Source organism: Lacticaseibacillus suibinensis, assembly GCF_003946175.1.
GTDB lineage: Bacteria > Bacillota > Bacilli > Lactobacillales > Lactobacillaceae > Lacticaseibacillus > Lacticaseibacillus suibinensis.
Genome location: NZ_RHOK01000004.1, coordinates 55,590 through 113,260 on the forward strand (window position 1 = coordinate 55,590; position 57,671 = coordinate 113,260).

At 54.0% G+C, this 57,671-nt stretch carries 56 protein-coding genes (2 of these 56 cut by a window edge); 51 read left to right on the forward strand and 5 right to left on the reverse strand.

The features are described 5' to 3' along the window. The 3 genes from EKM90_RS03005 to recN all read left to right on the forward strand — a co-directional run. Nucleotides 1-720 carry the 3' portion of a TlyA family RNA methyltransferase gene (locus EKM90_RS03005; RefSeq protein ID WP_125579581.1) on the forward strand. Its footprint begins 102 nt before the window's first position, so 720 of the gene's 822 nt are visible here — the last part of the coding sequence; its start codon lies beyond the left edge, outside the window; its stop codon occupies nucleotides 718-720. A 72-nt stretch (nucleotides 721-792) separates the two neighbouring features. Next, nucleotides 793-1,245, forward strand: coding sequence for an arginine repressor (argR, locus tag EKM90_RS03010; RefSeq protein WP_125579582.1), 453 nt, complete (start codon nucleotides 793-795; stop codon nucleotides 1,243-1,245). A gap of 3 nt (nucleotides 1,246-1,248) precedes the next feature. Further along, nucleotides 1,249-2,937 (forward strand): DNA repair protein RecN, encoded by a 1,689-nt coding sequence (recN, locus tag EKM90_RS03015; protein ID WP_125579583.1) that lies wholly within the window; start codon nucleotides 1,249-1,251, stop codon nucleotides 2,935-2,937. 224 nt (nucleotides 2,938-3,161) lie between these two features. On the opposite strand, the gene EKM90_RS03020 is transcribed toward recN, so the two are convergent. Next, nucleotides 3,162-3,497 carry a hypothetical protein gene (locus EKM90_RS03020; protein WP_225422696.1) on the reverse strand — a complete coding sequence of 112 codons (336 nt, stop codon included), beginning with the start codon at nucleotides 3,495-3,497 and terminating at the stop codon, nucleotides 3,162-3,164. A 61-nt stretch (nucleotides 3,498-3,558) separates the two neighbouring features. On the opposite strand from EKM90_RS03020, the gene EKM90_RS03025 reads away from it, so the two are divergent. From EKM90_RS03025 to EKM90_RS03085, 13 genes are all read left to right on the forward strand, one after another. Next, complete coding sequence (locus EKM90_RS03025) at nucleotides 3,559-4,248, forward strand: patatin-like phospholipase family protein (RefSeq protein ID WP_125579585.1); 690 nt, start codon at nucleotides 3,559-3,561, stop codon at nucleotides 4,246-4,248. 58 nt (nucleotides 4,249-4,306) lie between these two features. Beyond that, entirely contained in the window at nucleotides 4,307-4,915 is a 609-nt protein-coding gene (gene gmk, locus EKM90_RS03030; protein ID WP_125579586.1) for a guanylate kinase, read from the forward strand. A 33-nt stretch (nucleotides 4,916-4,948) separates the two neighbouring features. Then, nucleotides 4,949-5,191: a DNA-directed RNA polymerase subunit omega gene (rpoZ, locus tag EKM90_RS03035; RefSeq protein ID WP_125579587.1), complete on the forward strand. Its 243-nt coding sequence runs from the start codon at nucleotides 4,949-4,951 to the stop codon at nucleotides 5,189-5,191. 391 nt (nucleotides 5,192-5,582) lie between these two features. Next, nucleotides 5,583-6,764, forward strand: coding sequence for a bifunctional phosphopantothenoylcysteine decarboxylase/phosphopantothenate--cysteine ligase CoaBC (coaBC, locus tag EKM90_RS03040; protein ID WP_125579588.1), 1,182 nt, complete (start codon nucleotides 5,583-5,585; stop codon nucleotides 6,762-6,764). Continuing rightward, nucleotides 6,761-9,181: a primosomal protein N' gene (priA, locus tag EKM90_RS03045; protein ID WP_125579589.1), complete on the forward strand. Its 2,421-nt coding sequence runs from the start codon at nucleotides 6,761-6,763 to the stop codon at nucleotides 9,179-9,181. Before coaBC ends, priA begins: the two co-directional genes overlap by 4 nt. Before the next feature lie 20 nt (nucleotides 9,182-9,201). Then, nucleotides 9,202-10,149, forward strand: a complete 948-nt coding sequence (gene fmt / locus EKM90_RS03050) for a methionyl-tRNA formyltransferase (RefSeq protein ID WP_125579590.1) — start codon at nucleotides 9,202-9,204, stop codon at nucleotides 10,147-10,149. Continuing rightward, on the forward strand, nucleotides 10,133-11,470 hold the full coding sequence (rsmB, locus tag EKM90_RS03055) for a 16S rRNA (cytosine(967)-C(5))-methyltransferase RsmB (protein WP_125579591.1): 1,338 nt from the start codon (nucleotides 10,133-10,135) through the stop codon (nucleotides 11,468-11,470). The genes fmt and rsmB overlap by 17 nt, the downstream gene beginning before the upstream one ends. A gap of 9 nt (nucleotides 11,471-11,479) precedes the next feature. Further along, nucleotides 11,480-12,223 carry a Stp1/IreP family PP2C-type Ser/Thr phosphatase gene (locus EKM90_RS03060; RefSeq protein ID WP_125579592.1) on the forward strand — a complete coding sequence of 248 codons (744 nt, stop codon included), beginning with the start codon at nucleotides 11,480-11,482 and terminating at the stop codon, nucleotides 12,221-12,223. Beyond that, nucleotides 12,220-14,217 (forward strand): Stk1 family PASTA domain-containing Ser/Thr kinase, encoded by a 1,998-nt coding sequence (gene pknB / locus EKM90_RS03065; RefSeq protein ID WP_125579593.1) that lies wholly within the window; start codon nucleotides 12,220-12,222, stop codon nucleotides 14,215-14,217. The genes EKM90_RS03060 and pknB overlap by 4 nt, the downstream gene beginning before the upstream one ends. Then, on the forward strand, nucleotides 14,210-15,124 hold the full coding sequence (gene rsgA / locus EKM90_RS03070; RefSeq protein ID WP_225422697.1) for a ribosome small subunit-dependent GTPase A: 915 nt from the start codon (nucleotides 14,210-14,212) through the stop codon (nucleotides 15,122-15,124). Before pknB ends, rsgA begins: the two co-directional genes overlap by 8 nt. A 21-nt stretch (nucleotides 15,125-15,145) precedes the next feature. Continuing rightward, on the forward strand, nucleotides 15,146-15,793 hold the full coding sequence (gene rpe, locus EKM90_RS03075) for a ribulose-phosphate 3-epimerase (RefSeq protein ID WP_164507828.1): 648 nt from the start codon (nucleotides 15,146-15,148) through the stop codon (nucleotides 15,791-15,793). Further along, entirely contained in the window at nucleotides 15,790-16,455 is a 666-nt protein-coding gene (locus EKM90_RS03080; RefSeq protein WP_125579596.1) for a thiamine diphosphokinase, read from the forward strand. The genes rpe and EKM90_RS03080 overlap by 4 nt, the downstream gene beginning before the upstream one ends. Nucleotides 16,456-16,562: 107 nt before the next feature. Next, complete coding sequence (locus EKM90_RS03085) at nucleotides 16,563-17,198, forward strand: hypothetical protein (protein WP_125579597.1); 636 nt, start codon at nucleotides 16,563-16,565, stop codon at nucleotides 17,196-17,198. Between the two features lie 154 nt (nucleotides 17,199-17,352). On the opposite strand, the gene rpmB is transcribed toward EKM90_RS03085, so the two are convergent. Beyond that, nucleotides 17,353-17,538 (reverse strand): 50S ribosomal protein L28, encoded by a 186-nt coding sequence (rpmB, locus tag EKM90_RS03090; RefSeq protein ID WP_082603255.1) that lies wholly within the window; start codon nucleotides 17,536-17,538, stop codon nucleotides 17,353-17,355. Nucleotides 17,539-17,929: 391 nt separating this feature from the next. Here rpmB and EKM90_RS03095 point away from each other — a divergent pair, with 391 nt between their 5' ends. The 9 genes from EKM90_RS03095 to ftsY all read left to right on the forward strand — a co-directional run bounded on the left by EKM90_RS03095 (nucleotide 17,930) and on the right by ftsY (nucleotide 29,749). After that, nucleotides 17,930-18,295, forward strand: coding sequence for an Asp23/Gls24 family envelope stress response protein (locus tag EKM90_RS03095; RefSeq protein ID WP_125579598.1), 366 nt, complete (start codon nucleotides 17,930-17,932; stop codon nucleotides 18,293-18,295). A gap of 26 nt (nucleotides 18,296-18,321) precedes the next feature. Further along, on the forward strand, nucleotides 18,322-19,995 hold the full coding sequence (locus EKM90_RS03100) for a DAK2 domain-containing protein (RefSeq protein ID WP_125579599.1): 1,674 nt from the start codon (nucleotides 18,322-18,324) through the stop codon (nucleotides 19,993-19,995). A 94-nt stretch (nucleotides 19,996-20,089) separates the two neighbouring features. After that, a complete protein-coding gene (gene recG / locus EKM90_RS03105) occupies nucleotides 20,090-22,129 on the forward strand; it encodes an ATP-dependent DNA helicase RecG (RefSeq protein ID WP_164507829.1) in 2,040 nt (679 codons plus the stop codon). A gap of 18 nt (nucleotides 22,130-22,147) precedes the next feature. After that, a complete protein-coding gene (gene plsX, locus EKM90_RS03110) occupies nucleotides 22,148-23,146 on the forward strand; it encodes a phosphate acyltransferase PlsX (RefSeq protein ID WP_125579600.1) in 999 nt (332 codons plus the stop codon). Nucleotides 23,147-23,204: 58 nt separating this feature from the next. Beyond that, nucleotides 23,205-23,450, forward strand: coding sequence for an acyl carrier protein (gene acpP / locus EKM90_RS03115; protein WP_125579601.1), 246 nt, complete (start codon nucleotides 23,205-23,207; stop codon nucleotides 23,448-23,450). A gap of 236 nt (nucleotides 23,451-23,686) precedes the next feature. Then, entirely contained in the window at nucleotides 23,687-23,851 is a 165-nt protein-coding gene (locus tag EKM90_RS13295) for a hypothetical protein (RefSeq protein ID WP_164507830.1), read from the forward strand. A 611-nt stretch (nucleotides 23,852-24,462) separates the two neighbouring features. Then, a complete protein-coding gene (gene rnc, locus EKM90_RS03120) occupies nucleotides 24,463-25,158 on the forward strand; it encodes a ribonuclease III (RefSeq protein WP_125579602.1) in 696 nt (231 codons plus the stop codon). Nucleotides 25,159-25,176: 18 nt separating this feature from the next. After that, nucleotides 25,177-28,731, forward strand: coding sequence for a chromosome segregation protein SMC (smc, locus tag EKM90_RS03125; protein WP_125579603.1), 3,555 nt, complete (start codon nucleotides 25,177-25,179; stop codon nucleotides 28,729-28,731). Between the two features lie 16 nt (nucleotides 28,732-28,747). Then, complete coding sequence (gene ftsY / locus EKM90_RS03130; RefSeq protein WP_125579604.1) at nucleotides 28,748-29,749, forward strand: signal recognition particle-docking protein FtsY; 1,002 nt, start codon at nucleotides 28,748-28,750, stop codon at nucleotides 29,747-29,749. Between the two features lie 47 nt (nucleotides 29,750-29,796). On the opposite strand, the gene EKM90_RS03135 is transcribed toward ftsY, so the two are convergent. Continuing rightward, nucleotides 29,797-30,114: a hypothetical protein gene (locus EKM90_RS03135; RefSeq protein WP_125579605.1), complete on the reverse strand. Its 318-nt coding sequence runs from the start codon at nucleotides 30,112-30,114 to the stop codon at nucleotides 29,797-29,799. A 331-nt stretch (nucleotides 30,115-30,445) separates the two neighbouring features. On the opposite strand from EKM90_RS03135, the gene EKM90_RS03140 reads away from it, so the two are divergent. The 15 genes from EKM90_RS03140 to EKM90_RS03205 all read left to right on the forward strand — a co-directional run bounded on the left by EKM90_RS03140 (nucleotide 30,446) and on the right by EKM90_RS03205 (nucleotide 42,295). Then, nucleotides 30,446-30,787, forward strand: coding sequence for a putative DNA-binding protein (locus EKM90_RS03140; protein WP_125579606.1), 342 nt, complete (start codon nucleotides 30,446-30,448; stop codon nucleotides 30,785-30,787). A 9-nt stretch (nucleotides 30,788-30,796) separates the two neighbouring features. Continuing rightward, nucleotides 30,797-32,233, forward strand: a complete 1,437-nt coding sequence (gene ffh, locus EKM90_RS03145) for a signal recognition particle protein (RefSeq protein WP_125579607.1) — start codon at nucleotides 30,797-30,799, stop codon at nucleotides 32,231-32,233. 113 nt (nucleotides 32,234-32,346) lie between these two features. Beyond that, a complete protein-coding gene (rpsP, locus tag EKM90_RS03150; protein ID WP_125579608.1) occupies nucleotides 32,347-32,622 on the forward strand; it encodes a 30S ribosomal protein S16 in 276 nt (91 codons plus the stop codon). Between the two features lie 10 nt (nucleotides 32,623-32,632). Then, entirely contained in the window at nucleotides 32,633-32,887 is a 255-nt protein-coding gene (locus tag EKM90_RS03155; protein WP_125579609.1) for a KH domain-containing protein, read from the forward strand. 53 nt (nucleotides 32,888-32,940) lie between these two features. After that, nucleotides 32,941-33,459, forward strand: coding sequence for a ribosome maturation factor RimM (gene rimM / locus EKM90_RS03160; protein ID WP_125579610.1), 519 nt, complete (start codon nucleotides 32,941-32,943; stop codon nucleotides 33,457-33,459). Further along, a complete protein-coding gene (gene trmD, locus EKM90_RS03165) occupies nucleotides 33,449-34,210 on the forward strand; it encodes a tRNA (guanosine(37)-N1)-methyltransferase TrmD (protein ID WP_125579677.1) in 762 nt (253 codons plus the stop codon). The genes rimM and trmD overlap by 11 nt, the downstream gene beginning before the upstream one ends. 173 nt (nucleotides 34,211-34,383) lie before the next feature. Further along, the gene (gene rplS, locus EKM90_RS03170) at nucleotides 34,384-34,731 is read left to right on the forward strand and encodes a 50S ribosomal protein L19 (RefSeq protein WP_125579611.1); all 348 of its coding nucleotides are present in this window, start codon (nucleotides 34,384-34,386) and stop codon (nucleotides 34,729-34,731) included. A gap of 58 nt (nucleotides 34,732-34,789) precedes the next feature. Then, nucleotides 34,790-34,960, forward strand: coding sequence for a hypothetical protein (locus tag EKM90_RS12735; RefSeq protein WP_164507831.1), 171 nt, complete (start codon nucleotides 34,790-34,792; stop codon nucleotides 34,958-34,960). A 12-nt stretch (nucleotides 34,961-34,972) separates the two neighbouring features. Then, nucleotides 34,973-35,218, forward strand: a complete 246-nt coding sequence (locus tag EKM90_RS03175; RefSeq protein ID WP_125579612.1) for a DUF896 domain-containing protein — start codon at nucleotides 34,973-34,975, stop codon at nucleotides 35,216-35,218. A 76-nt stretch (nucleotides 35,219-35,294) separates the two neighbouring features. Then, nucleotides 35,295-35,519, forward strand: coding sequence for a YneF family protein (locus tag EKM90_RS03180; RefSeq protein ID WP_125579613.1), 225 nt, complete (start codon nucleotides 35,295-35,297; stop codon nucleotides 35,517-35,519). Nucleotides 35,520-35,676: 157 nt separating this feature from the next. Beyond that, nucleotides 35,677-37,443, forward strand: coding sequence for an ABC transporter ATP-binding protein (locus EKM90_RS03185; protein WP_125579614.1), 1,767 nt, complete (start codon nucleotides 35,677-35,679; stop codon nucleotides 37,441-37,443). Between the two features lie 43 nt (nucleotides 37,444-37,486). Beyond that, a complete protein-coding gene (locus EKM90_RS03190) occupies nucleotides 37,487-39,226 on the forward strand; it encodes an ABC transporter ATP-binding protein (protein WP_225422700.1) in 1,740 nt (579 codons plus the stop codon). A 178-nt stretch (nucleotides 39,227-39,404) separates the two neighbouring features. After that, nucleotides 39,405-41,072, forward strand: coding sequence for an acetolactate synthase AlsS (gene alsS / locus EKM90_RS03195; protein WP_125579615.1), 1,668 nt, complete (start codon nucleotides 39,405-39,407; stop codon nucleotides 41,070-41,072). Between the two features lie 10 nt (nucleotides 41,073-41,082). Further along, a complete protein-coding gene (gene budA / locus EKM90_RS03200) occupies nucleotides 41,083-41,784 on the forward strand; it encodes an acetolactate decarboxylase (protein ID WP_125579616.1) in 702 nt (233 codons plus the stop codon). Between the two features lie 67 nt (nucleotides 41,785-41,851). Then, nucleotides 41,852-42,295 (forward strand): GNAT family N-acetyltransferase, encoded by a 444-nt coding sequence (locus tag EKM90_RS03205; protein ID WP_125579617.1) that lies wholly within the window; start codon nucleotides 41,852-41,854, stop codon nucleotides 42,293-42,295. Between the two features lie 58 nt (nucleotides 42,296-42,353). Here EKM90_RS03205 and EKM90_RS03210 read toward each other — a convergent pair whose 3' ends face one another. Together EKM90_RS03210 and EKM90_RS03215 are read right to left on the reverse strand one after the other, a co-directional pair. After that, nucleotides 42,354-43,736 (reverse strand): amino acid permease, encoded by a 1,383-nt coding sequence (locus tag EKM90_RS03210; RefSeq protein WP_125579618.1) that lies wholly within the window; start codon nucleotides 43,734-43,736, stop codon nucleotides 42,354-42,356. Next, nucleotides 43,733-44,386 carry a lysophospholipid acyltransferase family protein gene (locus EKM90_RS03215; protein WP_125579619.1) on the reverse strand — a complete coding sequence of 218 codons (654 nt, stop codon included), beginning with the start codon at nucleotides 44,384-44,386 and terminating at the stop codon, nucleotides 43,733-43,735. The genes EKM90_RS03210 and EKM90_RS03215 overlap by 4 nt, the downstream gene beginning before the upstream one ends. 102 nt (nucleotides 44,387-44,488) lie before the next feature. Here EKM90_RS03215 and EKM90_RS03220 point away from each other — a divergent pair, with 102 nt between their 5' ends. The 11 genes from EKM90_RS03220 to EKM90_RS03270 form a co-directional block, all read left to right on the forward strand. Then, a complete protein-coding gene (locus EKM90_RS03220; protein ID WP_125579620.1) occupies nucleotides 44,489-45,229 on the forward strand; it encodes a tRNA1(Val) (adenine(37)-N6)-methyltransferase in 741 nt (246 codons plus the stop codon). Then, nucleotides 45,222-45,491 carry a GIY-YIG nuclease family protein gene (locus EKM90_RS03225; protein ID WP_125579621.1) on the forward strand — a complete coding sequence of 90 codons (270 nt, stop codon included), beginning with the start codon at nucleotides 45,222-45,224 and terminating at the stop codon, nucleotides 45,489-45,491. Before EKM90_RS03220 ends, EKM90_RS03225 begins: the two co-directional genes overlap by 8 nt. A 396-nt stretch (nucleotides 45,492-45,887) precedes the next feature. Next, nucleotides 45,888-46,682 (forward strand): 30S ribosomal protein S2, encoded by a 795-nt coding sequence (rpsB, locus tag EKM90_RS03230; RefSeq protein WP_125579622.1) that lies wholly within the window; start codon nucleotides 45,888-45,890, stop codon nucleotides 46,680-46,682. Nucleotides 46,683-46,766: 84 nt separating this feature from the next. Then, nucleotides 46,767-47,642: a translation elongation factor Ts gene (gene tsf / locus EKM90_RS03235; protein WP_125579623.1), complete on the forward strand. Its 876-nt coding sequence runs from the start codon at nucleotides 46,767-46,769 to the stop codon at nucleotides 47,640-47,642. Nucleotides 47,643-47,792: 150 nt separating this feature from the next. After that, on the forward strand, nucleotides 47,793-48,512 hold the full coding sequence (gene pyrH, locus EKM90_RS03240; protein WP_125579624.1) for a UMP kinase: 720 nt from the start codon (nucleotides 47,793-47,795) through the stop codon (nucleotides 48,510-48,512). Nucleotide 48,513: 1 nt separating this feature from the next. Beyond that, the gene (frr, locus tag EKM90_RS03245) at nucleotides 48,514-49,071 is read left to right on the forward strand and encodes a ribosome recycling factor (RefSeq protein ID WP_125579625.1); all 558 of its coding nucleotides are present in this window, start codon (nucleotides 48,514-48,516) and stop codon (nucleotides 49,069-49,071) included. Nucleotides 49,072-49,215: 144 nt separating this feature from the next. After that, complete coding sequence (locus EKM90_RS03250; RefSeq protein ID WP_191987463.1) at nucleotides 49,216-49,956, forward strand: isoprenyl transferase; 741 nt, start codon at nucleotides 49,216-49,218, stop codon at nucleotides 49,954-49,956. A 24-nt stretch (nucleotides 49,957-49,980) separates the two neighbouring features. Beyond that, nucleotides 49,981-50,775: a phosphatidate cytidylyltransferase gene (locus EKM90_RS03255; protein WP_125579626.1), complete on the forward strand. Its 795-nt coding sequence runs from the start codon at nucleotides 49,981-49,983 to the stop codon at nucleotides 50,773-50,775. Between the two features lie 18 nt (nucleotides 50,776-50,793). Then, nucleotides 50,794-52,035, forward strand: a complete 1,242-nt coding sequence (rseP, locus tag EKM90_RS03260) for an RIP metalloprotease RseP (protein WP_125579627.1) — start codon at nucleotides 50,794-50,796, stop codon at nucleotides 52,033-52,035. A 27-nt stretch (nucleotides 52,036-52,062) separates the two neighbouring features. Then, on the forward strand, nucleotides 52,063-53,769 hold the full coding sequence (locus EKM90_RS03265; protein ID WP_125579628.1) for a proline--tRNA ligase: 1,707 nt from the start codon (nucleotides 52,063-52,065) through the stop codon (nucleotides 53,767-53,769). A 129-nt stretch (nucleotides 53,770-53,898) separates the two neighbouring features. Next, a protein-coding gene (locus EKM90_RS03270) for a PolC-type DNA polymerase III (RefSeq protein WP_125579629.1) crosses the window boundary here: on the forward strand, nucleotides 53,899-57,671 show its 5' portion. 559 nt of this gene lie beyond the right edge of the window; only the first 3,773 of its 4,332 coding nucleotides appear in the window; its start codon is at nucleotides 53,899-53,901; its stop codon lies off the right edge, out of view.

Genomic DNA, 57,671 nt, shown 5'->3' on the forward strand with positions numbered 1-57,671 from the left:
AACAACGAACGGCAGGACAAACCAGGGGTCAAAATTGCTGGGGACACCATTTTGCATGTGAAAGGTAAAACCATGCCTTATGTCAGCCGCGGTGGTTTGAAACTGGCCAAGGCGCTTGATGTGTTCGATTTGGATCTCACCGGTCTGACGGTGCTGGATATTGGCGCGTCGACTGGCGGCTTTACCGATGTGGCGCTGCAGCATGGCGCTAAGATGAGTTATGCGCTGGATGTTGGCTACAACCAGCTGGCCTGGAAACTGCGCGAAGATCCCCGGGTGAAGGTGATGGAGCGGGTCAACTTCCGCTATAGCAAACCGGAAGACTTCACTGACGGCCCGGTTGAATTCGCCATGACCGATGTGAGTTTTATTTCGTTGAAGCTGATTTTGCCACCGCTGCATGCCATTATTCAGCCCGGCGGCCATGCAGTGGCTTTGATCAAGCCCCAGTTCGAGGCGGGCCCGAGCCATGTGGGTAAAAAGGGCATTGTCCGTGATCCAGCGGTGCATCGCAGCGTTTTAACCACCATTGTCAACTTTGCCCTTGGCGCCGGTTACAACGTGCTCGGCCTGGATTTCAGCCCGATCAAAGGGGGGGAAGGGAACATTGAATTCCTGATTCATTTGCAGCAAACCGAAGGGGCGGGCCAAGCCGCCAGCACAGTGGCTATCGACCAAACCCTGGCCGCTGCTTACGCCGAATTGCGCCCAGGCCACTAATGTATATCTATGCATCAGCTTTCACGAATATGCAGTATGTAGTATAATTATTAGTAGAAAGCAGGTGGCAGGATGCAAAAAACTCAACGGCATGCGCTCATCCGGCGCTTGGTCACCAGTCAGGCAATCGAACGCCAAAGTGATTTTGTGAAGGCCCTGAAAGCTGAAGGTGCCAATGTCACACAGGCCACGATTTCGCGCGACATTAAGGAGCTACAATTGATTAAAGTGCCCATGGCCAATGGTCATTATCGGTATAGTCTGCCGGCGGAAAAGCAACTTTCGCCGCGGGACAAACTCAAGCGCACCTTGGCGGCGTCGTTTGTCCGCAGTGACCGGATGAATAATTTTGTGCACCTGGTGATGTCACCCGGTACCGCCGCGGCGGTCGGCAATCTGATTGACCAGCTTGACGACCCGCGGATTTTTGCCTCGATTGCCGGGGATGCAGCGATTTTGATTGTTTGTCGTAGCGATCAGGACGCCAGCGCTGTGAATCAGGATTTAGACGAAATGGTGGGATAAACCATGCTGCAAGAATTAGTCATTCATGATTTTGCAATCATTGAATCCCTGGAATTGAGCTTTGAAAAAGGCATGACCACCTTGACCGGCGAAACCGGCGCCGGCAAGTCGATCATCATCGACGCGGTGGGTCTGCTGGCAGGCGGGCGCGGCTCCACTGATTTCATCCGCACTGGCGCGCCCAAAGCGGTGTTGCAAGGCTTGTTTGACGCGAGCCGTAATTCCCGGACCGCTACTGTGATGGCGACGTATGGCTTGGCGCCAGATGATGGCACCGTGCTGCTCCAGCGCGAGTTATTTGCCAGTGGCCGCAACTTGTGCCGGATCAACGGCGAGTTGGTGAACACAGCGACCCTCCGCGCAGTGGGTGAAACGCTGGTCGATATTCACGGCCAAAATGAGCATCAGCAGCTGATTCACCCGGAGACCCATATCACGTTGCTGGATCAATATGCAGGCGCTGCCGTCGGTGATTTGCTGAGCGATTTTCGGGCGCAGTACACCGCGTATCAAAAAGATCAAGCGGCCTTAGCGAAGAAACGCGCCAACGAGCAAGAGTGGGCTCAGCGCCTGGATATGTTGCAGTTTCAGGTGGGAGAAATTCAAGGGGCGCAGCTCAAGCCCAATGAAGAAGACGAACTTAGCACTGAGCGTGATCGCTTGGCCAATTATCAGCGGATCTCCGACGCCTTGACCGAAAGTTATGAACTGCTTGGCAATGAAGACGCCAACCCGCTGGATCAAATCGGTGAAATCATGCATGCGCTGCAAGGCATTGCCACCTATGGCAAGGACTACGAGGCGCTGGCCAACAGTGTGCAGTCGGTTTACTACGGCTTGCAGGATGTGCAAAGCGACTTATCCCGGGAACTGGACGGGCAGGAATTCGATGCCAACCGCCTCGATGAAGTCGAAAAGCGCCTGGAGTTGATCAACCAATTGGAACGCAAATATGGTGCGGATCTCCCCGCGGTGATTGCTTACGGCGAAAAAGCGGCCAAAGAGCTGGCGCAAATGACAGCCACCGATGAGAACGAGGAAGGCCTCGATCAGCGGGTCCAGACCGAGCACGAGGCTTTGCTCAAGCTTGGGGCCAAGCTCCGGGCTGCACGCCAGCATGCAGCGAAGGCGCTGACCAAAGCCATTCATGCGCAGCTCGCTGCGCTTTACATGGCCAAAACCGTCTTTTCCGTGCGCTTTACCCCAGTGGCAGATGGCACGCTGCGGCCTGACGGCATTGACAACGTGGAATTTTACATTCAAACCAACCCTGGCGAGGCGGCAAAACCATTAGCCAAAATTGCCAGTGGCGGGGAACTTTCCCGCATCATGCTGGCCCTAAAGACGATTTTTGCTGAAAGCGACGGCGTTACCAGTATTATATTCGATGAAGTCGATACCGGGGTTTCCGGCCGGGTCGCTCAAGCCATCGCCTCGAAGATCTCCCAAATTGCGCAGCGCTCGCAGGTGCTGTGCATCAGCCATCTGCCGCAAGTTGCGGCGATGAGCGATCATGAGTTCTTGATCCAAAAGCAGGTCGCCGCGGGCCGGACCCAAACCAAGGTGCAAAAGCTCGACAACGCCGGCCGGGTGCAAGAAATAGCGCGGATGCTGGCGGGTGAGGAAGTCACGAAACTCGCGGTTGAACACGCGGAAGAAATGTTGCGGCTGGCCGCCGCAGCCAAAAAGTGAGGATGAAGACTGTCTGTGGCAGTCTTTTTTCGCATCAAAAAAGGGCTGTAACCAATGTCACAGCCCCTAGATTCACTCCGAATGTTTCAGCAGAGTTACGTGCCAAAAGGCCGGAGCCGAGTAGCTAGCTACGCTATCCACCGAGTCCAAAGTTCGGACTTGGTGGATAGCTAGGCTACCTGTCGGCTCCAAAACCGCCTTTTGTCACAGCCCCGGATAGGTACTTAGACCCGTTGAATGTAGCGCAGTTGGTCAAATGAGACGACACGATATAAGTTACTGCGATATGCTTGGAACAAGAACCGGTTCTCGCCCAGTTGGCGGGTGAGGTGACCAGCCAGCGGGGTGGCTTCCCCTTCAAAGAATAAAGCCACTCGATAGTGACGGTCGAACGCTTGGGCCGTGAACGCGCGGAGTTGATTAGCCGGCATCGTCTGAGCAGGTTCTTCTAACGCAAAGAACTGCTTGGTTGATTCAATCAGTGAATGCGTGACGGTTTGTAATGCATTAGCGCGATTTTCCATTTTGATTTGCCCCCGAACATTTGTTTGTGACTTCATTATGCAAACAAACGTTCGAGAAGTCAAGCGGTTTTGCAATTTATTTTGAGGAGGTGAGTCCATGCCTTTAGCCATGGTGTTTGGTGGTGGTGGCGCGCGCGGCGCGTTTCAGGCTGGTGCCTATGCGGCCTTGGCCCAGACCGGGTTGACGCCGCGGTTTATGCTGGGCACTTCGATTGGGGCGATTAATGCGCTGGCGGCCACGAAACTGGCTGGCGCGCAGTTGGGACAATGGTGGCTGACCAAATTACCTACCCGCATGTTTGCCTTGGGTGGCGAGCTGCCGTTTGTGCCAGTCCTGCAGGAGCTGATCAGTTTGCCGCGGCAACAGGCCTGGCCAGTGCTGGCAGTAACCGCCACTAAGCGCACCCGGCGGCCTCATGTGGTGACGCTCAACCAACCACCTGCAGAGCAGTTGCAGTGGCTCTTGGCGACGGCTGCCATTCCTGGGGTCTATCCGCCAGTCACCATTGCCGGCAAGCGGTATGTCGACGGGGCAGTGTGTGATGAATTACCCGTGGATTTGGCGTATGATCTCGGGGCAACCACGGTGATTGCAATCGAAGCCGGTGGGGTTGGCGCCCGGTCAACGCGGACCGCCGATTTCACCATTAAAATACCGCCGCAAATGCCCGGCATTTTGGATTTTCGCCGTCAAGGCCGGGCTTTGATGTTGACTCGTGGCTGGCAAGCCGGGCAAAAACTACTGAAAAGCCCTGAATTTCAAGCTTGGCGTGCCGAACAAGCTTGAAATTCACCGGCCTAAACGGCATAATGTGAGGTAACACAAAAATGAAAGAGGTTAAAGCATGCATGAACGGGGAATGCTGATCGTCTTATCGGGTCCTAGTGGTGTCGGTAAGGGTACGGTTCGGCAAGCCATGCTCCAAGACGATTTTCGCGATTTTCAATACTCAGTTTCGATGACCACGCGCAAGCCCCGGCCTGGGGAAAAAGACGGTATCGACTACTACTTCCGCACCAAGGAGCAGTTTGAGCAAGAAATTGCGGATGGGCAGATGCTCGAATATGCCAAATACGTCGACAACTATTATGGCACTCCGCTTAAGTATGTGAACCAAACCCTCGATGCCGGCCGCGATGTCCTGCTAGAAATCGAAGTCAAAGGCGCCATGCAAGTGCGGGCTAAATGTCCAGATGGGGTCTTCATCTTTTTGACGCCGCCAGACCTGGTCGCTTTGAAGCACCGCCTGGTCGGCCGCGGCACCGATGACATTGCCACGATCAACAAGCGCATCCAGCAAGCCGCGCAAGAAATCAAGATGATGGAAAATTATGACTATGCCGTCGTCAACGACGAAGTGCCGCTGGCAGTGAAGCGCATTGAACGCATCATCGAAAGTGAGCACTTGCGGGTGCCGCGTGTGATCGATAAATACCGAAATATGGTAAACTAGACTGACGGTTAACGGAAAAAAGGAGCAAACATCATGATTATTTACCCATCCATCGATAAGTTACTGGCGAAGATTCCTTCCCGCTATTCACTGGCAGTCTTAGCTGCGAAGCGGGCGCATGAGCTGGAAAGTGGCAGCATCAAAATGTTGCCTGAATACCGCTCGCTGAAAAAAGTCGGCCAGGCGCTTGAAGAAGTTGCGGCTGGTGATGTCATCATCGACCCTGACTCCAAGTTGCTTGAACGTGACGCGGAAAAGCTGGATCACAAAGACTAAACTGAATGCCCGCGGTGCGGGCTTTTTCTTTGGGCAGAATGATTGCATTGCGAATAGTTAGGCTACTCGTCGTGCTAAAACCGCTGGTCTTCGCAGCGTGATAGGTGCGCTCAGACCAGCAACGCGTGAGCGACTAGCTACGCTTAAGCCCTCGCCGGCACGACCGGCCGGCAATGGCTTAAGCTAGGCTACTCGTCCCGCTAAAACCGCTGGTCTTCGCAGCGTATAGGTGCGCTCCGCCTGGCAAAGCCGACGAAACTAGCTACGCGCTGAAACCGACCGCAAAAACCAGCGGTCAATTCCAGCGCTAGGCTAGTTTGTCGGCAAAAATCGCCAGCCTTCGCAGCGTGATATTCTTTGGTATAATAGACTAAAAAATGGAGGGGATTGCATGGCGAAACACATCGGAGTTTTTGTGACTGGCGGGATTGCGGCTTATAAAGTTCCGCTGTTGGTGCGGGCGCTGATCAAACAAGGCGACGAGGTGCGCGTGGCGATGACGCCAGCTGCGGCCAATTTTGTGACGCCGCAAACCCTCGCGACTGTCAGCAAGGCGCCGGTGTTGACAGATGCCGCCGAGTTCGACGCGCCGGAGCATGTGGCGCATGTCGCGCTGGCGCACTGGATGGATCAGGCCATTGTGGTCCCGGCCACCGCTAATACCATTGCCAAACTGGCTTTTGGATTGGCCGATAATGTGGTGACCACCACGCTGTTGGCGTTTGCTGGGCAGAAGCTGCTGGTGCCGGCAATGAACGACCAGATGTGGCAAAATGCGCAAACTCAGGCGAATATTAGCCATCTGCAGGCGGCGGGGTGGCAAGTGTTGCCGCCAGCCACTGGCTTTTTAGCGGAAGGCTATGCCGGCGTTGGCCGCATGCCAGAACCGGACGCGATTGCCTTGTTCTCAGCGCTAGCGCCGCAGCAGGCTTATTTGGCCGGCAAAAAAATTGTCATTACTGCTGGCGGGACTCGTGAACGCATCGATCCCGTTCGTTACTTGACCAATGATTCGTCTGGCAAAATGGGCACCGCACTGGCCAATGCCGCCGCGGCAGCTGGCGCACAGGTTGAGCTGATCACCACTGCAGAGCAGTTGACGCTACCGCAGGTCAAGGTGACCCAGGTTAAAACGGCCCAGGAGATGGCAACCGCGGTGCAAAGCCGCTTTGAGGCCGCTGATATTGTGCTGATGGCGGCGGCAGTGGCGGATTATCGACCGGCCGCCCCAGCGGATCATAAATTGAAGAAGCAAGGGGCGGCAGGTTTGACCATTGATTTGGTGCAAAACCCAGATATTTTAGCGCAGCTTGGCGCCACGAAGACGCATCAGTTCGTGGTGGGTTTTGCGGCGGAAACCAATGATTTGCTGGCCAATGCCCAAACCAAATTAACGAAGAAGCATGCTGATTTGTTGATTGCTAATTCAGTTGGCAGCGGTCTTGGATTTAACACCGACAACAATACCGTGACGCTGTTGTGGCCAAATGCGGCACCAGAACCACTGCCAACTGCCAGCAAAACCGCCTTGGCGCAAACCATTTGGCAAAAAATTGCTCAGGTGCGCGCATGACCACTGTGGCAAAGGTGATTGTCGATGTGCCGACGATGCAAACGGACCAGCCCTATGACTATGCCATACCGGCTGCTTTGACCGGCCAAGTCGTGCCGGGGATGCGCGTGTGGGTGCAGTTTGGCCAAGGCAAACGCGAGGTCAGTGGGATGGTAGTGGCGACTGAAGCGCAGGCAGACTTTGCGGGCACTCTCAAGCCACTGCTGGCGGTACTGGATTACGCCCCCGTGATGAACAGCGAGTTGCTCAAGCTGTCGCACTGGCTGGCGCAAACGACTTATGCTTTTTGGATTACCTGTATTCAAACCATGTTGCCTGCCATGCTGAAAGTCGATACGGTGAAAACCGTGGCGCTTGGGTCAAAGCCCAGCGCCGAGGCCGACAGCCTCTTAGCGGCGCATCCTGGGCTGGTGCTGGACCAGCACCTTGACTCGGAACTGTCGGCGCGGGTACTGCAGCTGGTGGCCAAACAGGCTTTAACCATTCAGTATCAAAGCCGCGACCGCGCCAAGGTCAAAACGCAAAACTATATTGTACCTAGCCTCACGCCGGCTGCCTACCAGGCTTCTGCCGCTGAACTGCGGGCGAATGCCAAGCAGCAGCGGGCCTTGCTGGAGGCACTGACGCATTGGGTCCAAACCGGTGCAGAGCCGGCCCTCTCCACGGTGCTCAAAGATTCTGCACTTTCGCGCGCCACAGTCAACGCCGGGGTCCAGAAGGGCTGGCTCACTTTGGCCGCCCGCGAAATTTACCGCGCCCCTTATGCTCAGCTGGATCAGCAGCCGTTAACCCAGCCGCTCCCCTTAACCCCGGACCAAGCCGCAGTGGTGAAGCCGGTTGTCGCCGCCGTCGAAAGCCACACCGCTCAGCCATTTTTGCTGGAAGGGGTAACTGGCTCGGGGAAAACCGAAGTCTATTTGCAAGTCATCGCGGCCGCGCTAGCTGCCGGCCGTAATGCTATGATGCTGGTGCCAGAAATTGCTTTGACGCCGCAAATGGTCCACCGGGTTAAAGGCCGGTTTGGCGATGCCGTCGCTGTGCTCCACAGCGGGTTGTCAGAAGGGGAAAAGTTCGACGAGTGGCGGCGGCTTGAACGCGGGGAAGCCCGCGTAGTGGTTGGCGCGCGTTCGGCGGCGTTTGCCCCGATGACCAATATCGGTGTATTCATCATTGATGAAGAGCACGAAACCTCCTATAAGCAGGACGACGCGCCGCGCTATCACGCTCGAGATGTGGTGATGCATCGGGCTCAAACCTTTGGCGCGCCGGTGCTGCTGGGTTCGGCGACGCCAAGCTTGGAGTCGCGGGCGCGCGCCGAAAAAGGGGTTTATACCTTGCTCCGCCTGCCTGAGCGCATTAATGATCAGCCGCTCCCTGCGGTGCACATCATCGATATGCGGGATGCGTATAAACAAGGCGGGAAGGACGACTTTTCCCAGCCGCTCCTGCAGGCCTTGCAAACGCGTTTGGCCCGCAGCGAACAAAGTGTGTTGCTGCTGAACCGGCGGGGTTTTTCTTCCTTTGTGATGTGCCGGGAATGCGGCTACCGGGTGCAATGTCCCAACTGTGATATCAGCTTGACCTTGCACATGGATACCCATACTTTGAAATGCCATTACTGCGGCCATGAAGAACCCATTCCCACGGTGTGCCCTAAGTGTGGTTCGCGCAAAATCCGCTACTATGGCACTGGCACGCAAAAAGTCGAAGCCAGTCTGCATCAGCTGTTGCCAGCGGCGCGGGTGCTGCGGATGGATGTCGATACCACTCGGCGCAAAGGCGGCCATGAGAAGATTTTAGCCGCCTTTGGGGCGCATGAAGCCGATATCCTGCTGGGCACCCAGATGATTGCGAAAGGCCTGGATTTCCCTGATGTCACTTTGGTCGGCGTAATCAACGCCGATACCGGACTGGGGATGCCTGATTTTCGCGCCAGTGAGCGCACCTTTGATTTGCTGACGCAAGTGGCCGGCCGCGCTGGCCGCGCTGAAAAGTCCGGCGAGGTCTTCATTCAGACCTTCAATCCGGAACACTATGCGATTCAGTACGCGCAGCATCATGATTATGAAGGCTTTTTCCGCCAGGAGATGGCCACGCGTCATCGCGGTGATTACCCGCCATATTACTTCACCACTAAGCTCACGGTCAGCCACCAGAATGAGGAGGCGGCAGCCAAGTTGATCTATCAACTCGCCAGGCAGCTGGCCGGCGCGCTCAGCCCGCAAGCAATCGTCCTAGGGCCAACGCCAGGCGCCATTGCGCGGTTGAAAAATCGCTATATTTATCAACTCGTCATCAAATATAAACACGAGCCCAAGCTAGGCCCAGAATTAGACCGCATTTTGACCGAAACCCAAACCGGCACCCGCAAAGGTTACTTTGTGGGCATCGACCGCGAACCATTAACGTTTATCTAACAACCAGAAGGAGTGGTAGTTTGACCAGTGTGATTTTTATGGGCACCCCCCAATTCGCAGTACCAATTTTGCAAGCCGTCGCTGGCAGTTATGATGTCTTGGCGGTCATCACTCAACCCGACCGCAAAGTCGGCCGCAAGCAGCAAGTCGCCCAATCACCAGTGAAGCAGGCGGCGTTGGCGTTGCATTTGCCGGTGCTGCAACCCGAGAAGCTCAGTGGCAGTCCTGAATTAGACCAAGCCATTGCGCTGGCGCCGGATTTGATTATCACGGCAGCATACGGTCAATTTTTGCCCACGAAATTCTTGAACGCGGCGAAAATTACCGCAGTCAACGTGCATGGTTCCTTGCTACCGAAGTATCGCGGCGGCGCCCCGATTCAGTACAGCTTAATCAATGGTGATGCCGAAACAGGCGTCACCTTGATTCAGATGGTCAAAAAGATGGATGCAGGCGGTATGTGGGCACAAGCTAAGCTGCCGCTGACGCGCCAAGATGATAGTGGGACGGTTTTTGAAAAGCTTAGCCTGATGGGTCGCGATCTCTTGATGAAGACCTTGCCGGCAATTATCGCCGGCGCCCAGCCAACGCCGCAAGATGAAAGCCAAGTGACCTTTTCACCCACCATCAAAAAAGAAGAAGAACACCTTGATACCAACCTCACTGCTGAGCAGCTTGACAACTGGGTGCGGGCCCTGCGGCCAGAGGTGGGCGGTTATGTCGTTTTGAACGGGGAACGGGTCAAATTATGGGCCGTGACGCCGCTGACTGAGGCCACTACACTTGCGCCAGGCACGGTCGTTCAACGCACGAAAAAACAACTGGTGGTCGCTGCTGGTCAGGGCACGATGTTTAGCATCCAAACCATTCAACCTGCTGGTAAGGCCCAGCAGCCGATCGCTGCGTTTTTGAACGGGGCGGGGCGCACCATTAAAGAAGGAGACTTGATCATTGGCGAAACCGACTGATCCGAGAACCTTAGCGGTCACCATTTTGGCGAAAGTGGCGGCGCAAGGCAGCTATGCCAACTTGACCTTAGATGCCACGCTGCGGCAGCACGACCTTAGCCCGCGCGATACCGCGTTAGTGACTAATCTGGTGTACGGCGTGATCCAGCACGCTTTGACCCTGGATTATTACCTTAAGCCCTTCGTCAAAGCGCGCAAGTTAGATCCCTGGGTGCATGCGCTGCTGCAAACCGCGGTCTACCAGATGGTGTACTTGGATAAAATTCCGCTGCACGCGATTTTCTATGAATCCACCGCGATTGCTAAACGCATGGGTAATGTTGGCATTGGCAAGTTTGTGACGGCGGTGTTGCGCAATTTGCAGCGCAGCCAGCGTCCAGATTTAACCAAGCTGCAGCCGGCTGCGTACCGGATGTCCATCATGTACAGCATTCCCGAATGGTTAGTGGCGAAGATGATGGATCAGGTCGGAGCGGAGAAGGCGGAAGCCATTTTTGCCACTGTTGACCGGCCGGCTGCAGCCTCGCTGCGCGTCAACACCACCAAAATTACGCCTGACCAATTGCTTGCCGAGTTGCAACAGACTTTGCCTGACGTGGCAGTGAGTGCGCTGACGCCAGTCGGGTTAGTGGCGCCAGGTGGCCACCTGGCTGGGCTTTCGGAATTTGCCGCTGGTGAGTTCACCATTCAGGATGAAAGTTCGATGCTGGTGGCGCCAAGCCTCGACGTTCAACCTGGCGACCAGGTGCTCGATGCGTGTGCCGCGCCCGGCGGGAAAACCACCCACATCGCGCAATATCTGGATGCGGCCCAAGGTGGTCAGGTGACGGCGCTGGATTTGCATCCGCATAAGGTGCAGCTGATCACGGCCAATGCCAAACGACTGGGTCTGGCGGAGCGGGTGACCGCGATGGCGATGGATGCCCGCGAAGCCGCCGATACCTTTGCGCCTGGCAGTTTTGACAAGGTGCTGGTCGACGCCCCTTGCTCGGGGCTGGGGCTGATTCGCCGTAAGCCCGAAATTCGTTATGACAAGGACCCTGCATCTATCGCTAAATTGCCTGAAATTCAGTTCGAAATCCTTGACGCCGTGGCATCTTTAGTAAAACCTAATGGACGCTTGACCTATAGTACGTGTACCATGGTGGAAGAGGAAAATCAGGCGGTGGTCGCGCGGTTCTTAAGTGCGCACCCCGAATTTTCAGCAGTGGCGGTGCCGACGCTAACGCCAGTGAAGGCGCATGGCGCACCGGCCTTGCAACTGTTTCCCGATGACTATGGCACGGACGGGTTCTTTATTGCTAGCCTTGTGCGGAATTAGGAGTAATGCATGGAATACACCTACCGAACCGATATCGGTCGCAAACGGCCGAACAATCAAGATTACGTGGGACTGTTTGCCAACTTAGCCGGCTCGACTTTAGCCATCGTGGCAGACGGCATGGGCGGCCATCAAGGCGGCGATGTGGCCAGTGAAATGGCGGTATCGCACCTGGGTTATGCCTTCGAAAGTACCAGCACCACCGATGTGGAAACCATCGTGCGGTGGCTGATTTTTGAGTTGCAGCAAGAAAACGATGTGATTTTGGAAAAAGCTAAACGCTATGCGGATCTGATGGGGATGGGCACCACCTTGGTTGCCGTCATCATCTCCGGTAGCCGTTTTGTGGTGGCAAACATTGGCGACTCGCGGGCTTATCTGTACCGCGGCGGCCATTTGCTTCAAATCACTGAGGATCATAGTCTGGTGAACGAGCTGGTGAAAACCGGGGAGCTTACGCCGGAAGAAGCACAACGCTTCCCGCAGCGCAATGTCATCACGCGCAGCCTGGGCGTCTCGGAAGACGTTGATGCCGATGTGACGATTTACGATATGGAATACGATGATTACTTATTGCTCTGCTCGGATGGCTTGACCAACCAAGTCAGCGATGAAGAAATCGCCAAAGTGATTGCCAGTCCCACGCCAATCGGCGAAAAAGCGGAGCAATTGATCACCATGGCCAATGCCGCTGGTGGTCCTGATAATATTTCGGCCTTAATCATTCACCAAGATTGGAGGGAGCAGCCATGATCGAACCAGGATACATTCTTAGTGAGCGCTACAAGCTGCTCAAAACCTTGGGTGAAGGCGGCATGGCCAATGTTTATCTGGCCCATGACCTGATTTTGGACCGCGACGTGGCCGTCAAAGTGCTGCGGCTGGACTTACAAAATGATCCCGACACCAAGCGCCGGTTTCAGCGCGAGGCGATGGCGACCACAGAGCTGGTGCACCCGAATATCGTGTCGATTTACGATGTTGGGGAAAGCAACGACCAGCAATACTTAGTCATGGAATATGTGCGTGGATCGGATTTGAAGAAGTACATCGTCGAGCATTTTCCGATTCCGTATCAGCGCGTGGTTGACATCATGGAGCAGATTTTAGCGGGGATTCAGGTGGCGCATGACCACAACATCATTCACCGCGATTTGAAGCCGCAAAATATCATGATTGATGAAAATGGCAACGCCAAAATCACTGACTTTGGGATTGCTGTGGCGCTGTCGGATAATTCCATGACCCAAACCAACTCCCTGCTGGGGTCGGTGCACTATTTGTCACCAGAGCAAGCCCGCGGCAGTATGCCGACCAAGCAAAGCGATATTTACGCCTTGGGTATCATTTTATTTGAAATGTTGACGGGGACGGTGCCATTTGAAGGCGATTCGGCGGTGTCGATTGCGCTCAAGCACTTCCAAGAAGAAATGCCTTCGGTGCGCGACTTTGATCCGCGCATTCCCCAAGCCTTGGAAAACGTGGTGTTGAAAGCCACCACCAAGGACCCAGCCAATCGCTACACCAGCGCCTCGGCCATGGCGGCAGATTTGAAGACGTCCTTGTCTTCGGCGCGGGCGCATGAAGCCAAGTTTGTGCCTGACAGCAACGATTTGGATGAAACCAAAGTTGTCCCAGTGGTGACCTCGCAGACAACCACGCCGGCTGCCTCCCGGTCCGAAGCCCAAGCGCCGCAAACCGACCCGAAGGCCACCAAGGCTAAACAAAAGCGTAAAGGCGGCTGGAAGAAATGGTGGCCGGCGATTGTCCTTGGCGTGCTGCTGGTGGGGCTGATCACCATGCTGATTTTGGCCTTCAGCGGCGGCAAAGGTGATGCGACGGTGCCTGATCTGACTGGCATGTCGCAAACCCAAGCCGAATCCGCGCTGGAAGCGGCTAATCTCGAATTAGGTGACGTCACCAAAGCCAGCTCGAATACTGTGGCGAAGAACAAGGTCATTCGCTCCAACCCCGCTTCTGGGGCCAACTTGAAAGCTGGCCGCAAAGTGGCGATTGTCCTGAGTACAGGTAAGAAGCGGTATACCGTGAAGGACTACACTGGCGAGAAGTATTCAACGGTCAAAAAGAAGCTTGAAAAAGTGGGCTTTGACGTCAAGGCCGACCGCAAGAGCAGCGATACCGTGCCGGCCGGTGAAATCATGGATCAGTCGGAACCTGAAGGCAAACGCCTAGTGGCTAAGGGCACCGAGCTCACGTTCACGGTTTCCAGCGGGCCCAAAACAGTTAAGCTCCCAAGCTTCCTTGGGCAAAGCGAAAATTATTTCAATACTTGGATGACCGCCCATGGCCTGACCCCGCAAGTCTCTCAAGAATATAGCGACACGGTGGCCAATGGCAATATCATCAGTCAAAACCCTGACCAGGGCACCGCCATGTCGAAAGGTGATACCGTTAGCGTTGTGATTTCTAAGGGTGTTGATCCGGCCAAGAGCAGTGCAAGTAGTTCCAGTTCTGAAGCTCAGACCCAAACGGTGACCCGCAATCTGACGATTAGCTATCAAGCACCAAGTGGCGAAGCTAGCGGCTCTGGTAGCAGTGCCTCGAACGAGATTACGATTTACCTGCAGGACAGCAAGCACTCGTTAAATACCGTGTTCAAAACCATGACCATCAGCAGCGACACCACCGTTCAATTGCAGTTCCAGCTCAACAATGGCGATACCGGGGCCTACCGCGTGATGAACAATGGTCAAGTGGTGCAATCGGAGGATAATATTGGTGGCTGATTCTGAGCAATTGAAAGGCCGAATTATTCGGCAGTTAAGCGGCTTTTATGATCTTGATGTCGCTGGCACCATTTATCGTACCCGTGGCCGCGGCAACTTACGTAAGGAGAAAATCACCCCGTTAGTGGGTGATTTTGCCACCTTCACGCCTGGAGCGGGTCCTGATGACGAAGGTTATTTGCTGGCGCTGGCGCCGCGGAAAAATGCCTTGGTGCGCCCACCAGTCGCCAACATCGACCAGGCCATTTTGGTGGTGGCGGCGGCGCAACCTGATTTTTCGTTGAATTTGCTGGATCGTTTTTTGATTTATCTGGAAGGCAAACAAATCCATGCCGAAATCTATGTGACTAAAACCGATTTGGTCACGGCATCGCAGCTGGCTGCCATTCAAACCGCGTTGCGCGGCTATGAGGCGATTGGCTATCGTACTTTTTTGAGCCAACCGCCGTTTGCAGCGACGACCCTAGACGCAGTGCGCGCCTCGTTCAAAGACCAGCTGACGATATTTACCGGCCAAACTGGCGCCGGCAAATCAACCTTGATTAATCATCTGGTGCCAGGTCTGGAACTAGCCACCGGCGAAATTAGCAAAGCCTTGAATCGGGGGAAGCATACGACGCGGACCACCGAGTTATTTATGGCGGATGGCGGCCTGGTCGCCGACACCCCGGGCTTTTCTTCATTGGGTCTGCTGGATGTGACGCTGGACGACTTGCGCGAGCGGTTTCCGGAGTTCAATGCCGTGGCGGATCAGTGCAAGTTTCGCTCTTGTCAGCATGTGAAAGAACCGGGATGCGCGGTTAAAGCTGCGGTAGCCGCCGGCACGATTATGCCGAGTCGCTATGACAATTACCTGCAATTTCGCGAGGAATTGTCTGGGCAACGGCCGGTTTATACCAAAAAGTAAGGCTTCGAGGAGGAAAAGTTGATGAAGATTGCACCTTCGATTTTAAGCGCGGATTTTGCGCATCTCGCTCGTGATATTGAAACAGTTCAGGCAGCCGGTGCGGATTTGCTGCATGTTGACGTGATGGACGGCCATTTTGTGCCGAATCTCACCTTCGGCCCCAGCATGGTCGCCGCGATTCGGCCAGTGACGTCGCTGCCCCTGGATGTGCACTTGATGGTCTCTGATCCTGAAGCATGGCTACCGGCTTTTGCCAAGGCTGGTGCTGACACGCTTTTGATTCACGCCGAAGCGACTCAGAACTTGTATCATGCCGTGCAGCTCGCGCAAAAACTCGGCGTTCAAGCCGGCGTTGTGGTCAACCCTGGCACCAGCTTGACGGTGATTGAAGAAGTCCTACCGATTGTGGATCAGGTCCTAGTGATGACCGTTAACCCTGGCTTTGGTGGGCAGGCGTTCCTGCCGGCGATGGCCGATAAAGTCGCGCGGCTAGCTGCCATGCGGCATGCGCATGACTGGCATTTTGCCATTGAGGTCGACGGCGGCATCAACGACCAGACCATCAGTAGCGTCAAAGCCGCCGGGGCGGATATTTTTGTGGCAGGCTCCTTTGTCTTTACCCAAGGCGAACCAGAAGCGCAGATGACCAAGCTGAGGCAGGCCAAATGACCACCTATAATCTCATGGTTGGCGGGCCCGCGGCGGCGCTACCGGCCAACTGGCAAGCACTGCCAGGCCAATGGGTGGGTGTCGATCGCGGAACTTTGCGGCTACTCACGGCAGCGATGGCGCCGGTTTTTGCGGTGGGAGACTTTGATTCGCTGACGCGTGAAGAATTTGCCCAGGTGAAAGCGCAAGTGAAAAGCTTGCATCAGGCCCCAGCTGAAAAAGATGAAACCGATACGGAAATGGCGGTGCGCTTTGCCTTTGCGGCAGGCGCTGACCAGGTTCGCCTAGTCGGGGCCACCGGCGGGCGCTTAGATCACTTATTGTCGAATCTGTTCCTGCCGACCCAGCCGCGCTTTCAGGCCTTTGCTGAACAAATTGAACTCGTCGATGCGCAAAACCAGATGCGCTTCTTTCGGCCTGGTCGGCATACCTTGCAGCCCCAGTCAGCTTATCCTTATCTCGGCATTGTGCCGCTGACCGCGATTAGCTTGCTGACTATCCAAGGCGCTAAGTATCCCCTTCAGGATTGGTCAAGCCAGACGCCGTTTTCCTGGGCGTCCAATGAGTTTGTGGGCCCAACGCCAGTGACTATCCAATGGCAATCGGGAATGGTTGCCGTTATTTACAGTCGCGATCGGCTGGGCCAAAAGCAAAATAATTAAACGGAACCGCCATTTTCATCCCGAAACTGGCGGTTTTCTTGTGGGCGCTTGCGCCGATTCTGCTTTGCCCATATAATGATTCTGTTTGGGGATGGGTGGAGGACAACATGAAATTATTGAGTCACTTTTTTTCCGTGCCATTATATCGAGAATTAACCTTAGGGGCCTTAATCGTCCTCTTTTTGGTGATCTATTATTTACGCTATGTCCATTTTGCCAAAATGCCAGATAGCCGACATGCTCGCTTACGCTTGGATAGTCTGATTAAAGGGACGCGCTGGCTGCTGATTGCCTTGGTGCTGGCACTGGTGGGACTGATTATTGTTGACCGCACCGGTGTGTTGACCACGAAACCGGCGGCGGTGCAAACAAGCCAGCACTCGAAAGCGACAGCTTCAACTAGTAGCGCCAAGCGTACTATGACCAAAACTAAAGCGGAGGCCACCAGCGTTTCGTCCAGGGCTGCCTCCAGTCAAAGTAACGATGCGACGATCATCTCAGATGAATCCGAATCCTTGAGCACCGCGCATGATCAAGCTCTGCAAGTGGTTGAGAAATATTACCAGGCCAATCCGGATGCTAAAGAGCCTAACCGCGTCTATCGGTATCGCAGTGAGCAAACCGGCAATGCAGGGGTGAAGGTCACTGAAATTGGCGGTTATCTGCCGGTGGGTCACCATCAGCTCAAACTGACCCATGTGTATTGGGTTTATCCCAGTGGCATGTTTGATGTTGTGAAATAACGGCAAAGAGCCTTCAGAACGCAAAGCAGGCACCGTGCCTAGCCTCGACGAGGGGCTGACGCGGTGCCTGCTTTTTGGGTGACGTTGCTTGAGCCGTTTCGTTCAAGCCCACAAAAAAAGCGCCCAATAGGGGACGCATTTTCATTAACTCCGGTTAGACCCGGGTCACTTTACCTGATTTAAGGGCGCGAGCAGAAACCCAAACGCGTTTCGGCTTGCCATCGACCAAGATACGAACCTTCTGGAGATTAGCCTTCCATGCACGACGGCTGGAGTTCAAAGCGTGTGAGCGCTTGTTCCCAAAAGTCGTGTGGCGGCCGGTAATGACGTCTTTTGCCAATTCTCGGACCTCCTTGCTTATTCGCGGGTTGCGAATTTTTCACTCAACTAACTTATCATACGGCCGGGTTGATTGCAAGCATTTCAAGCAATTTTACTTGACAGGGGGATGAACGGAGAATGCGCCGTGGTGGCTGGGGATCGTAGGAGCAGCAAACGTTGAACGGGGAGAAGACTACGCTTGCCGCTCTGCGCGGCCTGTAGTTGCGCTACTTCAGGCCAACGCCGGAGTGAGTAGCTACGCACCAAGCCTCGCCATCAAAAATCAATGGCAATGCTTGGTGCTAGGCTACTCATCAGGCTAAGGGCGGCCTGAAACCGCAGCCTGCTTTCAAATCCCGGGAGGCTATGCTAAACTATTTGGGAAATACCTAAGTATAGGGGGTCATCGCATGGCGGTGAAAATTAAGACTAAGTACGGTACCATCGATATTTCGAATAATGTTATCGCCACAGTGGTTGGCGGGGCGGCGACTGATATTTACGGTATCGTCGGCATGGCCAGTCGCAACCAGATTCGCGATAATCTTAACGATATCCTCAATCGCGAGAACTATTCGCGGGGCGTCGTGGTTCGCCAAGCGGACAACGGGGTCACCATCGAGGTCAATATCATCGTTGGCTATGGCACGAAGATTTCCGAAGTGTGCCGTAATGTGCAGGAAAAAGTCAAATACAACCTTGAAACAATGCTTGGCGTGACCACCCAAGAAGTGACCGTCATCGTCCAAGGTGTGCGTGTATTGGGCACGGACTAAGCCGGCAGGTCAAGGAGGATTATCGAGTGGAAGTTACAGAAATCACAGCAGCGAAGTTTCAGGATATGATCCGCGTCGCTGCGCATCGCATTAAACAAAATGCCGAGTTCGTGAACTCACTGAATGTTTTTCCAGTGCCAGACGGCGATACCGGTACCAATATGACGCTGACTTTTCAAAGCGGGGCCAAAGCCGTTTTGGAAAGTGATCGTGATTCCGTCGGGGAACTGGCTCAGCATCTTGGTAAAGGACTCCTGATGGGGGCGCGGGGCAATTCTGGGGTGATTTCTTCCCAGTTGTTCCGCGGCTTTGCGAAGAATGTTATTAACAAAAAGACTTTGTCGGCCCAGGATTTGGCCGACGCTTTCGCCGCTGGGGTGGAAACAGCCTACAAAGCGGTGATGAAGCCGGTTGAAGGTACGATTTTAACCGTCGCGCGGGAAGCCGCTAAGGCTGGGCTGAAGGCTGCCGCAGCGTCTGACGACACCATCGTTGTGATGGATGCTGTCACCAAAGCCGCCAAGCGCGCCTTGGCGAAGACGCCGGATCTTTTGCCAGTGCTTAAAGAAGTCGGCGTCGTCGATTCTGGCGGCCAAGGACTGGTCTTTTTGTATGAAGGCTTTGGAGAAGGGCTGTCTGGCAAGGCCAGCGACCCCGCTTACACCCCGGACGATAAAGAGATGGAAGAGATGGTCAACGCCAAGCATCACCAAGGTGCCCAGACCCAGCTCAATCCTGACGATATTGTCTACGGGTACTGCACGGAAATGATGGTGGAACTGGGCAAAGGCGAGGCGCCGAAGCCGTTTGACTATGAAGCATTCCGCAATTACCTGAATAGCCTTGGCGATTCGACCTTAGTCATTGCCGACGATGAAGTGGTTAAAGTCCATGTGCACACCGAGCACCCCGGCACGGTTTTCCGCTATGGTCAGCAGTTTGGCGCCTTGGCGAAGATTAAAGTCGACAACATGCGCTTGCAGCATGAAAGCATCATTGAACGCGAAAGCGAAAATGAGCAGGCGAAAGCGCCGCAACCGTTAGCCGAAATTGGCGTGGTGGCGATTGCCGCTGGGGCCGGCTTAGGCGACCTGTTCAAGAGTTTGGGTGTGACTGCAGTGCTTAATGGTGGCCAAACCATGAACCCAAGCACGAACGACATCCTTGAAGCCATCAACCAAGCGCATGCGAAGAATGTCATTGTGCTGCCGAACAACAGCAACATTTTCATGGCAGCGGAAGAAGCTGGCAAAGCGGCCGAGGTCAATGTGGCCCTGGTGCGGAGCAAGACGATTAACCAAGGCTTAACGGCGATGTTGGGCTTCAACCCTGACCAAACGTTGACGGCTAACCAAGAAGCCATGACCGAAGAGCTCGGCAATGTGGTTTCTGGCAGTGTCACGCAAGCGATTCGTGACACGGTCATTGATGGCCTCACCATCCACAAAGATGATTACATGGGGATTATCGACAACAAGATTAATGTCAGCGAACCTGACCGGCTGCAAGCCACCATCGACATGATTGAAGCGATGGTTGATGAAGACAGTGAAATCGTGACCGTGATTGTCGGCGAAGATGGCAAGCGCGATGAAGCAGAAGCCATTGAAACGGCCATTACCGAGGCGCACGAAGATCTAGAAGTTGAAATTCACGATGGGGATCAGCCGGTCTACCCGTACTTGGTTTCTGTCGAATAACGATATTCGCGCGGTTCGCCGCGCTTTTTGCAAAACGTGGAGGCAGAGTCGCTTTGCCGCCACGTTTTCTGTTTCATGGAAAGGAGGGGTTTGCTTGACCCTACAAGATTCAGTGACGGTTCTGCCTGGGGTGGGACCGAAGCGCCAGCAAGCCCTGGCGGAACTTGGCCTGCGTACAGTGGGCGATGTGCTGTTCTATTTTCCTTTTCGCTATGATGATCTGCAGGTCAAGGACCTAGCAGAAGCTGCCGATCAAGAGAAGGTCACGCTGAAAGGCGTCGTGGTGGCCCCAGCTGTGGTGACGCGATTCGGACCGCGGAAAAGCCGGGTCAATGTCAGGGTCCAAGTCGATCATGCCATTGTACTGGTGACGTTTTTCAACCAACCTTGGCTCAAAGATAAGTTTGAGCAAGGCACCGAAGCCGCCATTTACGGTAAGTGGGATGCGAAGCGCCACACGCTTTTGGGCATGAAGGTGCTCGCGACCCAAACTGAGGACACGCCCTCATTAGCCGGCATCTATCCGACCAACAAAAACATCCGGCAAAGCACGCTCGTTCAGCTGGTAAAGGATGCCTGGGTTGACGCGGGTAGTGAGATTCAAGATGTGGTGCCAGCGGCGGTGCGGGAGCGGTTTAAGCTCATGTCTGATCAGGAGATTGTGCATGGCATGCATTTCCCCGATACCCAGTTGGAAGCCAAAGCTGCGCGGCGTAGTGCGATTTTTCGCGAGTTCTTTCTGTTTGAATGTCAAATTCAAGCCCTACGCGAAGACAGTCAAACCGTCAGCAATGGCTTGGCGATTCCTTACGACAACGCCGCGCTCAAGGCGCTGATTCAGACCTTACCGTTTGAACTGACTGCAGCGCAGAAGCGGGTGGTCAACGAGATCTGCCTCGATATGAAGTCGCCACATCACATGAACCGGCTGCTCCAAGGAGATGTCGGCAGTGGGAAAACGATTGTGGCGGCGATTGTGATGTACGCTGCGATTACGGCCCGCTATCAGGCGGCTTTGATGGTGCCAACTGAAGTGCTGGCGGAGCAGCATTATGCCAAGCTGACCAAGCTCTTTGCCGATTTTCCGGTGAAGCTGGCGCTGCTGACAGGGAACACCACGACGGCTGCCCGCCGCGACATCACCGCGGGCTTGCGCAGCGGCGAGATTGATCTGGTGATTGGGACCCATGCGCTGATTCAAAAAAACGTTGACTTCGCTAACCTCGGTTTGGTCGTCATTGATGAACAGCACCGCTTTGGGGTCAATCAACGCAAGATTTTGCGGGATAAAGGCCTGAAGCCGGATTTGCTCGCGATGACCGCCACGCCGATTCCCCGCACTTTGGCCATCACGGCTTATGGGGAAATGGATGTTTCAACGATTGACGAACTACCAGCCGGCCGCCAACCGATTACGACGACATGGGTGCGCAAAAATCAGCTGCGGGGCGCCTTTGACCGGGTGCGGCAAGAGTTGCAAGCCGGCCACCAGGTGTTTGCGATCACGCCGCTGATTGCCGAGTCAGAGAAAATCGACTTACAAAACGCCGAGCAGCTCTACGAAGATTTGAGCCGTGAATTTGACGGCGTGGCGAAAGTCGCTTTGTTGCACGGCCAAATGAAGGCGGAGGAAAAAGATGACATTATGCGGGCTTTCAGTCAAAATGAGGTCCAAGTGCTGGTGTCGACCACGGTGGTGGAAGTCGGGGTGGATGTGCCCAACGCCACGGTCATGTTAATTTTTGACGCTGACCGCTTTGGCCTGGCCCAATTGCACCAGTTGCGCGGCCGGGTCGGCCGAGGGCACGCCGCTGCGTACTGCATTTTGGTGGCGGATCCCAAGAACGATACCGGCGTGGCACGCATGCAGGTGATGGTGGAAACGACCAATGGCTTCACTATTGCCGAAAAGGATTTGGAATTACGCGGCAGTGGGGATATTTTTGGCGCCGCGCAAAGTGGCCTGCCATCATTCAAAATTGCCGATCCGGTGAATGACTACAATACATTGAATGCCGCGCAGCAGACGGCGGTACAACTCTTCAAGGCCGATCCTAGCTTGTCTGCCGCGGAATTCGCCCCGCTACGGGCCTACCTAGCGGCCCAACAGCAGAAAGTCGGAAGTTTAGATTAACGAATTGGAGTGATTAAGATGAAAATTGCCATTGATGCCATGGGCGGCGACCACGCCCCAGAAGTTGTGATTCAAGGTATCGCGCAGGCACGCGATGAACGCCCAGAGCTGGAGTTTTTGGTGTATGGTGACGAAACGAAAATTCGCCCGCTGCTGGCCGACGATACCCGCATGACGATCATTGATACCAAAGAAAAAATCAACAGCGACGACGAACCGGTCCGCGCCATTCGGAGCAAAAAACAGGCTTCGATGGTGCTAGCCGCCCAGGCGGTGAAAAGCGGGGAAGCCGAGGCGATGATTTCGCTTGGCTCCACCGGGGCACTGCTAGCCGCTGGGCTGTTCATCGTGGGCCGGATCCGCGGGATCGACCGCCCCGGGTTGATGCCGACTTTGCCAACCACCGATGGCGCCGGCTTTGTGATGCTTGACGTGGGCGCCAACGCCGAAAACCGGGCCTCCCAGCTGGTTCAGTATGCCGTCATGGGGAACTTCTACGCTCATGACTTGCGCGGCCTGGGCAAGCCTAAGATAGGGCTGTTAAACAACGGCACCGAAGCCAACAAAGGCGACGCACTGCATCAGGAAACCTACCAGTTGCTCAGCGAACTTGAAGGTATCAATTTCATCGGCAACGTTGAGTCTGATTCGCTACTGAAGCACGCTGCCGATGTGGTGGTCACCGACGGCTTCACTGGGAATGCGGCGTTGAAGGCGATTGAAGGGTCAGCTAAAACCATTTTGGGCCTGTTGAAGCACGCCATTATGGACAATGGGCTGAAAGCCAAGCTCGGCGGCGCCTTGCTCCGCAATGGCATTAAAGAAATTGCCACTACCTTTGATGTTTCTAGTTATGGCGGCGCTGTGCTGCTCGGCCTAAAAGCCCCAGTGGTCAAAGCCCACGGCGGCGCTGACGCCAAAGCGGTCTATTATACCGTGCGGCAAGTGGAGAAAATGCTTGACGCCCAAACCGTTCAAAAAGTCGTCGCTTATTTTGACACGAAGAAACAGGCGTGACATTAGCATCTGAATCGGTTATGCTAAAAGCCGTGTAATAGACCAAGGAGGCGCTTTAATGACAGAGCAAGAAGCATTTGACAAAATCGCCGCGCTGATTGAGGACCATTTCCAAGTGCCAGCAAGCAAGGTGACGAATGACTTGAACTTTAAGGAAGACCTGGATGCCGACTCCATCGACACCGTGGAATTCGTCTTGGAGCTTGAGGATGCGTTCGGGGCGGAAATTCCCGATGAAGACGCAGAAAAAATTGCGACTGTTGGCGATGCCGTCAGCTATGTGATCGCACACCAAACGAAGTAATACTTATGGCGATGTCGTTGCGGCATCGTCTTTTTCATGCCTCACAATTACGGTTAGAGCTTTATTGTTAGAAATTTACTTTTGCTGGTCAGAAAATCGAAAACGCTGTCGATTTGGCATTTGAGGTGTAAAATCTCCGGTAGTTGGGACTATTCTTGCTTGAAATAAATGCCTCGGGGTGAAGCCAGCCTCGAGTTCCATTGCTCAATGACGTCACAATCATGTGGAGGGTAACAATGTCGAAAGCGATGCAGGCCATTCTCGTAGGGATCATCAGTGCAATCACTGTTTTGGTGATACTCCATCTCCAGTTGAACGACTTGTTGGGCGGGATTCTCACGTTCATCATTGTTCTGCTTGCTAGTCGGGTGATCCAACACTTTGGTCAAGCTAAATCATAGATTTCTGGCATCACAGTTAGAAGGGCAGCCACCTACTTGTTAAAGTCGGGGTTGTCTTTTTTGTACGGGTTCGAAATGAGTTAACGATGGCACGCGCTGAAGACTGATTGGTGGCGAGGTTCTGAACCCTGGTCGGGGAAAAGGCGTCCCACCTCAATTTAGCGTAACAGTAGGACAGGCCAACCGGAGCAGCAGGGGGCTCGAAGCGCTGGCCACCACGTTCCAGCCCCTTGCTGCAGGGGCTGGCCTGACCGGCAGTATGACTGCAATCCTAGTCGCGCTTCGTGGCGCCAACGCCGGAGTGGACAGCTACGCTCACGACCTCGCCTTCGAAGTGCGACGGCAATGCCGTGAGCTAGGCTGCCCATCCGGCTAAGCGCGGCGCCACTACGCAGCCTCCACAGCTAAGTTGCGCTCCGGCCGGCAACGCTCGAGTGATTAGCCTAGCACTGGGCCTCGCCGTCAAAGGCGACGGTAAGTCCCAGTGCTAGGCTAATCGTCGAGCTAAGCCCGCCGACCTCCGCAGCCTGCCTTTGCTTGTGTCCCAAGATTCTGTATAATGATTAGGAGTACGCGGATGTTTGGTCTGCGGCAGAAGAGGGAGGACGACCATGGTCGCATCGGAGTTTGTGAGTGAACTAAGGCAGCGTTACGGAATCGAATTCCGCAACTTGGCGCTGTTGGATGAAGCGTTCACCCACTCATCTTATGTCAACGAACATAAGGAGTTAGGTTTGAAGGATAACGAAAGGTTGGAGTTCTTAGGGGATGCCGTGCTCGAACTGACGGTTTCCGATTATCTCTACCGCAAGTTTCCGGACCTGCCTGAAGGCCAGTTGACCCGGATGCGCGCCGCCACGGTGCAAACTCGTGCCTTCTCTGCTTTTTCCAAAGAAGCGCATTTTGATCAATACATTAAGCTGGGCAAAGGGGAAGAAAACGCCGGTGCCCGCCAGCGTAAGACCTTGCTAGAAGATCTTTTTGAAGCGTTCAATGGGGCGCTATACCTTGATCAAGGCCGCGAAGCCAACATCAAGTTTGCGGAGCAAATTATTTTCCCTAAAATCGATGCCGGTCAGTTCTCCGCCGCGATGGATCACAAAACCGCGCTGCAGGAGTTTGTTCAACAAGATGGTGAAGTGGAAATCTCATATCATTTGTTGAGTGAAAGTGGCCCAGCTCATGACCGCCAGTTCCAAGTGGACGTGACGGTGGATGATAAGGTGCTGGGCACCGGATTTGGTAAAAACAAAAAAGCCGCTGAGCAAGCAGCCGCCAATGACGCGCTACTGAAGCTGAAGGCTTAGTCAAGTGAGTGATGGTTCATGCAGTTAACACATCTGATTATCAACGGGTTTAAATCCTTTGCGGATAAAACCGAAATCGACTTTGTCCCCGGCTTGACCGGGATTGTCGGGCCCAATGGTTCCGGGAAAAGTAACATCACCGAAGCCATTCGCTGGACCCTCGGGGAGCAAAGCGCCAAGAGCCTGCGCGGCGAAAAAATGGGTGACGTGATTTTTGCTGGGACCGCGATGCGGCCACCGCTTAATCGCGCCGAGGTCACCATGACTTTTGACAACGCCGATGGCTATTTACCGCATCAGCCGGCAGTCGTCACTGTGACGCGCCGGCTTTTTCGTGATGGTGAATCCGATTTTCTGATCAATAATCAAAATGTGCGATTGAAAGATATCGTGGATCTATTCATGGATTCCGGGCTCGGAAAAGAGAGCTTTTCGTTTATTTCTCAGGGCCGCGTAGAAGCCATTTTTAACAGCAAACCTGAAGACCGCCGCGGCATTTTGGAAGAAGCCGCCGGCGTTTTGAAGTACAAGCAGCAAAAGGCCAAGGCCGACAGCGAACTGAAAACCACCCAGGATAACCTGGACCGGGTCAATGATATCGTGGTTGAACTGCATCGCCAGGTCACCCCGCTGGCCGAACAAGCCTCTTTGGCCAAGGATTACGAGCGCCAAACTGCAGATTACCAGGCCGCCCACAAAAGCATTCTGGCCCTGGAAATTCAGCAGCTTGCGGCTGAGCAAACCGACACCGAAGCCAAGGCCAAAGTGACCGCGGCGACCGTGACGGCACTGACGGAGAAAATCAAGCATCTGGAGGCGCAGTCAGAAACCCTGACCGCCAAGGACCAGGACCTGGATCAAAAACTCACTACGGTGAATGATGACCTCTTGGGCCAGTCGATGAAGCTGGAAAACCTGACTGGCGCGGTCAACTTGTCTTCCGAACGGGCGAACAATGCTCAAGCCACCTTGACGGATCTGAAGGCGCAAGTAACCAAAACCAAAGCCGATCTGGCCGACGCCGAGCGGCAAGTGGCAGCGCTCAAAACCCAGCAGGCAAACCAGCGCGAGCAGAAGCTGGCCCTGGAGAAGCAGCTGAACCAGGCTCAGGCGGGCGCCGCCTCACCAGAAGCCTTGAGTGCCCAATTGGACAAAGCGCAGGCCCAGTACATTGATTTACTGCAACAGCAGGCCCAAACCAACAACGATTTGGCCGCTACGGAAAAAGATCAGCAGGTGGCGCATAACCAAAACGCTGCGGATCGGGAACGGCTGGCTGCGCTCAATAAGCGTCAACAAGCGCAACAGGAAACCGTTGACGGTTTGATTGCGGCAGTGGCTACGGCGACTACGGCAGGCGAAGAAACACGGGCGGCTAGCAGCCAGGCGCAAGCTAAGGCGGAATCCGCGCAGCGCGATTATGCAGACGCCGCTGAGCGGCTCAACCAGGCCCAAACCATTTATCAACGGGCCAAAGCGCGGTATGAAACCTTGCAGGAGTTGAAAGACGACTATGCTGGGTTCTACTCTGGGGTCCGCGCCGTTTTGAAGCACAAAGCAGCGTTGCCTGGTGTGATTGGCGCCGTCGCGGAATTGCTGGCAGTGCCAGCCAAGTATCAGCAGGCCTTTGACATTGCGCTTGGTGGTAATCTCCAAGCGGTGGTCACCGAAAGTGAAGAGGCAGCCAAGCAGGCGATTACTTACCTGAAGCAAACTCGCGCTGGCCGGGCCACTTTTTTACCGACCAGTGTGATCAAGCCGCGGCTGTTACCGGCTGCCCTCAAAGCCACGGTGGCACAGGCACCAGGGTTTGTTGGTATCGGTGCTGAGTTAGTCCGGTATCGCGATAACGTGGCCCCAGTGATGGAAAATCTGCTGGGTAGTTTGCTGGTCGCCGAAACCCTAGATGCCGGGATTAAGCTGGCGAATTTGACGCATCATCGCTACCGGATTGTGACGTTAGATGGCGATATTCTGAACCCTGGGGGCGCGCTGACTGGGGGCCAAGTCAAGAAGCAAGGCGTGTCGCCGCTGGCCCGGACCCAAGAAGTGACGCAGTTGCACGCGCAGCTGCGGGAAATGACGGCGGCGTTGACCCAGCAGCAAAGCCAAGTGGCAGCGCTGCAAACCGCGTTAACGGCCGCTCAAGCTGAGGCCACCACCAAAGCACAGGCTGCTAGTCAAGATGAGGCCGACTTGCGCGCGCAGAAGGTGCAACTTGAGGCGCAACAGACGACTTTAACCCAGCTCAAACGGCAACGTGAAGCGCTTAAGCTCGCTGGGGTGACTGAGGCCGATTATGAAAGTAAGCTGGCCATGTTGCAGCAAAAGGCGCGTGACATTAAGGCCGACTTGGCCGCGGCCCAGCAACTGATTGATACGACCAAGGCCCAGCAAAATCAAGCCGCAGCCTCCGCCGCCGAAGTGCAGACGCAAATTAGCGACTTGCAAACCCAGCTGGCCGTGCTGAAGAACGAGGCTAAAACCACCGCTGCGCAGCTGGCCCAGTGGCAAGATGCGACCAGCGATCGTGAGGCCCAGATCAAGGCCTTAACGGCGCGCATCGACAAAATCACCAAAGAGGCTAAGCAAAGCACCGAGGATAAGCAAACGCGCACCCAAACCATTGCGGCGCTGAAAGCCAGCACGGCGCAGTTGCGGGCGGAGCAAGACCGGCTGACCAAGGCTAAGGCCGCCAACCGCGGTGAATTGAGCCAAGTTTCTGCTACCATCACCACGACCTATACCCAGCAGCATACCGCCATGGCCGAGGCCGAGCAGCAGTCGGTGGCTAAGAACCGCATCAAAATCAACTTAGACAACCGTTTAAGCACCTTGGCGGAAACCTACCAGTTGACCTTTGAAGCGGCCTTGGCTCAAACCACTGCGAAGCCTGAGGAACTGCCGCAGCTCAAATCCAAACTGAAGCTCATTAAGCGGGGGTTGGATGACTTGGGGCCAGTCAATCCGAATGCGATTGCGGAGTATGAAAACGTCAAGACCCGCTTTGACTTTTTGACCAAGCAGCAAAATGACTTGCTGGATGCTAAGGGGCAACTGGAAGCCACGATGAACGAGCTGGATGATGAAGTCAAAACCCGTTTTAAGGCGATGTTTGATCAGACCAACGCGGCCTTTGAGCAGATTTTTCCGCAGATGTTTGGGGGCGGCGAGGCTCATTTGAGCCTCACCGATCCCGACGACCTGCTCCATTCCGGCCTTGAAATTTCCGCCCAGCCGCCGGGCAAAAAGCTCCAACGCCTGTCGCTGCTGTCTGGCGGAGAACGGGCGCTGACCGCGATTGTGCTCCTGTTTGCGATTTTGAAAGTGCGGCCAGTACCATTTTCCATTCTGGATGAAGTCGAAGCCAGTCTGGATGAAGTCAACGTCGACCGTTTCGGCCGGTTCCTGCGCGACTACAGCTCAGACACCCAGTTCATCGTGATCACGCACCGGCGCGGCACCATGTTGGCGGCGAATATGCTGTACGGCGTGACCATGCAGGAAAGTGGGATTTCGAAGATGGTGTCGGTATCGCTAGACCAGATGCAATCCGAACAAGCACCGGCTTAACCTAAAGGAGAAGAAAATGGGATTATTCGATTCAATCAAGAAAGCCTTTGGCGGCGGCCAGCCTGAAGCGGCTGAGACCGAGAAATATGATGAAGGCCTGAAAAAAAGCCGCAGCACCTTTGGCGAGCGGCTCAATGCCTTGTTTGCGAATTTCCGGAGCGTGGATGACGACTTTTTCGACGACTTAGAGGAAATGCTGATTGGGGCGGATGTTGGCTTTGAAACCGCCGTGAAGCTCACTGACGAGTTGCGCGACGAGGTGAAGTTGCAAAATGCCAAGCAGGCGGATGAGGTTTCGCAAGTTATCGTTCAAAAGCTGGTTGACATCTATGGTGAAGCTGGCGAAGGCGAGGATAACACCTTGCACTTCGCCGAAAATGGTCCAACCGTGTTCCTGTTCGTTGGGGTTAACGGTGCTGGCAAAACGACCACGATTGGCAAGCTGGCCCATCAGCTCCAAAAATCTGGCAAAACCGTGCTGCTAGCGGCAGGTGATACCTTCCGGGCCGGCGCGATTGAACAGCTCCAGGAATGGGGCCGCCGCGATGACGTGCCAGTGGTGGCGACTCAAGCCGGCGGCGATCCCGCCGCGGTGGTGTTCGATGCAGTCAAGCGGGCCAAGGAGGAAAACTTTGACGTGCTACTGGTAGATACTGCTGGCCGGCTGCAGAACAAAGTCAACCTGATGAAAGAGCTCGACAAAATCAAACGCGTGATTGTGCGCGAGTTGCCTGAGGCGCCGCAGGAAGTGCTGCTGGTGCTTGACGCGACAACCGGCCAGAACGCCTTAAGTCAAGCCAAGGAATTCAATCAAACGACAAAGATCACTGGCATCGTGTTAACCAAACTTGATGGCTCTGGCAAAGGCGGTATCGTTTTGGCCATTCGCAATGAGTTGCACGTACCGGTGAAGCTCGTTGGTCTGGGCGAAAAAATGGATGATTTACAACCCTTCGCCCCAGATAAATTCGTTTACGGCCTGTTTAAAGGGCTGATCAAAGCCGCACCAGAAGAATAGGCACGAAAAAAGCTCTGCCGCGGTGGCAGAGCTTTTTGATTGGCCAGTTATGCTGCAGCTGGCGCTTTCTTTTCGCGGCCTAAGATGACCTGAAGGACGATCAGCACCACGTAGAAAATCAAGATGTAGCCAAGCCAAGGGCCAATCTTAACGGAGCTATCAAACCAGTACTTTTGCCAAGAGACATTGCTCATGACCCAAAGGAAGATTGCTCCCAACAAGGCGCCAAGCGCGTTCAAGATGGCGAAGAACCAGAGATTGCCATTCTCATGATTGTGCAGATAAATGCCAGAAAAAACAAGATTCCAGAGACCCCAGCCGCAGAACGCCGCGACGATGCCCCAGTATAAAATAGTTGCAACCATAGTGTTCCCTCCAATTCATTACTCTCCTAGTTTAACACGAATGTAAGCGGAACACTTACTCTTTTGTGAGCAAGCGAGCAGAGTTTTTGCCGGACCATCTGGTTTAAGGCTCAAAGAGGGTTGGCTCACGTCAATGCTTGACCTTCTTGCTACTTGTCCAATCCATGGAGCATCCTTTGCACTGAGGCAATGAGTCACCTGTTCAGGGTCAGCAATCGCTGACCGACCCGGCAGTGCACGCAATCGCTTAAGTCTGGAGTTGCGCTCCGGTTGTTGACGCCACGGGCATTGGTCGGTATGCTTAAGCAAGGCGAAAAATGAGGGAAAATAGATGGAAATTGAAAAAAATAACCGCATGAACTCTCTGTTTGAGTTTTACGGCGCGTTGCTAACGGATAAGCAACACAGCTACCTAGAATTGTATTACGGTGATGACTATTCACTCGGCGAAATTGCCACGGAATTTGATGTCTCCCGGCAGGCGGTATACGACAACATCCGCCGCACTGAAAGTAGCTTAGAAGAATATGAAAGCAAACTGCATCTGCTGGCCAATTACCAGGCGCAAAATCAAGCGGTCGATCAATTGGTGCGCTACGTTCGGGCCCATTATCCCGCAGATGAACAGCTCAGTGAGTTGGCCGTCCGCGTGGCGGATCAGGCCGCACAATAGGAGGCAACCATGGCATTTGAAGGTTTATCAGAACGACTACAGAAAGCATTTTCTGGCTTACGCCGCAAAGGTAAGGTCACAGAGGCTGACGTTCGCGACACCATGCGGGAAATCCGCTTGGCGCTGCTCGAAGCCGACGTTAACTTTGGCGTGGTCAAGGACTTTGTCAAAACGGTCCGTGAGCAGGCCCTAGGCGCCGAGGTGCTGGACAGCTTAACCCCCGCCCAACAGATCATCAAAATCGTCAATGACGAATTAACCAAAACGATGGGTGAGGCGGCAGTGCCGCTGAACAAATCCGCGAAGATCCCAACAGTCATCATGATGGCTGGGCTCCAAGGGGCTGGTAAAACCACCACGGTCGGCAAACTCTCCAAGTACTTGATGGAAACCGACAATGCCCGGCCTTTGCTGATTGCTGCCGACGTATACCGCCCAGCGGCGATCGACCAGTTAAAGGTCATCGGCGAGCAGCTGCAAGTCCCAGTGTTTGATATGGGCACGGACACCGATCCCGTGGAAATTGTCCGTCAAGGGTTGGCGCAAGCGGCACTGCAAAAAAACGACTATGTCTTGATCGATACCGCCGGCCGGCTGCAGATTGATGAACAGCTCATGACCGAACTCGCTAACATCAAGGCTTTGGCTCACCCAGACGAAATTCTGCTGGTGGTCGATAGTATGACAGGGCAGGCGGCCACCGATGTGGCGAAAGGCTTTAACGAGCGCCTCGATATCACCGGCGTCGTTTTGACCAAGCTCGATGGGGATACCCGTGGTGGGGCGGCACTGTCGATTCGCCAAGTCACCGGCAAGCCGATCAAATTCATTGGGCAAGGGGAAAAGATGGATGCCCTCGATGTCTTCTATCCGGACCGCATGGCGAACCGGATTTTGGGCATGGGCGACATGCTGACTTTAATCGACAAGGCCCAGAAGAACTACGACGAAAAGCAGGCGCAAGAAGTCGCCGAGAAAATCAAAGAAAACACGTTTGACTTTAACGATTTCCTCGACCAAATGGATCAGGTCCAGAACATGGGTTCCATGGATGAAATCATGAAAATGATTCCTGGCCTAGCCAACAATCCGGCGATGAAGAACTTCCATGTCGACCCCAAAGATATGGCGCACCAGCGGGCAATTGTGTATTCCATGACGCCTGCGGAACGCGAAGACCCTGATTTGCTCAACCCGAGTCGCCGTCGCCGCATCGCGGCTGGTTCCGGGGTGCCGATTATGAAAGTCAACCAAATGATCAAGCAGTTCAACCAGGCTAAGAAGATGATGAACCAGATGTATAAAGGCAACTTCTCTGGCATGGAAGGCTTGATGGGTAATGGTATCTCCGGCCGTTTAGGCAAAATGGCGATGAACAACATGGTTCGCAAACAAAAGAAGAACAAGAAGAAGCGGCTTAAAGCAGCCAAACATTTCAAGTCCTAAGGCATCAAAGCCTTGTCATACCCGGATTTTGGGTTGTAAAGAAAAAACTCTTTACACACCGAGTATCTTTTGGTATGATTTTGAAGTTGAGAAATTTACAGGAGGTGGACTTAATGGCAGTAAAAATTCGTTTGAAGCGGATGGGTTCGAAGCGCAAGCCTTTCTACCGCGTTGTAATCGCTGATTCACGCTCTCCGCGTGATGGCCGGTTTATCGAAGCAGTCGGCTACTACAACCCGCTTACCGATCCAGTTGATTTGAAGCTGGATGACGACGAGATCCTTGCATGGCTCCAAAAAGGCGCACAACCTTCCGACACTGTTCGGACGTTGCTCTCCAGCCATGGTATTCTTCAGAAGTACCACGAATCTCGTTTCACAAACAAGTAGGAGTTAAACGGTGGATATTGCAGCGCTCATCAAAGCAATCGTGACGCCATTAGTCACACACCCCGACGCCATTGTGATTACGCCGCATGAAACGGCAGATTACATGGCTTTTGACCTGACGGTGGCTCCGGACGATGTCGGCCGGATCATTGGTAAACAGGGTCGGGTCGCTCAAGCGATTCGCACTATCGTTTATGCCGTCAAGTCACCGTATTCTAAGCGAGTACGGTTAAATATTCTGGATGCTTCGCATTCAGAGCAGTAAAAAGACCGGCAGTCGCCGGTCTTTTTTCACATCATCAAGTCAAGGAGGCAGTTATGGCAGAGCGCTATTTGGTCGGCAAAATCGTCAATACGCACGGCATTCGAGGAGAGGTCAAGGTGGTACCGGTGACCGATTTCCCTGAGCAACGATTCGCAAAAGGTAGCAAGCTGGTGATAGAAGCGAAAACACCGCTGCCAGTGACGGTGGTGAATGCTCGGCCACAAAAGCAGTTGTACCTGCTCACCTTTGCCGGCTTCGATGACATCAATGCCATCGAAAAATACAAAGGCTGCGAGCTGACCGTTGATGAAGCGGAGCAGGCAGAACTCGCCCCTGGCGAATACTATTATCATGACCTGGTGGGCCTGACCGTGATTGACCAAGCGGGCCAAACCTTAGGCCAAGTCAGTGAAATTCTGAGCCCTGGCGCCAATGACGTGTGGGTCATTCCCCGGCCGGGTAAAAGCGATATTCTCTTGCCATTTCTTAAAAGCGTGGTGCTTGACATCGACCTTGCGCAAAAAGTGGCGCATGTCGAGGTGCCAGAAGGGTTGATTGATGATGCGGATTGATGTCTTAAGCCTGTTTCCAGGCATGTTTGCCCCTTTGACCGAAAGCATCATGGGTAAGGCGTTGGAAAAAGGGTTACTCGACTTTGCCGTGACTGACTTTCGCCAGTATTCCCATGACAAACACAATCACGTCGACGATACCCCTTATGGCGGCGGCGCCGGGATGCTACTGAAACCGGAGCCGATATTTGAGGCGATGGATGATCTCACCGCCCAGCACCCAGGGCCTAAGCGCGTGATTTTGCTGGATCCAGCAGGCAAACGCTTTGACCAAACTGAAGCTAAACAGCTGGCGCAAGCGGAACATTTGGTGTTCATTTGCGGCCACTATGAAGGCTATGATGAACGGATTCGCAGCCTCGTCACCGACGAGTACTCGCTGGGCGATTTCGTGGTGACCGGTGGTGAAATGCCAGCCATGATTATGATCGATGCGATTGCCCGGCTGCTGCCAGGGGTGTTGGGCAATGCCGAAAGTGCCCCGACCGACAGCTTCGAAAACGGCTTGCTCGAGTATCCTGAATACACCCGGCCTCCAGAATACCGCGGCATGGCGGTGCCTGAGGTGCTGCAAAATGGCAACCACCAGTTGATTGCCCAGTGGCGGCTCAAGGAATCGCTGCGCCGGACCTGGCAGCGGCGGCCAGATCTGCTTGATGGGTTGACCTTAGATCAAACGGCGCAGAAGCTCTTGGCCGAAGTGAAACGTGAGGCGCGCACCATCGACGCCGGCGAACCAGAGGCAGATTAGGCTGGATCATTCATCTCAATGCGGCCACCTGACGTAGCGTGTAGTTGCCTGTCAACAAATTCTCTTTACACCGCTGGCAACCTATGCTAAAATTTTTGACTGTGAGCAATCACATAACAACGATATTCCGCTGGGCGGGACGCTTATGAATGTCGGAAGAAGGAGAAACATCGATGAATCCATTGATTGAAGAAATTACCAAAGCGCAATTGCGCACAGATATCCCAGACTTCCGGCCTGGCGATACGGTTCGGGTTTACGCCAAGATTGTTGAAGGCGAACGCGAACGTATCCAGCTGTTTGAAGGGGTTGTCATCAAGCGGCGCGGCGTTGGCATTTCCGCTACTTACACGGTACGGAAGATGTCCAATGGCGTTGGCGTTGAACGGACCTTCCCACTTCACACGCCTCGCGTTGAGAAGATCGAAGTTGTTCGTCACGGCCAAGTTCGGCGGGCCAAGCTTTACTACCTGCGTGCACTGCGCGGGAAGGCTGCTCGGATCAAAGAAAAGCGCCGTTAATTCGGAAAAGGCCGCGCTTGCGGTCTTTTTTTATGCATTGCGAAAGGAGGCGCTTAGGATGGATGATGTGGTCACGATTGTGTATTATGCTCAAGGCTCTGCGCTAAGGTTGATCAAGGCTTTTCGTTCTGCTAAGCGCGCTCAAGAGTATCTGCAGATGATGCAGGCGGCTCCGTTTCCTGGTGAAGTGCCAGCCGGGTACCGCCTGCGCACGATTCATTTGAATTAGAGGTGAATAGTCATGGCTCAACAACCACAAGCACGACTAGATCGGATTAATGAGCTGGCGCATAAGGCCAAGGCGGAAGGTTTAACCGCCGCCGAAGAGGCCGAACGGAAAGAATTGCGCGCGGCCTATATCAAAGACTTTCGAGCTGGTTTTGCGCAACAGCTCGAGACCACGCAGTTTTTTGACAAGCAAGGCCACGAAGTCACGCCAAAAAAGATTCGCGACTTACAAAAGAAACACGGATTACGGCAAGATTAGGCTTTCAAACTGCAGGCTCGTTTTGTACAATGAAAGAGTTGAATTACGTGCATCGACACGACGAGGGGAGGAATAAATGATGATGTTTGTATTCGGATTGATCGTCGGCTTGCTGGCCGGCGGCGCCGCTGGGTTCTTCGGCGCGCGTGCTTATATGAAAAAATACTTCCGCGATAATCCTCCTGTAAATGAGGAAATGCTTCAAACCATGATGATGTCAATGGGGCAAAAGCCATCCCAGAAAAAGCTTAACCAGATGATGGCCCAAATGAAGCAAGCTCAGAAACGCTCAGGCAAGTAGTCTGACGATGATGATCTAGGAAGCGGTTCGGTCTCCTTAATGACTGGGCCGTTTTGTTTTGTCATCAAATGATGAATTATCACGCGATTATTATTGAACTCTTAGGCGCTCATCATTGACGCCTTAGCGGTTCTAATCATGAGGAGGGTTGCGAGGCATGGGGATTTTCAAAAAATTAGGTTGGTACTTTAAAGCAGAGCGCAAACGCTACTTGTTTGGCATTCTGTTTCTGGTGCTGGTGGCCCTGGTCAATTTGATCCCACCTAAGGTCATCGGGAGCTTAATTGACTTAATGGACCGCCATGCATTGACGGCCGAAAAACTATGGCTGATGCTCGGCCTGCTGATTGCCGCAGGCGTTGGCCAATATCTGTTCCGCTACGGTTGGCGGACCGCGATTTGGGGCGGCGCGGCGCAGCTCGAAAAAACGCTGCGGTCCAGGCTGTTTTGGCATTTTATGAAAATGGATGCCACCTTTTATCAGCGCCACCGCACTGGCGATTTGATGGCGCATGCCACCAATGACCTGAACGCGATTCAAAACGTGGCGGGGGCAGGGATTTTGACCTTATTCGATTCACTGATCACCGGCACCACCACCATCATTGCCATGATTATGTTTGTCGATTGGCGGCTGACGATTTTGGCGATTCTGCCCATGCCGCTTTTGGCGGTGATGGCCAGGCGCCTGGGGATGCGGTTGCACCGCGAATTCGCCCATTCGCAAGCGGCATTTTCCCGGCTAAATGATAAGACGCAAGAATCGATTTCTGGCATCAAGGTCATCAAGACCTTTGGCCAGGAAAAAGAAGATACGGAAGACTTTGACCGGATTGTGGACCGCACCATCGGCATCAATAAGCGGGTCAACTTCATTGATTCACTGTTTGACCCCACCACGAGTTTGATTATGGGGATTACTTACGTGGTCACCATTATTTACGGCGGCCATTTGGTGGTCACCAGTCAAATCACGATTGGTCAGCTGGTGTCCTTCGTGTCATATGTCAGCTCGCTGGTCTGGCCGATGTTTGCCATTGGCCGCCTGTTCAACGTGCTGGAACGCGGGAACGCGTCCTATGACCGGGTTCAGTCCCTTTTGAACGAGCACAGTGCGATCATTGAAGCACCTGACGCCATTCAAACGCCGGCGCAAGGGGATATTCGCTTCAAGGTCAATAAGTTCAGCTATCCAGATGACGACCACGCCACTTTGGTCAATGTACACTTCACGTTGCCAGAAGGGGAAACTCTGGGTATCGTCGGCCGGGTTGGCGCTGGGAAGAGCACGATTTTCAAGCTGCTGCTGCGCGAATTCGACAATTACGATGGCGAAATCGATTTCGGCGGCCACAACATTAAGGCGTACACCTTGGATGCGCTACTGGATTCAATTGGCTATGTACCGCAGGATAACTTCCTGTTCTCGACCAGCGTGGCGGATAATATCCGCTTTAGCTCCTTTGACAAGGCGCAAGGCGAGGTGGAAGACGCCGCGCGGGAAAGTGCCGTGCACAACGATATTCTGGACTTTACCGAAGGCTACGGCACCTTGGTCGGTGAACGTGGCGTCAGCTTGTCTGGCGGCCAGAAGCAGCGCTTAGCGATTGCCCGGGCGGTGATCACCACGCCTGAGCTGCTGATTTTGGATGATTCATTGTCCGCGGTTGATGCCAAGACAGAATCAGAAATTTTGGCGAATTTGAAACATGAACGGCAGAATAAAACCACCATTATCGCGGCGCAACGCTTGAGCTCCGTCATGCATGCCAACCAAATCATTGTGCTGCAAGACGGCCATGTGATCGAGCGCGGCACACATGAACAACTGCTGGCCAGCGATGGCTGGTACGCCGAAATGTGGGCCAAGCAAGAGCTGCAAAGCCAGATTGAAAATAAGATTGAAGGTGAAACCATTGGCTAAATATGAAAGTGCTTGGTCCAAGAGCATTCCGTTCAAGCAGCAAATGCGCATTTTTGTCCGGCTGATGGGGTACACCAAACTCTACTGGCGTCAGTTCCTAGGCGCCCTGCTGGCGGCAGGCTTGCTCGCCGGGACGAATGTGGCCTTGCCTTACATTCTGCAAGAATTCATGGATCGCTATTTGCAAAACAAATCCGCCACGGTGCAAATTTTGCTGGGCTTTGCGGCTTTGTATGCGTTTGGCGTCGTCTTGAAGGCCGTGTTCCAGTTTATCCAGAACTTTGCCTTCCTGATGGGGGCAGAGCGCGGGCTGGAAGATGTGCGGCGCGAGTTGTTCCGTAAGCTGCACACACTGGGAATGCGGTATTTTGATCAGACCCCAGCCGGCTCGATTGTCAGTCGCGTCACTAACGATACGATGACCTTGGGCGATTTTTGGAACGTCCTGCTGTCCGTGATTGTCGGCTTGTTCTCGGTGGTCTCGAGCTTTGTCATGATGTGGAATTTGAATCATCGCATTGCTTTATATGTCTTGGCCTTCATGCCGCTACTCTTGCTTGCAATCTGGTATTACAGTCAGTACAGTTCCAAAGTGTATCGGCATATGCGGGAAAAGCTCAGCGAACTGAATACCAAGCTGAATGAGTCCATTGAAGGTATCGGCATCATCCAACAGTTCCGCCAAGAAAAACGGATCACCAAGGAGTTTGAAGCGACCAACGAAGATTACCTGGCCACCCGCAAAGCGATGATCAGAACCAATTCGCTGTTGCTGTCGCCAATCATCAACCTGCTTTACAGCCTCGGCCTAGTCGTGGTGCTGTGGGCGTTTGGGGTGATGTCGCTGGATAACTTCGTGGCGGCTGGTGTGGTTTATGCCTTCACCCAGTACGTGGCGAACTTCTTCAATCCCATGACCAACATGATGGATTCGCTGTCCTTCTTCCAAGATGGGATTGTCGCCGGCAGCCGGATTTTCCGCATTCTCGATGATCAGGAATACGCGCCGGCGCAAAATCCAGGGGCCAATGCCACCATCACCAAAGGCAAAATCGAATTCCGTCATGTGTCATTTGCCTATGACGGCAAGCATGATATCTTGCATGATATCAGCTTCGTCGCTAATCCCGGCGAAACAGTCGCGCTGGTCGGGCACACCGGGTCTGGTAAAAGCTCGATCATCAATGTCATGATGCGGTTCTATGAGTTCGGCACCGGGGAGATTTTGATTGATGACCGCGATATTCGCGATTACCCAATGCCAGAGCTGCGGCAGAAATTGGGGCTGGTGCTCCAAGATTCCTTCATGTTCTATGGGGACATTTCCTCGAACATTCGCTTGTTTAATCAGGACATCACCGACGAACAGGTTCAAGCGGCAGCGAAATTTGTGCAGGCAGATCAATTCATTGAGAAGTTGCCTCATCAGTACCATGCCCGCGTGATTGAAGGCGGCAGTCAATTCTCCAGCGGTGAGCGGCAGTTGCTGTCCTTTGCCCGGACCATTGTCACCAACCCGAAAATTCTGGTGCTGGATGAAGCCACAGCGAATATTGATACCGAAACCGAAACCATGATTCAAGAAGGCCTCCGCCGGTTGCGCAAGGGCCGGACGTCGATTGCGATTGCCCACCGGCTGTCGACCATTAAAGATGCCAACTTGATCTTGGTGCTGGATGCCGGGCGCATCATTGAACGCGGCACCCATGAAGAGCTGCTGGCCAAAAAAGGCCGGTACTTCGATATGTATGAACTCCAAAACGGGGATACGGCTGTTGAATAAAGGAAAAAGCCTTGCTGGTGATAACAGCAAGGCTTTTTTTGGCCTGGATATAATACAGATTGACAATAAGAATAGTACAGTAAAAAGCCAGAACAAAAACAATTTGCGTCTATCTCTTTCATTTATGAAACAGAAGGCGTATGATTTGAAACATACGAATTCAAGAGGAGACTTAACCATGACAGAAAAGCGGTATGGTGCAGATTTAATTGTTGAAAGCCTGATCAATCACCAGGTTCCGTTTGTCTTTGGCATTCCAGGCGCGAAAATCGACCGCGTCTTTGAAAAGCTGGAGCATCCGACTGATCCCCGGACCCCGCAGTTAGTGGTGACCCGCCATGAACAAAACGCCGCCTTCATGGCCGCCGGGGTGGGTCGCATCACCGGCCACCCGGGGGTCGTACTGACGACCTCTGGGCCGGGGGCTGCCAACCTGGCCACTGGCCTGGTGACCGCGACGGCAGAAGGGGACCCTGTGCTGGCCATTGCTGGCCAGGTCCAACGTAAGGATTTGCTGCGTTCGGCTCACCAAAGCATGCGCAACGCGGAAATGTTTGCCCCAATCACCAAGTACGCGGCCGAAGTGCAGGATCCTGACAACATTTCAGAACTGATGGCGAACGCTTGGCGGGCAGCCAGCTCTGGCAAGCAAGGCGCCAGCTTTGTCTCCGTGCCGCAAGACGTGACTGATGCAGCAACCACCGCCCAGTCGCTGGCAGCCGTCAAGGCGCCCAAGCTCGGACCGGCAGCGCCTGGCGATATGACGGATCTAGCCCGCCGCATCAAAGAGGCAACTTTACCCGTACTCCTGTTGGGCATGCGGGCGTCGTCGGCTGATGTCACCGCAGCAGTGCGCGACCTACTTCAAACCGCAGCCCTGCCAGTGGTCGAGACCTTCCAAGGCGCCGGCATTGTGCCCCGGGCGCAGGAAAGCAACTTCTTTGGCCGGGTCGGCTTGTTCCGCAATCAGCCAGGGGATCAGTTGCTTCAAAAGAGTGATTTGGTGATTGCTATCGGTTATGACCCAGTCGAATACGAACCACGTAACTGGAACGCTGATGGCAAGGCGGCGATTGTGGTGATTGATGCCCAACCAAGCGAACTGGATCAAAGCTTCCAGCCGCAGGAAGAACTGATTGGCGACATTTCTGAAACCCTGAGTATTTTGACCCCGCTGGTGCGTGGTTATCAGGTGGCGCCGGCCGCTAAAAACTACCTGGCCGACTTGCAGGCTCAGCTACAGGCCCGCGATGTCGCCCCAGCAGCGGCGCACAACCGCGTGCATCCGCTGAGCATTGTGGCCGCCTTACAGGCGCGGGTGACCGACAAAATGACTGTGGCCGTCGATGTCGGCAGTCACTACATTTGGATGGCGCGCCACTTCCGCAGCTATGAACCTCGTCGGCTCTTGTTCTCAAATGGGATGCAGACGCTGGGGGTGGCCTTGCCCTGGGCGATTGCGGCTACGTTGGTGCGGCCAGGCGAAAAAGCGGTGTCCGTGTCCGGTGATGGCGGCTTCCTGTTTTCGGCGGCCGAACTGGAAACGGCGGTGCGTTTGAAAGCTAACCTCGTCCACATTATCTGGAATGATGGCTACTATGACATGGTCAAGTTTCAGGAAGAGATGAAGTATGGCCGCGCTGCCGGGGTTGATTTTGGCCCGGTAGACTTTGTGAAATATGCCGAGAGCTTCGGCGCCAAAGGTCTGCGAGTGACTGATCCCAGTCAGTTGGATGCCGTGCTGGATGAAGCGTTTAACACGGCCGGACCGGTGGTCGTGGATATTCCGGTTGATTATAGCGACAACCCGAAGCTCGGCGCAGCGATGTTGGATGATCAATTCTAGGAGGCACAAGGTGAATAATCAGCTTTTATATCAACATGGCACGTTAGGCGCGTTGGTGCCTGGCTTGTTTCAAGGCACCTTAGCCGTCGCGGAGCTGCTCAAGCATGGTGATACTGGGATTGGTACCCTCACTGGGCTTGACGGCGAACTGGTCATTATCGATGGGGTCGTCTACCAAGTCAGGGCCTCTGGCCAGGTCACGGTGATCGAAAACGGCCAGGTGCCATTCGCCAACGTTCACTTTGCCGCTTTCAAACCTGCTGGTGACGTCAGCGGGGCGGCCGCTGCCGTGCAGCAGCAGATGCTAGCGGCACTGGGGACCCATAATTTATTCGCTGCGGTGCAAGTCCGCGGCACCTTTGCCCACATGACCACGCGCGCTGTGAAGGCGCAGCAACGGCCATACCCAGGCCTGGCGGCGACAGCGGCGGACCAAGCTGTCTTTTCCCGTGACCAGGTGGCAGGGACCCTCCTGGGCTACTGGTCGCCGCAGTTGTATGCTGGCATGGCCTCGCCGGGGTTCCACCTGCATTTTCTCGCGGCTGACCATCAATTTGGCGGCCATGTGCTGGACTACACAGTAGCGGCCGGTACCCTGGCGACGCAGGTATTTAGTGACATCCAATTGCACCTGCCAACAACTGACCCAGAATTCCTAAATGCCGATCTGGATGGCGATTTGCTGGGTGATATTACTAAGTCGGAACACTAATTACCGTCAAGCTCGGTGGTGTTTCCCTCTGGCTTTTCGTATACTGAAACCAAAGGGGGACTGACCGATGATTAGAGCGTTGACAGTTGAGGAATTGCCTCAGGTGGTGCCGATGTTTCATGACTATTATGCATCGAGCACGGTACCCCATCAGTTCGCAGATGCTGAGCTGCAGACGTTTTTGGCCGGCATTCTGACCCGGCAACAAGGCGCGCTGTTGGTGGCTGAATCAGCCGGGCAGCTGGCCGGGTTTGCACTGTTGTATTTAACCTACGAAACCCGGGCCATGAAGCCGCTGACGATTTTGAATGACCTGTTCGTGGCCGCCCCATTTCGCCAGCAAGGCCTGGCCCGCGCCCTCACAGCCGCTAGCGGCGACTGGGCCAAAGCGCAGGGCTGCGCAGAGATGAACTGGCAAACCCGCACCACCAACTTGGGCGCGCAACATCTGTATGATCAAGTGGCCACCAGGGAAGCAGGCTGGATTCACTACGCCCAGCGCCTTGATTAGGCCACAAAAATAGCGTCATCCTTGCGTGAAGGGATGACGCTATTTTTGCGTGTGCGATTTACTTGGCGTGCCGGTACCCGTAGGCGAAGTAGATGACCATGCCAATGCCAAACCAGATGAGGCTCATCACCCAAGTTTCTGCGCTCAGCTGACTCATGAGCAGCAGGCAAAAGAGAAACGAGACAATTGGCACCACCGGATAACCAGGTACCTGGAAGCCGTGGTTGTCGATTTGCTCATGCTTGCGGAGCGGAATGATTCCCAGACTGACAAAGGCGAAGGCAATCAAGGTGCCGATGTTCACGAGATTGACGAGTTGGGTCAGTGGCACGAATCCGCCCATCACCGCAATAATCAAGGTCACTGTCCACAAGGCGTTAAAGGGGAGTTGGTGGGTGACTTTGCCGAACCATTTCGGTAATAACCCATCGCGGCCAATTGCGTACACCAGGCGGCTGGAGCTGTAGACCATGGTAATCATCATCGTGAACATACCAGCCAGCGCCCCGACGGCAATGATGCCGCCAAGCTGCGGCTGGTGGATCAGGTTCAAGGCGAAAGTCACCGGATCCGCCACGTTAAGTTGGGTGTACTTGACGATGCCGGTAAGCACCACTGCCACCAGGACATACAAAATGGTCGCAATAATCAAGGTGCCAATAATGCCTCGCGGCAGGGTCTTCTGCGGGTTTTTGACCTCCGGCGCGGAGGCGGAAACAGCGTCAAAGCCGAGATAGGCAAAAAAGACGAGTGAAGCACCAGCGAGAATCCCTTTGAACCCGAATGGCATGAAAGGCTGCCAGTTCATCGGTTTGATGTAAAAGGCCCCCACCACGACAAACAGGCCAATAATCAGCAGTTTGACCAAGACCATGGCTCGGTTTACCGCCATAGAGGTGGTCATGCCGCGGGATAACATCAAGCCGATAATCAAGACCACAATCACTGCCACCAGGTTGATGTAAGTCCCGTGGGCCGGGTCAAAGGCGCCACTGAGCGCATGGGGGATGCGGAGGCCAAAGCCACTGATCAAATTGGCAAAGTAAGCGGCGAAGCTCGTCGACACCGCGGCTACCGCCAACATGTATTCCAAAATCAGCGCCCAGCCAATGATCCAGCCAAAAATTTCGCCGAAGACAATGCTGCCATACGCATACGCCGAACCCGCCACTGGTAGTGCCGAGGCAAACTCGGCGTAACACATCGCAGCCAGCGAGCACACGATTGCGGCCAAAACAAAAGCCAGCGTAATGGCTGGCCCTGAAGTGGTGGCCGCAACGGTGCCAGGCAAGATGAAAATCCCAGTGCCAATCACCGCCCCGATCCCCAGCGCAATCAAATCGCGGGTGGTCAAAGTCCGGGCGAGCTGATGATCGCTTTGCAAGGTTTGGGCGACGTCAGGCTTGCGGGTGAGCTGCTGCCAAAAAGAATGAGGTTTCATTTGACCTTGCCTTCCTCTTTTTCTGCCAAATATTTCTTTTGGTCGGGGACATACTTGAAGTTCGGATCAATTTCCTTATCAATGGCGTCGAAGGCCTGCTGCATTTTCAGACCCATCTGGGCCGTCATCTCATCGGTCACGCGGCCGGCTGGTACTTCAATCGGCTCACCGAAGCGTACTGTGATGCGTTTGCGGAGCAGCACATGGGAGAATTTGATGGGGCCTTGGTAGACCGCCGGCACAATCGGCACCTTGGCTAACTTGGCGATCAACACCGCGCCGCCTTTCAGGTCGTTGGCATAGCGTGAGCCGGAAGGAAACAGCATCACAGACAGTTGACCTTGCTTTAGCAGGCGCACCGGTGTTTTAATGGCACTTGGACCGGGATTAGCCCGGTTAACGCCAAAGGCATGCATGTGGCGCAAAAACCAGCCCAGCACCGGATTTTCGAAGAGCTCGTCCTTGCCCATCACCGCAAACTGGCGGGGGCTAGCAGCCAACCCGAAAAACACGGGATCGAGCCAGGTACGATGAGGGCCAACTAGGACGTAAGGCCCGTCAGGCAACGCTTCTTTGTTTTCATAGTGGGTGTTGCCGTTGATGATCAAAATCAAAATCCGGACCAACCCGCGGATAAATGAATAAAACATCTTTTTTAATCCTTCCATTCAAGACTCGTGGCGCGTCGCCACTAGCATTAAGTTCGATAAATTATACCACACTAGTTGGTATCTGCAGAAAGGACCACCTCAATGACGCATCCAACCCTTCAGCCTGATGAACGCATTGACGAACTCGCCAGTGTTGGCATCAAAATCATCCAAAGCCCTCAGTTATTTGCGTTCTCCTTGGACGCCGTCGTTCTCGCGGCTTTTGCCGAGATTGGCCAACATAGCCGGGTGGTGGACCTCGCAGCCGGCAACGGTGCCGTCGGCTTATTTGTCGCTAAGCGCACCGATCAGCCGGTGACTTTGGTGGAACTGCAGCCGCGCCTCGCAGAAATGGCGCGCCGCAGTGTCGCTTTGAATGAGCTGCCCAATGTCGAGGTACTGACGCGCGATCTCAAAACCACCCCGGAAGTTGTGGCCAAAGATTCCGTTGACGTGGTGGTTTGCAACCCGCCGTATTTCAAGGTCAGTCCGCAAAGCAAAACCAACCCCAACGATCACTTAGCTTTGGCCCGCCACGAACTCACCACCGACTTTGCCACGGTCTGCCAAACCGCCAGTGCGCTGCTTAAGTATCAAGGCAAAGCCTTTTTTGTCCATCGGCCTGACCGTTTGCAAGAACTATTGAGCACCATGATGGCCGCCAAACTCGCGCCTAAGAAGTTGCGGTTCATTCACCCGCGGGCAAACCAGGAAGCTAACATGGTGTTAATTGAAGGCATTCGCGCGGGCAAACCGGATGGCATTCGCGTCATGCCGCCATTGGTGGTTTATGACGAAGACAGCCACTATACCCCGGAGGTGGAACACTTACTTTATGGATAGCTATTACTTTTACGTCTTGCTCTGCGCTGATGGCACCTTTTATGGCGGTTACTCCACCGACGTCGAAGCCCGCGTCGCCACGCACAACGCAGGCAAAGGCGCCAAATACACCAAAACCCGCCGCCCCGTGCGCCTGCTTTATCAAGAAGCCTTCACCAACGAACATGACGCCTTATCCGCCGAGTGGCACTTCAAGCACCAAAGCCGCAAAGCCAAAGAGGCGTTCCTCGCTGACAAGAAGGTTGAATGGCAGAAAAAGTAGCACACTCTTGGAAGGTGTGCCTGTTTGCTCAATCCTGAGGCCTTTGCAATACTGAATAGCAACACACCAAGGTAGGGCAGGGCAGCCGGAGCAGGCAGGGGCTCAGGGGTGAAATTGTTCTTAGCCAGCGGTCTTTCTGGCTTAGAACAAGCCGCGACTTTGAGACTCGCAAGGCGAGGCTCAAAGCGCTGGCCACCCCGCTTTCGCCCCCTGTCTGCGGAGGCTGCCCTGCCCGGCCGTTAAAGTATTTGCATAAACAGAAGTATTTCTGTATAATCATTTGAGTGTGAAAAGCACAAACCACATCAAGGTAAGATTGTCGCCCCGGTGCTTCGGGAGAAGTGGGGCGGCGAGTCGACGACCTTGAGAGGAATAAAACCATATGGAGGACTACACATGTCTGTATTAAGCATGAAACAACTGCTTGAAGCTGGTGTCCACTTCGGTCACCAGACTCGTCGCTGGAACCCAAAGATGAAGCCATTCATCTTCACCGAACGGAACGGTATCTACATCATCGATCTGCAAAAGACCGTTAAGATGATTGACGACGCCTACAACTTCGTCAAGGACGAAGCTGCTGACGGCGGCGTATTCCTGTTCGTTGGGACCAAGAAGCAGGCCCAAGATGCGATTGCTGAAGAATCAACTCGCGCCGGCCAGTACTACGTTAACCACCGTTGGCTCGGTGGGACCTTGACCAACTGGAACACCATCCAGACCCGGATCAAGCGCCTCAAGGACATCAAGAAGATGGCCACTGACGGCACCTTCGACAAGCTGCCTAAGAAAGAAGTTTCCTTGCTGAAGAAGCAGCAAGAAAAGCTGACCAAGTTCTTGGGTGGGATTGAAGACATGCCTCGCATCCCAGATGTTATCTTCATCGTTGACCCTCGCAAGGAAAAGATTGCCGTTCAGGAAGCACAAAAGCTGAACATTCCAATCGTGGCGATGGTTGATACCAACTCCGATCCAGATGACATCGACGTCATCATCCCATCAAACGATGACGCGATTCGCGCCGTTCGTCTGATTACCGCCAAGATGGCCGATGCCATCATCGAAGGCAACCAGGGTGAAGACCAAGACGACCAGCAAGACGTTCAGGCACCAGCTGAAGACGCCAAAGCTGACTCGATCGAAGACATTGTTGAAGCCGTTGAAGGCGACAACGATACCCAAGCAAAATAATAAATAAGTAAGACTCAGTCGTCTGTGCTTTGCAGCAAATGCAGGCGCAGGCGACTTTTTTAGACAAAACAAGGAGGAACTACAATGGCGATTACTGCTAAACAAGTCAAGGAACTACGCGACCGCACTCAAGTTGGGATGATGGACGCCAAAAAAGCACTGGTGGCGGCTGATGGTGACATGGAAAAGGCCATCGACGTCCTGCGCGAAAAAGGGTTGGCGAAAGCGGCGAAGAAGAGCGGCAACATTGCGGCTGAAGGTTTGACGGCCATTACCGTTGACGGTAACACTGCTGCTATCATCGAAGTGAACTCCGAAACCGACTTTGTGGCTAGCAACGATAAGTTCCAAAACTTTGTTCAAGCAGCCGGTGCTGCTATTGTTGCCGGCAAGCCAGCTGACCTGACTGCCGCATTGGCCCTGGATGTTGACGGCCAGAGCTTGGATGATGCCGCTAAGGCGTTGACCGCTGTTATTGGTGAAAAGATCGACCTGCGTCGGTTCACCGTTGTGGAAAAAGAAGATGGCGACCACTTCGGCGCGTACCTGCACAATGGTGGCCAAATTGCCGCTTTGGTGACTTTGGCTGGCGGCGATGACGAAACCGCGCGCGACATTGCGATGCACGTGGCGGCTATCAACCCAACTTACCTCGACCGGAGCGAAGTACCAGCTGATGAACTGAAGAAGCAAACCGACATCTTCACCAAGGAAACGCTTGATGAAGGCAAGCCTGAGAAGATTGTTCCACGCATCGTTGAAGGCCGGGTTAACAAATGGCTGAGCGAAAGCTCCCTGGTTGATCAGGAATATGTCAAGGACCCAGACCAAACGGTTGCCCAATTTGCCAAGAGCAAAGGCGCTACCGTGAAGGGCTTTGTCCGTTATGAAGTCGGCGAAGGGATCGAAAAGAAGCAAGATAACTTTGTCGATGAAGTGATGGGTCAAATCAAAGACTAAGGCTTAACTTAAGGCAGCTTCCCCGCAAGAGGAGGCTGCTTTTTGCTAGGGCGTAGGTAGTCAAGATTTTGATAATTCCCCCGGCGAAAGCCCAGCGGTGGGGTTGAATATGGTAAACTAATACCAGCAAATAAGAAGGGACAATTCATCATGATCAAATATAAACGCATTGTACTGAAGGTGAGCGGTGAAGCCTTAGGCGGCGCGAACGGCTTTGGCATTCAGCCCCCAGTGATCAAATTGATTGCTGAACAGATTAAACAAGTCCACGAACTTGGCGTACAGATTGCCATCGTCTGCGGCGGCGGCAACATCTGGCGTGGCGAAACCGGCGCACAGATGGGCATGGAGCGCGCGCAGGCCGACTACATGGGCATGCTGGCAACGGTGATGAACGGCTTGGCGCTGCAGGATAGCCTGGAAAACCTGGGCGTCCCAACGCGGGTGCAAACCTCCATCGAAATGCGCCAAATCGCTGAACCTTACATCCGGCGGAAGGCCGTGCGGCATCTGGAAAAAGGCCGCGTTGTGATTTTTGCTGGCGGCACTGGGAACCCGTACTTCAGCACAGATACCACCGCGGCTTTGCGCGCTGCCGAAATCGATGCCGATGTGATCTTGATGGCCAAAAATGGGGTCGATGGCGTCTACTCTGCTGATCCCAACAAGGATGCTTCGGCGGTGAAGTTTGAAGAATTGACCCATATGGACATCATCAATAAAGATTTACATGTCATGGATTCCACGGCTAGCACGCTGTCGATGGACAATGACATTCCGCTGGTCGTTTTCAACCTGAACGATCCGGACAACATCAAGAAGGTCGTTGAAGGTGAAAACATCGGGACGACCATTAAAGGGAGAGAATAACATGGCCAATCCAATCATTGCTGAAGCGGAAACGCAAATGAAGAAGACTGAAGAGGCACTGGGCCGCCAGCTGGGCAATATTCGGGCCGGCCGGGCCAATGCCAGCTTACTCAACCGCATCACGGTGAGTTACTACGGCGCTGATACGCCGCTGAACCAAATTGCCGCTATCACGGTGCCAGAAGCCCGGGTGCTGTTGATTACGCCATACGACAAAACCGCGCTGAAGGACATTGAGGCCGCACTGAATGCCAGCGACCTTGGGATTAACCCGGCCAATGACGGTAACGCCATTCGCTTAGTGGTGCCACAACTCACTGGGGAACGCCGGCAAGAAATTGCCAAAGAAGTCGGCAAGTACGAAGAAGAAGCAAAAATCGCGATTCGCAATGTCCGGCGCGACGCCTTGGACAAGCTCAAGAAGCAGGAAAAGGCCAGCGAAATCACGGAAGACGATTTGCACCGCGACGAAAAGGCCGTTCAAAAGGTGACTGATGCCTCAGCCAAGCGGCTTGAAGCAATCGCCGCAGAAAAAGAAGCCGAAATCAAAGAAGGCTGATTGCCTTCGGCTGGCCAGCGCGCTCCTATTTTTGGAGGCCGCCTGGTCAGCTTTTTGATTGGGCGGCGGGCGTTGCTGTTTAAACCGCCTGATTTCTGCTACAATCAATAAGACTATAAGCGTTTGGGAACAGGAGGATTCAGTGTGGCAGAGTTAGCGCATGCGTTAGACCCGGCGCGGATACCCGCCCATGTCGCCATTATCATGGATGGCAACGGGCGATGGGCCAAACACCGCCATTTACCGCGAGTGGCCGGCCATAAGCAAGGCATGGAAACCGTTAAAACCATCACCAAAGCGGCCAGTCGCCTCGGGGTGAAGGCTTTGACGTTATACGCCTTTTCTACTGAAAATTGGAAACGGCCGACCAGCGAAGTCAGTTATCTGATGCGGCTGCCGGTGGATTTCTTCGGCACCTTTATGCCAGAACTGATTGAAGAAAACGTGCGCGTCATGGTGATGGGCGAACTGGCGGCACTGCCAGCCAAAACCCAGCAAGCCGCCCGCGATGCGATGGCAGATACCGCGGCGAATACCGGTATGATTTTGAATTTTGCCTTGAACTATGGCGGCCGCGACGAATTGATTCAGGCCACCCAGACGATTGCGGCGGAAGCAGCGGCCGGCGAGCTCGAACCCAGCACGATTGATGCGCAAACCATCGCTGACCATCTGATGACGCACCCCTTAGGTGAGCTAGCTGATCCGGATCTGTTGATTAGAACCAGCGGGGAAGAACGCATCTCGAATTTCCTGCTGTGGCAGTTGGCATACAGCGAACTCGTCTTTACCGATACGTTCTGGCCTGATTTCACCGCTGCGACGCTGCAGGCTTGCATTGCCGACTATCAAGGTCGGGATCGGCGCTTTGGCGGACTCAAATAAGCGAAACATGGAGGGTTATCTTTAATGAAACAGCGAATCATTACCGCGGTCGTCGCGTTGGCGATTTTTATTCCGATTTTGATTTTAGGCGGGATCTGGCTTGAAATTGCCGGGTCAGCCTTGGCCTTGGTGGCCTTATCGGAAGTCTTTATCATGCGCAAACGCATTATCGTTTCGTTTGATTTCCTGATTTCGGCCATCGGGATTTTAGCGGTGACCTTGCCGGACAACATGATGGCTTGGGTGCCAAGCTTCATTTCGCGGCTGGATATCGTCTATGTGGTGGTGGTGCTCCTGTTGCTGCACACCGTGGCCAGCAAAAACCGGGTCACCTATGATGACGTGGCGGTGTCGACCTTGTCGATTTTCTATATTGGTACCGGGTTTCATTATTTGATTGCGGTTCGCAACAGCCCAGCTGGCGGCTTAGATACCTTGCTGTTTGCCATGATCATTGTGTGGCTCACTGATTCCGGGGCTTACTTTGTCGGCCGCGCCTTGGGCAAACATAAATTGTGGCCTGCCATCAGTCCCAATAAAACTTGGGAAGGCAGCATTGGCGGTAATGTGGTGGCCTTGATTTTTGCCGCCATTTACCTGCAATTCTTCCCGCAAGCGTATGGCTTCTGGCCAATGATGGGGATTGCTTTGGTGCTGTCGATTATTGGCTCCCTCGGTGATTTGATCGAATCCGCCCTCAAACGCTTCTATGGCGTCAAAGACTCCGGTAAGATTTTACCAGGCCATGGCGGCATCCTCGATCGTTTTGATAGCTTGCTGCTGGTGCTGCCGATGATTCACTTCTTCGGTATTTTGTAAGCCGGAAAGGAACGATTCATGACTACCATCATTCAATTTTTGATCGTTTTTGTCATCCTAGTGCTGGTCCATGAATTCGGACATTTCATTTTTGCTAAATGGTCCGGGATTTTGGTGCGCGAGTTTTCCATCGGCATGGGCCCCAAGCTGGTTGCCTGGCACCGCCACCACACCACCTACACGCTAAGGCTGCTGCCGTTGGGCGGGTACGTGCGGATGGCGGGTTGGCAAGACGAAGATGATGAAATCAAACCCGGCACGATGCTCGCCATTGAAACCAATGGGCAAGGCGTGGTCAGCCGCATCAACTTAAGCCAAAAAACCACCTTGCAAGGCGGGATTCCCGTGCAGGTCGATCATGTCGATTTGGTCCATGCCCTTGAAATCAGCGGTTATGCTAACGGCGATGAAAGTGAACTGAAGACCTGGCGGGTGGATCATGATGCCACCATCATCGAAGAAGATGGCACGGAAGTCGTGATTGCCCCGGAAGATGTGCAGTTTCAAAATGCCAAGTTGTGGAAACGGATGCTGGTCAATTTTGCTGGGCCGTTGAACAACTTCCTGCTGGCAATTGTCGTGTTCATCGGCTTGGGGCTGGCCAACGGGGTCGCGGTTACCAACACGAATCAAATCGGTCAAATTCAGCCGAACTCCCCGGCCGCTGTCGCTGGTCTGAAAGCCAATTCACATCTTCAGACCATTGCCGGCCAAAAGGTCAAAGCCTTTGACGACATCGGCCCGATTTTGGCCAAACATAAAGAAGAGCCCATCAAGGTGGTGGCGATTAAGGCTGGTGTCACCCAGCATCTCACCATCACCCCAAGCAAGCAAGGCACCATCGGGGTGTATGCGGCCGTCAGTCACAATCCGCTCGGTGCCATCAAATATGGCTTCACCGCGAGTTGGGGGGTGGCCAGCTCCATTTTCCATGTGTTGGGGCAAATGGTCACCGGCCACTTCTCGCTGAATCAATTGGCGGGGCCGGTGGGCATCTACACGATGACCGCCTCGGCGGCCAAGGCCGGTATCGCGTCACTGGTGGTATTTTTGGCGGCGCTGAGTGTCAACTTAGGCATCATGAATTTAATTCCCATTCCAGTGCTGGATGGGGGCAAGCTGCTGCTGAATCTGATTGAACTGATTCGCCGCAAGCCGCTGAAACAAGAGCACGAAAGTATGGTGACGCTGATTGGGGCAGGCATCATGTTCGCCTTAATCATCGCCGTGACCATCAACGATATCATGCGCAGTTTTTAATCGAAATGCTTTGGAGGCAAAATGTTAATGAAACAATCACGAATGTTCATCCCGACGGTTAAAGAAGTACCCAGTACAGCAGAAGCCAAGTCGCACCAAATGATGCTGCGCTCTGGCTTTATTCGCCAAGTGGCGGCCGGCGCTTATGCCTATTTGCCGCTCGCTGACCGGGTGCTGGCCAAAATCGAAAAGGTCATCGATGCTGAAATGACCAAAATCGATGCCGTGAAAATGCGGATGCCAAGCCTCTTGCCAGCAGAATTGTGGCAAGAATCCGGCCGGTATGAAACTTACGGTCCAAATCTGTTCAAGCTGAAGGATCGCCATGATCGCGACTTCATTCTCGGCCCAACCCACGAAGAAACCTTCACTGATTTGGTCCGTAATGACCTGAACTCATACAAGAAGATGCCACTGGTTTTGTACCAAATCCAAACCAAGTATCGTGATGAGGATCGGCCACGTTATGGTTTGCTCCGGTCCCGGGAATTCATCATGGAAGATGTCTACTCTTTCACTGCGAACTTGGAAGACTTGGATACCATCTATAACCAGATGGAAAAAGCCTACACCAATATCTTTAACGAACTCGGCCTGGACTTCCGGGCTATTGTTGGGGATGGCGGGGCCATGGGCGGTAAAGATTCCAAGGAATTCTCTGCCATTGCGCCGATTGGGGAGGACACCATTGTGTATTCGGATGGCTCCGACTATGCGGCGAACCTCGAAATGGCCACCAGTATGACCGTGCCAACGCCTAGCCACGAAGACCTGGGCGAGTTGACCACGGTTGATACCAAGGACGCCAAAACCATTGCGGAAGTGGCTGAATTCCTGGCGATTCCTGCCAGCAAGCTGATCAAAGCAGTGCTGTTCATCGCCGACGAAAAGCCGGTGCTGGCTTTGGTCCGCGGCGACTACGACGTCAATGACGTCAAGCTCAAGAACCTGCTGAATGCTGACTTCTTAGAGATGGCGACGCCGGAGCAAGTTGAGCAGTACATGCACTGTGAAATCGGCAATATCGGGCCGGTGAACGTCGATGAGGACGTCTTAATCATCGCTGACAACAGCTTGACGGGCAGTGCCAATATGGTGGCTGGCGCCAATGCTGCCCACCAGCATCTGCAAAACGTCAACCTCGGCCGCGACTTCACGCCGGCCCAAACCGCCGACATTCGCTTTGTGACCGAAGGGGAGCTGTCCCCAGATGGCGAAGGGGTCTTGCACTTCACTAAAGGGATCGAAATCGGCCATATCTTCAAGCTAGGCACACGCTACACCGAAGCGATGGGGGCCAACTTCTTGGATGAAAACGGCCGCGCCAAGCCAATCATCATGGGTTCTTACGGCATCGGGGTGTCGCGTTTGCTGTCCGCGATTGCGGAACAAACCCTCGATGAACACGGGCTGGTTTGGCCGCGGGCCGTGGCGCCATTTGACGTCCATGTGGTGCCAGTTAACTTGAAGAAGCAAGACCAAGCCGATCTCACCGCGAAAATCACCAAGTTGCTGGAAGCAGCCGGGTATGAGGTGTTGGTCGACGATCGTAACGAACGCCCTGGGGTCAAATTTGCGGATGCGGATCTGATTGGCTTGCCAGTGCGCGTCACCGTCGGCAAGAAAGCCGCGGATGAAATCGTGGAACTCAAGCTCCGTAAATCCGGTGAAACGCTGGAAGTGAAAGCCGATGAGCTGACGGCTTCCTTAAAGATTTTGCTTGATCAAGCCTAAAGTGATGAGGGCGCCTGCATCGTTGTGATGCAGGCGTTTTTTGGTGGCTTAACCTGCAGTGATGGCGCCTTGTTCAATCGCTGGTTTCGGGTTACGATAGTTGCATGACAAAAAAGGAGTGTGGCCGATTTGGCACTATCGAAAGAGGAAATGTTTGCGAAGCTGGTCGAGCAGCTGCAATTGCCGCAGCAAATTAGCGAAGATGACAGTTTAGCCCACGCAAGCGTTGAAACGGTCACGGTGCATAGCCAAACCAAGCGCTATGACTTTACCCTGAATACCGACCAAGTGTTGCCTTATGCCATTTATGTCCAGCTTGAGGCGCATTTGACGGCGGCGTTCAAAGCCATCGCTCAAACCACCCTGCGCATCAACCCGCGCCAGGTGGACCTAGGCGCTGACAAGCTGTCCGCTTATTGGTCTTATGTCGTTGCCCATGCGCAGATTGAGTCCGCCATTGTGCAAGAAACTTGCATGCGCCAAACGCCGCAGTTTGAGGACGGTAAAATCACACTCACAGCGGAAAATGAACCGGTGCGAGGCTTTTTGATCAACCAAGGGCTAGGTAAGCTCACTGAAACCTACGCGCAAGTCGGTCTCCCTGGGGTGAACTTGGTGGCCCGGGTGGATGCTGGGGAAACCCAGGCCAAACTGGCTGCTTTTCAGGCCCAAAAAGCCGAACAAGCCGCGGCCTTGGCTAAGCGGGCGCAGGCGGTGGTGGCGCAACGTGAACAAGCACCAGCCGCTAGCACCGGCCCGATTCAGCTCGGCCGCAGCATGAAGGCCAGCGATGAACCGACCCAAATGGTGGCCATCACCCAGGAAGAGCGGTCAGTGGTCATCGAAGGTTATGTGTTTGATGCCGAGGTGCGGCAGCTGCGCTCCAAGCGGTCGCTTTTGATTTTCAAAGTGACCGACTACACCTCGAGTTTTGTCGTGAAAAAATTCAGTAATGACGCCGACGATGAGGCGGCGTTTGAACGCATTAAGCCGGGCCTTTGGCTACGCATTCGCGGCAGTGTCCAGGAAGATAACTACTCCCGCGAACTGACCGTAAACGCCCAAGCCATCGAAGAAGTGCATCACGCCGCGCCGCAAGATACCGCTGAGGGTGAGAAGCGCATCGAGTTGCATCTGCACACCAACATGAGCCAGATGGATGCCATGCCAAGTATTTCGGCTTATGTGGCGCGCGCCAAGGCCTGGGGCCACTCTGCCATTGCGGTGACCGACCATGCCGGCCTGCAAGCTTATCCAGAAGCGCATACTGCGGCGACCAAGGCCGGATTGAAAATGCTCTACGGCGTTGAGGTCAACTTGGTGGATGACGGGACCCCGGTGGCTTATCAAGCCGAAGCGCCGCGCGATTTGGAGTCAGACACTTATGTCGTGTTTGATATTGAAACCACCGGGCTGTCTGCCGTTTACGACAAAATCATCGAACTGGCCGCTGTGAAAATGAAAGACGGTAAGGTGATCGATAATTTCGAGGAAATGATCGACCCTGGGTTCGCGTTGTCGGAAACCACGATCAATTTGACCCATATCACGGATGAAATGGTGCGTGGCTCCAAATCTGAAGCTGATGTGCTGCATCTGTTCCGCCAGTTCTGTGAAGGCACCATCATGTGTGGCCATAACGTCACTTTCGACGTGGGCTTTTTGAACACGGCTTACCAACGGATGAATGAAGAAACCATTCAAAATCCGGTGATTGATACGCTGGAGCTCTCGCGGATGCTGCATCCGGAACGGAAGAATCATAAACTGGATACGTTGAGTAAGGCCTACAAAATTAGCCTGAATCATCACCACCGGGCCAACGCCGATGCTGAGGCGACCGGCTATTTGATGTATGCCTTGGAAAAAGAAGCCAAGAGCATGTATGGCATCACCAAGCTCAATGAACTGAACTCTCGCATTGGTGAAGACGATGCGTACAAGCAAAGCCGGCCAGTGCATGCGGTGATTATGGCCAAGACCCAAGCCGGGCTGAAGAACTTGTTCAAGCTCGTCTCGCTGTCGAACGTCAAGTACTACTACCGCCTCCCACGGGTGCCACGCAGCCAGCTCCAGAAGCTGCGCGAAGGACTGATGGTCGGCTCCGGTTGTGCTTCTGGCGAAGTCTTTGTGGCTGCCATGCAAAAAGGCTATGCCGAAGCTGCAGCGAAGGCCAAGTTCTACGACTACTTAGAGGTGCAGCCGCTGGCCAACTACCAGCCGTTGATCGAAGGCGGCTTGATTCAAGGCCAGGCGCATTTGCAAGAAATCATCAAGCAAATCATTAAAATCGGCCAGGAACAAGGCAAACCCGTGGTGGCCACAGGGGATGCGCATTATCTTGATCCCACCGACGCGATTTATCGCAAGATTTTGATTCACAGTCAAGGCGGGGCGAATCCGCTGAATCGCCATGAGCTGCCAGATGTGCATTTCCGCTCGACCCAAGAGATGCTGGATGCTTTTGCTTGGCTGAAGGACGACCAACTGGCGCATCACCTAGTCGTAGAGAACACGCACCAAGTGGCGGATATGATCGATGATGACATTACGCCAGTTAAAACCAAGCTCTACACGCCAGATATCCCCGGCGTGGAAGAACACCTGCAAAATGACGTGATGACGACGGCGCACCGGCTTTACGGCGATCCGCTGCCTGAAATTGTGCAGGCGCGGCTGGATAAAGAGCTCAAGAGCATCATCGGCAATGGGTTCTCGGTGATTTACAACATCGCCCAACAGCTGGTTTTAAAATCGAACAAAGACGGGTACTTGGTTGGTTCCCGTGGTTCCGTCGGTTCGAGTTTGGCCGCGACCATGTCTGGGATTACCGAAATCAATCCACTGCCGCCACATTACCGCTGCCCCGAGTGCCAGTACTCAGAATTCTTCACCAAAGGGGAGTACGGCTCCGGGTTTGACTTGCCTGACAAGCAGTGCCCCAAGTGTGGCGCCGAGCTAGCCAAAGACGGGCAGGATATTCCCTTTGAAACTTTCCTTGGGTTCCATGGCGACAAGGTGCCTGATATCGATCTGAACTTCTCTGGGGACTACCAACCAGTGGCCCATAACTACATCAAAGTGCGGTTCGGGGAAGATCACGCCTTCCGTGCCGGGACCATTGGCACCGTGGCGGATAAAACCGCTTATGGTTACGTCAAAGCCTACGAACGCGACACCGGGCAAATGCTGCGCGGTGCGGAAATTGACCGCTTGGCCAAAGGCGCCACTGGGGTGAAGCGCACCACGGGTCAGCATCCGGCCGGGATTTTGATTGTGCCGGCGGATATGGATATCTACGACTTTTCCCCGATTCAGTACCCGGCCGATGATCAAACCGCGGCTTGGAAAACCACCCACTTTGATTTCCACTCGATTCACGACAATATTTTGAAAATGGATGTGCTGGGTCATGATGACCCGACCATGATTCGTATGCTGCAAGATCTCTCTGGGGTCGATCCAAAGTCGATTCCTATGGACGACCCTGGCGTCATGTCCCTGTTTTCCAGTCCGGAAGTCCTAGGCGTAACCGAAGAGCAGATCAACTCGAAAACCGGGACGCTGGGCGTGCCTGAATTCGGGACCCGCTTTGTGCGGGGGATGCTGGAAGAAACGCATCCGAAGAAATTCTCTGAACTCCTGCAGATTTCCGGCTTGTCTCACGGGACGGATGTGTGGTTGGGCAACGCCGAAGAGCTGATTCAACAGGGCAAAGTCACCATTAAAGAAGTAATCGGTTGTCGTGATAACATCATGATGGACTTGATTCACTGGGGAATGGATGACTCCATGGCCTTCAACATCATGGAGCACGTGCGTAAAGGCCGTGGGATTCCTGACGACTGGCAGCAGGCGATGCGGGACAATCCCAATGTGCCAGACTGGTACATTGATTCCTG

Bases quoted from the DNA above. Each gene is read 5' to 3' on its own strand.
- EKM90_RS03135 (WP_125579605.1), bottom strand. From the start codon at position 30,114: ATGGTTGCAACTATTTTATACTGGGGCATCGTCGCGGCGTTCTGCGGC.
- rpsB (WP_125579622.1), top strand. From the start codon at position 45,888: ATGTCTGTATTAAGCATGAAACAACTGCTTGAAGCTGGTGTCCACTTC.
- trmD (WP_125579677.1), top strand. From the start codon at position 33,449: ATGCGGATTGATGTCTTAAGCCTGTTTCCAGGCATGTTTGCCCCTTTG.
- EKM90_RS03140 (WP_125579606.1), top strand. From the start codon at position 30,446: ATGGAAATTGAAAAAAATAACCGCATGAACTCTCTGTTTGAGTTTTAC.
- EKM90_RS03085 (WP_125579597.1), top strand. From the start codon at position 16,563: ATGAAATTATTGAGTCACTTTTTTTCCGTGCCATTATATCGAGAATTA.
- EKM90_RS03020 (WP_225422696.1), bottom strand. From the start codon at position 3,497: ATGAAGTCACAAACAAATGTTCGGGGGCAAATCAAAATGGAAAATCGC.
- rpe (WP_164507828.1), top strand. From the start codon at position 15,146: ATGAAGATTGCACCTTCGATTTTAAGCGCGGATTTTGCGCATCTCGCT.
- recN (WP_125579583.1), top strand. From the start codon at position 1,249: ATGCTGCAAGAATTAGTCATTCATGATTTTGCAATCATTGAATCCCTG.
- rseP (WP_125579627.1), top strand. From the start codon at position 50,794: ATGACTACCATCATTCAATTTTTGATCGTTTTTGTCATCCTAGTGCTG.
- coaBC (WP_125579588.1), top strand. From the start codon at position 5,583: ATGGCGAAACACATCGGAGTTTTTGTGACTGGCGGGATTGCGGCTTAT.
- EKM90_RS03225 (WP_125579621.1), top strand. From the start codon at position 45,222: ATGGATAGCTATTACTTTTACGTCTTGCTCTGCGCTGATGGCACCTTT.
- rpoZ (WP_125579587.1), top strand. From the start codon at position 4,949: ATGATTATTTACCCATCCATCGATAAGTTACTGGCGAAGATTCCTTCC.
- EKM90_RS03175 (WP_125579612.1), top strand. From the start codon at position 34,973: ATGGCTCAACAACCACAAGCACGACTAGATCGGATTAATGAGCTGGCG.
- EKM90_RS03080 (WP_125579596.1), top strand. From the start codon at position 15,790: ATGACCACCTATAATCTCATGGTTGGCGGGCCCGCGGCGGCGCTACCG.
- EKM90_RS03255 (WP_125579626.1), top strand. From the start codon at position 49,981: ATGAAACAGCGAATCATTACCGCGGTCGTCGCGTTGGCGATTTTTATT.
- smc (WP_125579603.1), top strand. From the start codon at position 25,177: ATGCAGTTAACACATCTGATTATCAACGGGTTTAAATCCTTTGCGGAT.
- EKM90_RS03215 (WP_125579619.1), bottom strand. From the start codon at position 44,386: ATGTTTTATTCATTTATCCGCGGGTTGGTCCGGATTTTGATTTTGATC.
- pknB (WP_125579593.1), top strand. From the start codon at position 12,220: ATGATCGAACCAGGATACATTCTTAGTGAGCGCTACAAGCTGCTCAAA.
- rplS (WP_125579611.1), top strand. From the start codon at position 34,384: ATGAATCCATTGATTGAAGAAATTACCAAAGCGCAATTGCGCACAGAT.
- EKM90_RS03210 (WP_125579618.1), bottom strand. From the start codon at position 43,736: ATGAAACCTCATTCTTTTTGGCAGCAGCTCACCCGCAAGCCTGACGTC.
- EKM90_RS03220 (WP_125579620.1), top strand. From the start codon at position 44,489: ATGACGCATCCAACCCTTCAGCCTGATGAACGCATTGACGAACTCGCC.
- gmk (WP_125579586.1), top strand. From the start codon at position 4,307: ATGCATGAACGGGGAATGCTGATCGTCTTATCGGGTCCTAGTGGTGTC.
- EKM90_RS03025 (WP_125579585.1), top strand. From the start codon at position 3,559: ATGCCTTTAGCCATGGTGTTTGGTGGTGGTGGCGCGCGCGGCGCGTTT.
- EKM90_RS12735 (WP_164507831.1), top strand. From the start codon at position 34,790: ATGGATGATGTGGTCACGATTGTGTATTATGCTCAAGGCTCTGCGCTA.
- rpsP (WP_125579608.1), top strand. From the start codon at position 32,347: ATGGCAGTAAAAATTCGTTTGAAGCGGATGGGTTCGAAGCGCAAGCCT.
- ffh (WP_125579607.1), top strand. From the start codon at position 30,797: ATGGCATTTGAAGGTTTATCAGAACGACTACAGAAAGCATTTTCTGGC.
- EKM90_RS03180 (WP_125579613.1), top strand. From the start codon at position 35,295: ATGATGATGTTTGTATTCGGATTGATCGTCGGCTTGCTGGCCGGCGGC.
- EKM90_RS03265 (WP_125579628.1), top strand. From the start codon at position 52,063: ATGAAACAATCACGAATGTTCATCCCGACGGTTAAAGAAGTACCCAGT.
- alsS (WP_125579615.1), top strand. From the start codon at position 39,405: ATGACAGAAAAGCGGTATGGTGCAGATTTAATTGTTGAAAGCCTGATC.
- acpP (WP_125579601.1), top strand. From the start codon at position 23,205: ATGACAGAGCAAGAAGCATTTGACAAAATCGCCGCGCTGATTGAGGAC.
- EKM90_RS03060 (WP_125579592.1), top strand. From the start codon at position 11,480: ATGGAATACACCTACCGAACCGATATCGGTCGCAAACGGCCGAACAAT.
- EKM90_RS13295 (WP_164507830.1), top strand. From the start codon at position 23,687: ATGTCGAAAGCGATGCAGGCCATTCTCGTAGGGATCATCAGTGCAATC.
- rnc (WP_125579602.1), top strand. From the start codon at position 24,463: ATGGTCGCATCGGAGTTTGTGAGTGAACTAAGGCAGCGTTACGGAATC.
- ftsY (WP_125579604.1), top strand. From the start codon at position 28,748: ATGGGATTATTCGATTCAATCAAGAAAGCCTTTGGCGGCGGCCAGCCT.
- EKM90_RS03190 (WP_225422700.1), top strand. From the start codon at position 37,487: ATGCGCATTTTTGTCCGGCTGATGGGGTACACCAAACTCTACTGGCGT.
- tsf (WP_125579623.1), top strand. From the start codon at position 46,767: ATGGCGATTACTGCTAAACAAGTCAAGGAACTACGCGACCGCACTCAA.
- priA (WP_125579589.1), top strand. From the start codon at position 6,761: ATGACCACTGTGGCAAAGGTGATTGTCGATGTGCCGACGATGCAAACG.
- argR (WP_125579582.1), top strand. From the start codon at position 793: ATGCAAAAAACTCAACGGCATGCGCTCATCCGGCGCTTGGTCACCAGT.
- frr (WP_125579625.1), top strand. From the start codon at position 48,514: ATGGCCAATCCAATCATTGCTGAAGCGGAAACGCAAATGAAGAAGACT.
- EKM90_RS03205 (WP_125579617.1), top strand. From the start codon at position 41,852: ATGATTAGAGCGTTGACAGTTGAGGAATTGCCTCAGGTGGTGCCGATG.
- rimM (WP_125579610.1), top strand. From the start codon at position 32,941: ATGGCAGAGCGCTATTTGGTCGGCAAAATCGTCAATACGCACGGCATT.
- EKM90_RS03185 (WP_125579614.1), top strand. From the start codon at position 35,677: ATGGGGATTTTCAAAAAATTAGGTTGGTACTTTAAAGCAGAGCGCAAA.
- EKM90_RS03095 (WP_125579598.1), top strand. From the start codon at position 17,930: ATGGCGGTGAAAATTAAGACTAAGTACGGTACCATCGATATTTCGAAT.
- plsX (WP_125579600.1), top strand. From the start codon at position 22,148: ATGAAAATTGCCATTGATGCCATGGGCGGCGACCACGCCCCAGAAGTT.
- pyrH (WP_125579624.1), top strand. From the start codon at position 47,793: ATGATCAAATATAAACGCATTGTACTGAAGGTGAGCGGTGAAGCCTTA.